Origin of the sequence: Leptothrix sp. (in: b-proteobacteria) (genome assembly GCF_965250675.1) — a bacterium.
In the GTDB taxonomy this organism is placed as follows: domain Bacteria; phylum Pseudomonadota; class Gammaproteobacteria; order Burkholderiales; family Burkholderiaceae_C; genus Sphaerotilus.
Genome location: NZ_CBDFPH010000001.1, coordinates 226,786 through 282,634 on the forward strand (window position 1 = coordinate 226,786; position 55,849 = coordinate 282,634).

General features: G+C 67.7%; 51 protein-coding genes (2 of these 51 running past the window's edge). 17 read left to right on the forward strand and 34 right to left on the reverse strand.

The window, feature by feature from the left end:
* From AC5IG3_RS00805 to AC5IG3_RS00820, 4 genes are all read right to left on the reverse strand, one after another.
* On the reverse strand, positions 1–740 hold the 5' portion of the coding sequence (locus AC5IG3_RS00805) for an ABC transporter ATP-binding protein (protein WP_491896915.1). Its footprint begins 322 nt before the window's first position; only the first 740 of its 1,062 coding nucleotides appear in the window; the start codon lies at positions 738–740; its stop codon lies off the left edge, out of view.
* A 47-nt stretch (positions 741–787) separates the two neighbouring features.
* A complete protein-coding gene (locus tag AC5IG3_RS00810; protein WP_491896916.1) occupies positions 788–1,618 on the reverse strand; it encodes a carbohydrate ABC transporter permease in 831 nt (276 codons plus the stop codon).
* Between the two features lie 7 nt (positions 1,619–1,625).
* On the reverse strand, positions 1,626–2,486 hold the full coding sequence (locus AC5IG3_RS00815) for a carbohydrate ABC transporter permease (RefSeq protein ID WP_491896917.1): 861 nt from the start codon (positions 2,484–2,486) through the stop codon (positions 1,626–1,628).
* Positions 2,487–2,577: 91 nt separating this feature from the next.
* Entirely contained in the window at positions 2,578–3,894 is a 1,317-nt protein-coding gene (locus AC5IG3_RS00820; RefSeq protein ID WP_491896918.1) for an ABC transporter substrate-binding protein, read from the reverse strand.
* Between the two features lie 255 nt (positions 3,895–4,149).
* On the opposite strand from AC5IG3_RS00820, the gene AC5IG3_RS00825 reads away from it, so the two are divergent.
* Positions 4,150–5,331 carry a class I SAM-dependent rRNA methyltransferase gene (locus tag AC5IG3_RS00825; protein ID WP_491896919.1) on the forward strand — a complete coding sequence of 394 codons (1,182 nt, stop codon included), beginning with the start codon at positions 4,150–4,152 and terminating at the stop codon, positions 5,329–5,331.
* 18 nt (positions 5,332–5,349) lie between these two features.
* On the opposite strand, the gene AC5IG3_RS00830 is transcribed toward AC5IG3_RS00825, so the two are convergent.
* The 3 genes from AC5IG3_RS00830 to AC5IG3_RS00840 form a co-directional block, all read right to left on the reverse strand.
* The gene (locus tag AC5IG3_RS00830) at positions 5,350–5,868 is read right to left on the reverse strand and encodes an endonuclease V (protein ID WP_491896920.1); all 519 of its coding nucleotides are present in this window, start codon (positions 5,866–5,868) and stop codon (positions 5,350–5,352) included.
* Between the two features lie 62 nt (positions 5,869–5,930).
* Positions 5,931–8,846 (reverse strand): hypothetical protein, encoded by a 2,916-nt coding sequence (locus tag AC5IG3_RS00835; RefSeq protein WP_491896921.1) that lies wholly within the window; start codon positions 8,844–8,846, stop codon positions 5,931–5,933.
* Between the two features lie 233 nt (positions 8,847–9,079).
* A complete protein-coding gene (locus AC5IG3_RS00840) occupies positions 9,080–9,649 on the reverse strand; it encodes a phasin family protein (protein WP_491896922.1) in 570 nt (189 codons plus the stop codon).
* 155 nt (positions 9,650–9,804) lie between these two features.
* On the opposite strand from AC5IG3_RS00840, the gene trhO reads away from it, so the two are divergent.
* A complete protein-coding gene (trhO, locus tag AC5IG3_RS00845) occupies positions 9,805–10,653 on the forward strand; it encodes an oxygen-dependent tRNA uridine(34) hydroxylase TrhO (RefSeq protein WP_491896923.1) in 849 nt (282 codons plus the stop codon).
* Entirely contained in the window at positions 10,650–11,567 is a 918-nt protein-coding gene (locus AC5IG3_RS00850; protein WP_491896924.1) for a pseudouridine synthase, read from the forward strand. The genes trhO and AC5IG3_RS00850 overlap by 4 nt, the downstream gene beginning before the upstream one ends.
* A 39-nt stretch (positions 11,568–11,606) precedes the next feature.
* Here AC5IG3_RS00850 and AC5IG3_RS00855 read toward each other — a convergent pair whose 3' ends face one another.
* From AC5IG3_RS00855 to AC5IG3_RS00865, 3 genes are all read right to left on the reverse strand, one after another.
* Positions 11,607–13,802, reverse strand: a complete 2,196-nt coding sequence (locus tag AC5IG3_RS00855) for a glycosyltransferase (protein ID WP_491896925.1) — start codon at positions 13,800–13,802, stop codon at positions 11,607–11,609.
* Between the two features lie 128 nt (positions 13,803–13,930).
* Positions 13,931–15,628 carry an NAD(P)/FAD-dependent oxidoreductase gene (locus AC5IG3_RS00860; protein ID WP_491896926.1) on the reverse strand — a complete coding sequence of 566 codons (1,698 nt, stop codon included), beginning with the start codon at positions 15,626–15,628 and terminating at the stop codon, positions 13,931–13,933.
* A gap of 112 nt (positions 15,629–15,740) precedes the next feature.
* Positions 15,741–15,908: a hypothetical protein gene (locus tag AC5IG3_RS00865; RefSeq protein ID WP_491896927.1), complete on the reverse strand. Its 168-nt coding sequence runs from the start codon at positions 15,906–15,908 to the stop codon at positions 15,741–15,743.
* A gap of 127 nt (positions 15,909–16,035) precedes the next feature.
* On the opposite strand from AC5IG3_RS00865, the gene AC5IG3_RS00870 reads away from it, so the two are divergent.
* Positions 16,036–17,742, forward strand: a complete 1,707-nt coding sequence (locus AC5IG3_RS00870; RefSeq protein WP_491896928.1) for a hypothetical protein — start codon at positions 16,036–16,038, stop codon at positions 17,740–17,742.
* A 35-nt stretch (positions 17,743–17,777) separates the two neighbouring features.
* Here the strand turns inward: AC5IG3_RS00870 and icmF are convergent, their stop codons facing one another.
* On the reverse strand, positions 17,778–21,068 hold the full coding sequence (icmF, locus tag AC5IG3_RS00875; RefSeq protein WP_491896929.1) for a fused isobutyryl-CoA mutase/GTPase IcmF: 3,291 nt from the start codon (positions 21,066–21,068) through the stop codon (positions 17,778–17,780).
* Between the two features lie 373 nt (positions 21,069–21,441).
* Between icmF and AC5IG3_RS00880 the strand changes: the two genes are divergently transcribed.
* The 5 genes from AC5IG3_RS00880 (at position 21,442) to AC5IG3_RS00900 (ending at position 26,049) form a co-directional block, all read left to right on the forward strand.
* Positions 21,442–22,692, forward strand: coding sequence for a CmpA/NrtA family ABC transporter substrate-binding protein (locus tag AC5IG3_RS00880; protein ID WP_491896930.1), 1,251 nt, complete (start codon positions 21,442–21,444; stop codon positions 22,690–22,692).
* A gap of 24 nt (positions 22,693–22,716) precedes the next feature.
* Complete coding sequence (gene ntrB / locus AC5IG3_RS00885; protein WP_491896931.1) at positions 22,717–23,643, forward strand: nitrate ABC transporter permease; 927 nt, start codon at positions 22,717–22,719, stop codon at positions 23,641–23,643.
* A 23-nt stretch (positions 23,644–23,666) separates the two neighbouring features.
* The gene (locus AC5IG3_RS00890) at positions 23,667–24,515 is read left to right on the forward strand and encodes an ABC transporter ATP-binding protein (RefSeq protein WP_491896932.1); all 849 of its coding nucleotides are present in this window, start codon (positions 23,667–23,669) and stop codon (positions 24,513–24,515) included.
* Positions 24,516–24,635: 120 nt separating this feature from the next.
* Positions 24,636–25,199: a hypothetical protein gene (locus AC5IG3_RS00895; protein ID WP_491896933.1), complete on the forward strand. Its 564-nt coding sequence runs from the start codon at positions 24,636–24,638 to the stop codon at positions 25,197–25,199.
* A 73-nt stretch (positions 25,200–25,272) separates the two neighbouring features.
* Positions 25,273–26,049, forward strand: coding sequence for a type III pantothenate kinase (locus AC5IG3_RS00900; protein WP_491896934.1), 777 nt, complete (start codon positions 25,273–25,275; stop codon positions 26,047–26,049).
* A gap of 6 nt (positions 26,050–26,055) precedes the next feature.
* Here AC5IG3_RS00900 and AC5IG3_RS00905 read toward each other — a convergent pair whose 3' ends face one another.
* From AC5IG3_RS00905 to AC5IG3_RS00930, 6 genes are all read right to left on the reverse strand, one after another.
* Positions 26,056–28,134, reverse strand: a complete 2,079-nt coding sequence (locus AC5IG3_RS00905; RefSeq protein WP_491896935.1) for a putative bifunctional diguanylate cyclase/phosphodiesterase — start codon at positions 28,132–28,134, stop codon at positions 26,056–26,058.
* A 27-nt stretch (positions 28,135–28,161) separates the two neighbouring features.
* Positions 28,162–29,511, reverse strand: coding sequence for an ATP-dependent protease ATPase subunit HslU (gene hslU / locus AC5IG3_RS00910; RefSeq protein WP_491896936.1), 1,350 nt, complete (start codon positions 29,509–29,511; stop codon positions 28,162–28,164).
* Positions 29,512–29,525: 14 nt separating this feature from the next.
* On the reverse strand, positions 29,526–30,062 hold the full coding sequence (gene hslV, locus AC5IG3_RS00915; protein ID WP_491896937.1) for an ATP-dependent protease subunit HslV: 537 nt from the start codon (positions 30,060–30,062) through the stop codon (positions 29,526–29,528).
* Positions 30,063–30,105: 43 nt separating this feature from the next.
* Positions 30,106–31,851 carry a hypothetical protein gene (locus AC5IG3_RS00920; RefSeq protein ID WP_491896938.1) on the reverse strand — a complete coding sequence of 582 codons (1,746 nt, stop codon included), beginning with the start codon at positions 31,849–31,851 and terminating at the stop codon, positions 30,106–30,108.
* Between the two features lie 52 nt (positions 31,852–31,903).
* Entirely contained in the window at positions 31,904–32,527 is a 624-nt protein-coding gene (gene dksA, locus AC5IG3_RS00925; RefSeq protein ID WP_491896939.1) for an RNA polymerase-binding protein DksA, read from the reverse strand.
* Between the two features lie 72 nt (positions 32,528–32,599).
* The gene (locus tag AC5IG3_RS00930; RefSeq protein WP_491896940.1) at positions 32,600–33,649 is read right to left on the reverse strand and encodes a CobW family GTP-binding protein; all 1,050 of its coding nucleotides are present in this window, start codon (positions 33,647–33,649) and stop codon (positions 32,600–32,602) included.
* 155 nt (positions 33,650–33,804) lie between these two features.
* Here AC5IG3_RS00930 and AC5IG3_RS00935 point away from each other — a divergent pair, with 155 nt between their 5' ends.
* The 4 genes from AC5IG3_RS00935 to AC5IG3_RS00950 all read left to right on the forward strand — a co-directional run bounded on the left by AC5IG3_RS00935 (position 33,805) and on the right by AC5IG3_RS00950 (position 38,996).
* Positions 33,805–34,689: a CorC family transporter gene (locus AC5IG3_RS00935; RefSeq protein ID WP_491896941.1), complete on the forward strand. Its 885-nt coding sequence runs from the start codon at positions 33,805–33,807 to the stop codon at positions 34,687–34,689.
* A 10-nt stretch (positions 34,690–34,699) separates the two neighbouring features.
* Positions 34,700–36,259: an apolipoprotein N-acyltransferase gene (gene lnt / locus AC5IG3_RS00940; RefSeq protein ID WP_491896942.1), complete on the forward strand. Its 1,560-nt coding sequence runs from the start codon at positions 34,700–34,702 to the stop codon at positions 36,257–36,259.
* Between the two features lie 174 nt (positions 36,260–36,433).
* Positions 36,434–36,979 (forward strand): peptidoglycan-associated lipoprotein Pal, encoded by a 546-nt coding sequence (gene pal, locus AC5IG3_RS00945; protein WP_491896943.1) that lies wholly within the window; start codon positions 36,434–36,436, stop codon positions 36,977–36,979.
* Between the two features lie 115 nt (positions 36,980–37,094).
* A complete protein-coding gene (locus AC5IG3_RS00950) occupies positions 37,095–38,996 on the forward strand; it encodes an ATP-binding cassette domain-containing protein (RefSeq protein ID WP_491896944.1) in 1,902 nt (633 codons plus the stop codon).
* Positions 38,997–39,044: 48 nt separating this feature from the next.
* Here the strand turns inward: AC5IG3_RS00950 and AC5IG3_RS00955 are convergent, their stop codons facing one another.
* Genes AC5IG3_RS00955 through AC5IG3_RS00975 form a run of 5 tightly spaced genes read right to left on the reverse strand, consistent with a single transcriptional unit; the run spans position 39,045 to position 43,251 of the window.
* The gene (locus tag AC5IG3_RS00955; protein WP_491896945.1) at positions 39,045–39,662 is read right to left on the reverse strand and encodes an SCO family protein; all 618 of its coding nucleotides are present in this window, start codon (positions 39,660–39,662) and stop codon (positions 39,045–39,047) included.
* Entirely contained in the window at positions 39,659–40,576 is a 918-nt protein-coding gene (gene cyoE, locus AC5IG3_RS00960) for a heme o synthase (RefSeq protein ID WP_491896946.1), read from the reverse strand. Before cyoE ends, AC5IG3_RS00955 begins: the two co-directional genes overlap by 4 nt.
* On the reverse strand, positions 40,573–41,778 hold the full coding sequence (locus AC5IG3_RS00965) for a COX15/CtaA family protein (protein ID WP_491896947.1): 1,206 nt from the start codon (positions 41,776–41,778) through the stop codon (positions 40,573–40,575). Before AC5IG3_RS00965 ends, cyoE begins: the two co-directional genes overlap by 4 nt.
* A 17-nt stretch (positions 41,779–41,795) precedes the next feature.
* Positions 41,796–42,446, reverse strand: a complete 651-nt coding sequence (locus AC5IG3_RS00970; protein ID WP_491896948.1) for a redox-active disulfide-containing membrane protein — start codon at positions 42,444–42,446, stop codon at positions 41,796–41,798.
* A 16-nt stretch (positions 42,447–42,462) separates the two neighbouring features.
* The gene (locus tag AC5IG3_RS00975; protein WP_491896949.1) at positions 42,463–43,251 is read right to left on the reverse strand and encodes an SURF1 family protein; all 789 of its coding nucleotides are present in this window, start codon (positions 43,249–43,251) and stop codon (positions 42,463–42,465) included.
* Between the two features lie 61 nt (positions 43,252–43,312).
* Between AC5IG3_RS00975 and AC5IG3_RS00980 the strand changes: the two genes are divergently transcribed.
* Positions 43,313–43,546, forward strand: a complete 234-nt coding sequence (locus tag AC5IG3_RS00980) for a DUF2909 domain-containing protein (RefSeq protein ID WP_491896950.1) — start codon at positions 43,313–43,315, stop codon at positions 43,544–43,546.
* Positions 43,547–43,611: 65 nt separating this feature from the next.
* Here AC5IG3_RS00980 and AC5IG3_RS00985 read toward each other — a convergent pair whose 3' ends face one another.
* The 7 genes from AC5IG3_RS00985 to AC5IG3_RS01015 form a co-directional block, all read right to left on the reverse strand.
* Positions 43,612–44,493, reverse strand: coding sequence for a cytochrome c oxidase subunit 3 (locus tag AC5IG3_RS00985; protein ID WP_491896951.1), 882 nt, complete (start codon positions 44,491–44,493; stop codon positions 43,612–43,614).
* A 72-nt stretch (positions 44,494–44,565) separates the two neighbouring features.
* Positions 44,566–44,820 carry a DUF2970 domain-containing protein gene (locus AC5IG3_RS00990; protein WP_491896952.1) on the reverse strand — a complete coding sequence of 85 codons (255 nt, stop codon included), beginning with the start codon at positions 44,818–44,820 and terminating at the stop codon, positions 44,566–44,568.
* Positions 44,817–45,413: a cytochrome c oxidase assembly protein gene (locus AC5IG3_RS00995; protein WP_491905021.1), complete on the reverse strand. Its 597-nt coding sequence runs from the start codon at positions 45,411–45,413 to the stop codon at positions 44,817–44,819. Before AC5IG3_RS00995 ends, AC5IG3_RS00990 begins: the two co-directional genes overlap by 4 nt.
* A 24-nt stretch (positions 45,414–45,437) precedes the next feature.
* On the reverse strand, positions 45,438–45,551 hold the full coding sequence (locus tag AC5IG3_RS01000; protein ID WP_491896953.1) for a cytochrome oxidase small assembly protein: 114 nt from the start codon (positions 45,549–45,551) through the stop codon (positions 45,438–45,440).
* 26 nt (positions 45,552–45,577) lie between these two features.
* Positions 45,578–47,221: a cytochrome c oxidase subunit I gene (gene ctaD / locus AC5IG3_RS01005; RefSeq protein ID WP_491896954.1), complete on the reverse strand. Its 1,644-nt coding sequence runs from the start codon at positions 47,219–47,221 to the stop codon at positions 45,578–45,580.
* 30 nt (positions 47,222–47,251) lie between these two features.
* Positions 47,252–48,415 carry a cytochrome c oxidase subunit II gene (coxB, locus tag AC5IG3_RS01010; RefSeq protein WP_491905022.1) on the reverse strand — a complete coding sequence of 388 codons (1,164 nt, stop codon included), beginning with the start codon at positions 48,413–48,415 and terminating at the stop codon, positions 47,252–47,254.
* Positions 48,416–48,651: 236 nt separating this feature from the next.
* On the reverse strand, positions 48,652–49,548 hold the full coding sequence (locus AC5IG3_RS01015) for a biotin synthase (protein ID WP_491896955.1): 897 nt from the start codon (positions 49,546–49,548) through the stop codon (positions 48,652–48,654).
* Positions 49,549–49,635: 87 nt separating this feature from the next.
* Here AC5IG3_RS01015 and AC5IG3_RS01020 point away from each other — a divergent pair, with 87 nt between their 5' ends.
* A complete protein-coding gene (locus AC5IG3_RS01020) occupies positions 49,636–50,379 on the forward strand; it encodes a ComF family protein (RefSeq protein ID WP_491896956.1) in 744 nt (247 codons plus the stop codon).
* Positions 50,380–50,399: 20 nt separating this feature from the next.
* Entirely contained in the window at positions 50,400–50,870 is a 471-nt protein-coding gene (locus AC5IG3_RS01025) for a tRNA (cytidine(34)-2'-O)-methyltransferase (RefSeq protein ID WP_491896957.1), read from the forward strand.
* A gap of 17 nt (positions 50,871–50,887) precedes the next feature.
* Here AC5IG3_RS01025 and AC5IG3_RS01030 read toward each other — a convergent pair whose 3' ends face one another.
* From AC5IG3_RS01030 to AC5IG3_RS01040, 3 genes are all read right to left on the reverse strand, one after another.
* Entirely contained in the window at positions 50,888–51,871 is a 984-nt protein-coding gene (locus AC5IG3_RS01030; protein WP_491896958.1) for an NAD(P)H-dependent glycerol-3-phosphate dehydrogenase, read from the reverse strand.
* 22 nt (positions 51,872–51,893) lie between these two features.
* Positions 51,894–52,358 (reverse strand): protein-export chaperone SecB, encoded by a 465-nt coding sequence (secB, locus tag AC5IG3_RS01035; RefSeq protein ID WP_491896959.1) that lies wholly within the window; start codon positions 52,356–52,358, stop codon positions 51,894–51,896.
* An 80-nt stretch (positions 52,359–52,438) separates the two neighbouring features.
* On the reverse strand, positions 52,439–52,834 hold the full coding sequence (locus AC5IG3_RS01040) for a thioredoxin family protein (protein WP_491896960.1): 396 nt from the start codon (positions 52,832–52,834) through the stop codon (positions 52,439–52,441).
* Between the two features lie 171 nt (positions 52,835–53,005).
* Between AC5IG3_RS01040 and AC5IG3_RS01045 the strand changes: the two genes are divergently transcribed.
* A complete protein-coding gene (locus AC5IG3_RS01045; protein ID WP_491896961.1) occupies positions 53,006–53,962 on the forward strand; it encodes a CysB family HTH-type transcriptional regulator in 957 nt (318 codons plus the stop codon).
* 22 nt (positions 53,963–53,984) lie between these two features.
* Here AC5IG3_RS01045 and AC5IG3_RS01050 read toward each other — a convergent pair whose 3' ends face one another.
* Complete coding sequence (locus AC5IG3_RS01050) at positions 53,985–55,049, reverse strand: sulfate/molybdate ABC transporter ATP-binding protein (protein WP_491896962.1); 1,065 nt, start codon at positions 55,047–55,049, stop codon at positions 53,985–53,987.
* Positions 55,046–55,849, reverse strand: partial view of a sulfate ABC transporter permease subunit CysW gene (cysW, locus tag AC5IG3_RS01055; RefSeq protein WP_491896963.1) — the 3' portion only. The gene runs 63 nt beyond the window's last position; the window shows 804 of its 867 coding nt (coding positions 64–867); its start codon lies beyond the right edge, outside the window; its stop codon occupies positions 55,046–55,048. Before cysW ends, AC5IG3_RS01050 begins: the two co-directional genes overlap by 4 nt.

Below are 55,849 nucleotides of genomic sequence, written 5' to 3' on the forward strand. Positions count from 1 at the left end.
AGGTCGGCTGCGGCGATCACGTTCATCTGCGGCGTGCCGATGAACTGGGCCACGAACTGGTTCGCCGGCTTGTCGTAGAGCTCCAGTGGCGTGCCGACCTGCTCGATCTGGCCGTCGCGCAGCACCACCACGCGGTCGGCCAGCGTCATGGCCTCGACCTGGTCGTGCGTGACGTAGATCGTGGTCGCGCCCAGGTCGCGGTGCAGCTTGGCGATCTCGATGCGGGTCTGGCCGCGCAGCGCGGCGTCCAGGTTGGACAGCGGCTCGTCGAACAGGAAAACCTTCGGTGCGCGCACGATGGCGCGGCCGATGGCCACGCGCTGGCGCTGGCCGCCCGACAACTCCTTGGGCGTGCGCTGCAGGTAGGCCGTCAGGTTGAGGATCTTGGCGGCGCGCTCGACCTTCTCGCGGATGATGGACTCGTCCACCTTGGCCAGCTTGAGCGCAAAGCTCATGTTCTCGTACACGCTCATGTGCGGGTAGAGCGCGTAGCTCTGGAACACCATCGCCAGGTCGCGCTTGGACGAGGGCAGCTGCGTGATGTCGCGGCCGTCGAGCATCAGCTTGCCGCCGTCGATGTGTTCCAGCCCGGCGATCAGCCGCAGCAGCGTGCTCTTGCCGCAGCCCGACGGGCCGACGAAGACGACGAACTCGCCCTGGTTGATGGTCAGGTCGATGCCCTTGATGGCACGGTGTTCACCGAAGAATTTCTCGATGCCCTGGAGTTGGAGGTAGGCCATGGTTGCGGTCTCCTGGTCTCTGTGATTCGATTGATTGGCGGACGCGCTTACTTCACGGCGCCGAAGGTCAGGCCCTGCACCAGCTGCTTCTGGCTGAACCAGCCGAAGACCACGATGGGCGCAATGGCCATCAGCGAGGCGGCCGAGAGCTTGGCCCAGAACAGGCCTTCCGGGCTGGAGTAGCTGGCGATCAGCGTGGCCAGCGTGCCGGCGTTGGCGGAGCTGAGGTTGAGGCTCCAGAAGGCCTCGTTCCAGCTCAGCACCAGGCACAGCAGGCCGGTCGATGCGATGGTGCCCATGCCCAGCGGCAGCAGCACCAGACGCGCTTCCTGCCAGAGCGTGGCGCCGTCCATGCGCGCAGCTTCCAGGATCTCGGGCGGGATCTCCTTGAAGCCCGAATACAGCATCCACACCATGATGGGCAGGTTGCTGAGCGTGAAGATGATGATCAGGCCGAGCTGGGTGTCGAGCAGGTGCGAGCTTTGCGCCAGCACGTAGATCGGCACCAGCGCGCCCACGGCGGGCATCATCTTGGTCGACAGCATCCACATCAGGATGTCCTTGGTGTGGCGGCCCTTGAAGAAGGCCATCGAATATGCCGCCGGCGCAGCCAGCGCCAGGCCCAGCAAGGTCGACATCACGCTGGTGACGACCGAGTTCTTGGCGTACAGCAGGTAGTCGCTGCGGACCTGGACCTCGTGGAAGTTCTCCATCGTGGGGGTGAAAAACAGCAGTGGCGGCACCGAGATGGCCTGCAACTCGGTCTTGAACGCCGTCAGGACCAGCCAGCCGAGCGGGAAGAACAGCAGCAGCGTGACGGCCCAGGCCGCAGCCGTGCGCAGGATCAGCGCGGGGGTGATGGTGGAAGCTCTTGCCATGTCGTGCTCACTTGTCCAGGTTCTTGCCGACCAGGCGGATCATGAAAGCCGCCGCGATGTTGGCCAGCACCACTGCGAACAGCGCGCCCGCAGAGGCCACACCGGCGTCGAAGTTCAGCAGTGCCTGCTTGAAGATCAGGAAGGCCACGTTGGTGCTCGCGTCGCCCGGGCCGCCACCGGTGGTGGTGTAGATCTCGGCAAACACGCTCAGCAGGAAGATCAGCTCGATCATCACCACCACCGCCATCGAGCGGCCCAGGTGCGGCAGGTACAGATAACGCAGCTGCTGCAGGTAGGTGGCGCCGTCCATGCGCGCGGCCTCCAGCTGCTCGCGGCTCATGCTCTGCAGCGCGGTCATGAAGATCAGCGTCGCAAACGGCAGCCACTGCCACGCCACCATGATGATCACGCTCAGCAGGGGCCAGTCGGTGAGCCAGTCCACCGGCGTGGCGCCGAAGAAGATCCAGACCTGCGCCAGCACGCCGTAGATCGGGTTCATCATCATGTGCTTCCACAGCAGCGCGTTCACCGTGGGCATGACGAAGAAAGGCGATATCAGCAGGATGCGCACCAGGCCGCGGCCGGGAAACGGCTCGTCGATCAGCAGGGCGATGCCCACGCCGAACAGCACGGTGATGACGATCACGCTGCCCAGCAACAGCAGCGTGTTGATCACCGACGCGCCGAAGGACGGATCGGTGACGAAATATTGGAAGTTCTCCAGCCCGGCGAAGCCGCTTTTTTCGGGCTGCAACAGGTTGTAGTGGATGACGCTGAAATAGATCGTCATCAGCAGCGGCACGATCATCCACAGGAAGAGCGTGAGCACTGCGGGCGCCATCAGGGCGCGAGGCAGAAAACGGTTCATGGTGATGCCTTCAGGCAGAAGGTAGGGCGCGCGGGGGAGAGCCCGCGCGCCAGGAAGCCTTGGCCGGCCCGCAGGCCGGCATCAGAGCTTCTTACTTGTAGTAGCCGGCCTTCTTCATTTCACGCTCGGCGGCGACCTGGCCTGCCTTCAGCGCAGCGTCGACCGTGGTCTTGCCGGCCAGGGCCGAGCTCATCTGCTGACCCACTGAAACACCGATGGCCTGGAACTCGGGGATGGCCGCGAACTGCACGCCCACGTACGGCGACTTGGGCAGCGTGCTGTCGTTGGGGTTGGCGCTGTCGATGGCCATCTTCTCGGCGGCGGCGAACTTGGCGGCCTTCACGAACTCGGGGTTCGCGTAGGTGCTCTTGCGCGTGCCGGTCGGCACGGCGGCCCAGCCGTTGGTCTTGGCGACCAGTTCGATGTATTCCTTCGACGTGGCCCAGCTCACGAACTTCTGTGCGGCGTCAACCTTCTTGGTGCCCGACGGCACGGCCAGGGCCCAGGCCCACAGCCAGTTCGCGCCCTTGGGCGTCACTTGCGTCGGGGCCTGCGCGAAGGCCACCTTGTCGGCCACCTTCGACTGCTTCGGGTCGGTGATGAACGAAGCCGCGATGGTGGCGTCGATCCACATGCCGCACTTGCCTTCGTTGTACAGCGCCAGGATTTCGTTGAAGCTGTTGGCCGACGAGCCCGGGGGGCCGTAGTTCTTCAGCAGGTCGACGTAGAACGTGATGGCTTCCTTCCAGGGCTTGGACTCCAACTGGGGCTTCCAGCTCATGTCGAACCACTGGCCGCCGTAGGTGTTGACCAGCGTCGACAGGAAGGCCATGTTGTCGCCCCAGCCCGGCTTGCCGCGCAGGCAGATGCCGTACACGCCGTTCTTCGGGTCGTGGATCTTGGCGGCGAGGTCCTTGACCTGCGCCCAGGTCGGACGGTCGGGGATGGTCACGCCCACCTTGTCGGCCAGGTCCTTGCGGTACATCAGCATCGAGCTTTCGCCGTAGAACGGGGCAGCGTACATCTTGCCGTCCACGCTCAGGCCATTGCGCATGGCGGGCAGGATGTCGTCGGCGTCGTACTTGGCGTCGGTCTTGAGTTCCTGCAGCCAGCCCTTCTTGCCCCAGATCGGGGTTTCGTACATGCCGATGGTCATGACGTCGAACTGGCCGCCCTTGGTGGCGATGTCGGTCGTGACGCGCTGGCGCAGCACGCCTTCTTCCAGCGTCACCCACTTGAGCTTGATGTCGGGGTTGGCGGCTTCGAAGTTCTTGCCGAGCTTCTGCATCTCGATCATGTGGCCGTTGTTGACGGTCGCGATGACGAGTTCGGTGGCGGCTTGCGCGCCAAGGGAGGTCAGGCCAGCGGCCAGGCCAAAGGCCAGTGCCAGGGATGCTTTGAGCTTCATGGAGTGTCTCCTCACAAGGAACAGTTCGACGTTCGAGCGTCGGGTGAAGGTGCGATGCAGGACTCGCATCGACGGACGCAACGATAAAAGCAGGACCCCCTGGTGTTTGATACGAGGCACGCAATCGCATGTACTTTCATGCGCTGATCGGCTAGGGTTTTCCTTGATGCCTGCGAGATCGTATTGATTTGGCCCGTGAAATGCGTCGTTGTGCAAGAAAGAGTCGACGACGGCTGCGCGGCGACAATCCAGCGCATGAAAAACATACGTCTGCGTGAAGGCAAGGAGCGCTCACTGCTGCGCGGCCACCCCTGGGTGTTCCAGGGCAGCATCGACCGGGGCCGTGCCGACCCGGGCGAAACCGTACGCGTGGAGGCCAGTGACGGCCGCTTCCTGGCCTGGGGCAGCTTCAGCCCGACGTCGATGATCCGCGTGCGCGCCTGGAGCTTCGACGAGGCCGAGCGCATCGACGCCGCCTTCTTCGCCCGGCGCGTGCAGGCCGCCGTGGCCATGCGCCAGCGCCTGGCGGTGGCCAGCAATGGCGTGCGGCTGGTCCACGGCGAGGCCGACGGCCTGCCCGGCCTGGTGGTCGACCGCTACGACGACATCCTGAGTGCCCAGTTCCTCAGCGCCGGCACCGAGCGCTGGAAGGCCGAGATCGCCGACGCGCTGCTGGCCGCCACCGGCTGCAGCCGTCTCTACGAACGCTCGGACGTGGGCGTGCGCCAGCTCGAAGGCCTGGAGCCGGCCACCGGCTGGCTGCGCGGCGAGGGCTCGACCGAAGTCACCCTGACCGAACACGACTGGCGCCTGACGCTCGACGTCGCCGAAGGCCACAAGACCGGCTACTACCTTGACCAGCGCGACAACCGTGCGCTGTTCGCCCGGCTGGTGCGGCAGTTCGATTGCAAGCGCGTGCTCAACTGCTACAGCTACACCGGCGGCTTCTCGGTCGCGGCGTTGGCCGGGGGCGCCACCGAAGTGGTCAGCGTCGATTCATCGGCCCCCGCGCTGGCACGGGCCGGTGCCCACGTCACGCTCAACGGCTTCGAGGCCGCGCACCACACCGCGCTGGACGCCGACGTCAACGCCACGCTGCGCCAGATGCTGCTGGCCGGGCGGACCTTCGACGCCATCGTGCTCGATCCGCCCAAGTTCGCGCCCAACGCTGCCAGCGCCGACCGTGCTGCGCGTGCCTACAAGGACATCAACCGGCTGGCGCTGCGGCTGCTGGCGCCCGGCGGGCTGCTGCTGACCTTTAGCTGCTCGGGCGGCATCAGCGCCGACCTGTTCCACAAGATCGTGGCCGGCGCCGGCATGGATGCCAGCCTCGACGGCTACCTGCTGCAGCGCCTGGAAGCGGCCAGCGACCACCCGACCACGCTCTACTTCCCCGAGGGCGAGTACCTCAAGGGGCTGGTGATCCTGAAGCGCTGAGGGCGTCGGGCGGGGCGGTCAATCGCCCGCGCCGCCCTTGGCCAGCCGCGCCACGCGCTTGAGCAGCGTTGGCACGCGGCGCTTGCCGTGCAGGGTGCGCAGCCGCGCCTTGGCCGAGCTGAGGTCGATGCCGATGCAGGTCACTACCAGCGGGGCGGTCTCCTCCTCGCGCACCACCTCGAACTGCGCGGGTGTCACGGCCATGGCCTTCTTGGAGATGCCGATCACCGGCACCTTGCCCTCCAGCGCGGCATGCAGGTGCCAGCCCAGTCCGGGCGTTTCCTGCGCGTCCAGGTGCACGAAGCCTTCGATGACGATGACGTCCGGCGCCAGCGCGTGCTCGCGCAGCAGTTGCAGCAGGCAGGGCAACTCGCGCAGGTTCAGCGCGCCGCGCGCCGGCTTGGTGGCCGGCTCTGCCGCCGGCGCGATGCGCGTGGTGTAGGTCTTCAACGGCTCGGCCGCGTCCCAGTCGTCAAACGCCACGGCGGCGGCCGTGGCGCCCTCGGCGTCGAAATGCACATCCATGGCCAGCTTCATGTCGTTCCTCATGCCCTCGCCCGCGATCCGGGCGGGGGCATTGTGGACGTCAATCGCCGGGGTCAGCAGCAGTCGTCACCCTTGAAGACGATGTCGACATTGAGCCGGCGCAGGCGAACGCCTTCGACGTGGGCACCGCTGTCCTTCAGGCACTTCAGCAGCGCGGTCAGGTCGAGTGGCGCGCCGGCCGGCGCGCACGGGCCGCAGGGCTGGCAGGGTTGGCACGGTTCTGCGCCCGGCAGGTTGGGGTCGACGTAGTCGGGGTCGATCTCGTAGCTCATGCCGCCGAGCGGAATGCCGTCGGCCTGCGCGCTCAGCACCAGCGTGCGGCCGGCGGCAGCGGCGGGCAGGTCGGCGCGGGTCAGCGGCTTGCCCGGTGTCATGGCGAAGACGATCTCCTTGACCTGCCCCGGTGCCAGGCCGAAGCGCGCCGCACCGGCGGAGACGAAGTCCAGCGTCCAGCCACGCTCGGCCAGCACGGCGGGCAGGGCGGCGGCCAGCTCGATCTTGACGGTGTGGTCGAACGGGTTGCGCAGCCAGAAGCGGCGCCGCGCCAGCTCCAGGCGCGTCAGGCTCAGCGCCACCGGGTGGACGTTGCGCTGGCCGATGTTGTTGTCGAAGGGCACCAGCCGCCATTCCGGAATCGAGCCGGTGATGCGGCCGTCGATGTGGCTGGCGTCGCCGCTGGCCGAGACGCTGAAGAACATGCACTCGTGCCCGACCTGCGAGGGCGTCCACTCGAACGGGCCGACCACCACGCCGGTGCTGTCGTTGGCCGCCAAGTTGGGGGCGGCCAGCACCGGGGTGGTCATGGGCGCCCAGTCGTCCGGGTAGACCAGGCCGATGCCGGGCAGGGCGTGGAAGCCGCGCACCTGCACGCCGGTGGCGGCCTGGGTGCCCCGGTTCTTGATGCGCACATAGGCGTAGTTGGTGGCGCCGACCACCGGCTCCTGATGTGCGCCGCCGGCCGCGCCGGGGCTGCGGCGATTCCAGATGTCGGTGCAACTCCAGTGCACGGGCTGGAAGGGGTACTCGCCGTGGCGGCCATCGTCGATGTAGACGTCCACCGCCGGCGGCGCGCCAAGGGCGGTGCTGGGCGCGCCGGGCGCCTTGAACAGCCCTTGCTGCTCGAAGGCCCAGCGGATGACCTTGGCGTAGGCGCCGCCGGCATGGGTCTGCGCCGGGGCGGTGCGGCTCCAGACAAAGCCGTCCGCCACCTCCAGCTGCTGCTCGAAGCCCAGCGCGTTGCCGGGGTTGGTGGCGGGCGTCAACTGGCCGACGGCGCGCAGGATCAGGTAGATCGTGCTGGCGGCGGCAAACTCGCGCCGCGCCAGCGCGCCGGAGTCGCCGCCCAGGCTGCGGTAGAGGCGGAACAGCGTGGTGCTGAGCACCTGTTCGCTGCTGTAGCCGCCCACATCGTTGGCGCCGCCCCAGCCCCAGCCGGCGGCGGGCGCGCGGTCATGGCGGCGGCCGATGTTGACCCACGGGAAGGTCAGGAAGCGGTCGGGCGCGCCGGTGCCGGGGTCGTTCAGGATGGCGGCGAAGCTGTCGCCGGCGCTGTGGGCAAAGCCGAAGTTGGGCGAGCGGACGTGGTCCCACAGGATGCCGTGGCCGCCCAGCTCGTGCAGCACCACGCGCCAGTCGGCGGCAATGCCCAGCGGGTGGCCGGTGTCGCTGAGATCGGCCAGCGCGAACTCCAGCGTGCCGATGCCGTCGCCCATGCCATCGCCCGGGCAGCGGGCGTTGATGGTCAGCCCGCCGAAGCCGCGATGGTCGACCTGAACCGGGAAGCTGGTGCCATCGAAGTAGGCCGGCAGCGCAAAGCCCAGGTCGCGCACCAGGCGGAAGAAGCGGTCGCACTGGAAGTAGGCGTTGGCGGCGGCGAAGTTGTCGGTGCGGGTGTCGTAGTTGAACTGGTAGGGCGAGGTGGTGGTGGGCACCGGCACGGCGGGCGCCACCGCGTCCACCACCCGCACCAGGTCGCCCGAGAGCGCCTGCGTGCCCGCCACCGGCGCCACCAGCCCGGCCAGCGTGACGGGGTCGCGCAGCGGGTTGAGTTGCGCGATGGTGGCCGCCGGTGTCAGGCCGCTGCCCTTGGTGATGGGGTCGCGCAGGAAGACGTCTGCCACGGCGTGGTCGACCAGCGGCTTGAGCTGCAGCACGCCCAGCGTGATGACATCGACATACATCACCCAGTTGAGCCGTCCCCAGGCCGGTGTGGTCAGCGCGAAGTACAGCTCCACGGCGACGCGGTGACTGCCCTCGGCCACGGCAGCCGAGAGAGGCGGCAGCGGCAGGCTGGGCAGCGGGGTCTCGGCAAAGCCCTCGTTTATGCCCGGCGTGGACGGCCCGTTGGGGTGCTGATCGCCCTGGCGCTGCGCTGCCAGGTAGCGAAATACCACCAGCCGCGCGCCGTTCACGCGCATGTCGGCAGGAGCGTTGGCGGGCACGTTCGTCATGGGTGCGGTGGTGGCGCCTGCGGTGGCATTCAGTGCCTCTGCCGACAGGTCCAGCCCGACCTCGGTGCCGGCCAGCTGCGCGCCGACCTCACGCTCGGTCAGCACCCGTGCGCGCTTGATCGGTTCGGCGCCCGGCCGCTCCGCCGTGATGTCATGGCGCACGGTCGAGGTCGCCGCCAGCACGCCCAGCGGCGCGTCGCGCAGCGTGACGCTGACGCCGGCACCGATCACCGGCAGGCCGAAGTAGGTCTGCGCGTAGGCGACGGTGATGCTGTCCATCACGCGCTTCTCGCCCACCACGCGCAGGCCGGCCAGCTCATCCTGCAGCTGTTGGGCGGGCGGCTGGTCCAGCGCGGTCAGCGTCGCCGGGGCGAGGGCCAGCAGGTCGCCGCGCTGCTTCAGGAAGGCGTGGGCGACCATCTGGGGGGCTTGCGTGATCAGGCCACTGGGCGCCTCGGGCGCATCGAAGCGCAGGAAGCGGGGGACACCGGCGGCGTCGGTCTGGACGATGGGGATCATGGCAGGGCTCCTGAATCAGTGGGTGCACCTGCCGGGCGGAACTCCTGAACCCGGCCCGGCATGGTGCTGCGACCATGCTGGCGCTCCCTCCCTCGCCCCGATTGCTGCGCGTCAGGCTCCACGGCCTCACGCCGTAACCGACGTATCCAGTTGTGTGCGCATGAAAAAAGCCCGGCAAGTGCCGGGCTGGGTCGTTCAGGGCCACAGGCCCTGAAGCGGTGTCAACGTGTCGATCAGCTGGCGCGCTTGGCGGCCTTCTTGACGGCTTCGGTTGCAGCCGTCGCGGTGTGCTCTGCCGTGGCCGACAGGCTCTTGAAGTTGGCTTCAGCGGCGGTCACGGCCTGCTTGGCGGCTTTTTGCACGGTGTCGAAGGCGGCGGTGGTGTTGGCCATCGCGGTCTTGACGGCGGCTACAGCGCCTTCGCTGCCGGCCGGGGCGTTCTTGGTGGCGCTTTCGACCAGCGCGCTGAACTGCTCTTGCACGGCCTTGACCTGGGCTTCAGCCAGCTTGCTGACTTCGGCTTGCGTGGCGGCGGCGATGTCCGCCACCTGACGGCCGTAGGCCACGGCCTTTTCCTGCGCGGGTTGCAGCAGGGTCGACTGCAGGTTCAGCAGTTCCTGGGCGTCCTTGATGCCGACAGCGGCCTTGGCCTTCTCGACGGTCTCGTCCAGCGAGGTGCGGGCGGCTTGCATGTTCAGCTCGACCAGCTGTTCCATGCCCTTGAAGGCTTGTTGGGTCAGCGCGACCAGGTTGTCCATGGCAGCTTTGTTGGCGGCGGCGAATTGTTCAGGGGTGAGGGACATGGCAGAACTCCGATGAAAGGATGAGATCCGTTGCGGATCAGAATTGCTGCACTGCAGCATGGAATGAAGTATAGGGGTGCGCGCCGGGTTTGCAAGCCCGATTGCTGCAGTGCAGCAATCTTTAGGTGCAAGGCTCTAGTTGCGACAATCGCGCCATGCCTTCCACCGACTTGCTGCACAGCGCCTTCTACCGTTTTGTTCCCCTGGCCGATCCGCTTGCGGTGGCGGACGCCGTTCGGGCGCTGGCGCAATCACAGGCGTTGAGGGGCAGCATCGTCGTGGCGGGCGAGGGCCTCAGCGGCGTGGTGGCGGGTGAGGCGGCGGCGGTGGCCGCTTTCGAGGCCGCGCTGCTGGGTGACGCGGCCTTCGCCGGTGCCTTCAGCAGCATGGTCTTCAAGCGCAGCGGCTGCGTGACATCGCCGTTCGGGCGCCTCAAGGTCTCGGTCAAGCCCGAGATCGTCGCGCTGGGCCTGCCGGGTGTGACCGGCGTCAGCACAGCGGCGGCGCCCAGCCACCTCAGCCCGGCCGAATGGCGCGAGCTGATCGTCCAGCCCGGCGTGGTCGTGCTCGACAACCGCAACAGCTTCGAATACCGGCTCGGCCACTTCCGCGGCGCCGTCGACCCGCAGGTGCACAACTTCCGCGACTTCGCCGACTACGTGCTCGCCCACGCCGACGCCTGGAAAGCCGCCGGCCAGCGCGTGGCGATGTACTGCACCGGCGGCATCCGCTGCGACAAGACCGCGCCGTGGATGCAGAGCCTGGGGCTGGAGGTCTACCAGCTGCAGGACGGCATCCTGAACTACTGCCAGAGCCTGCCGGACGCTGGCCATGACTGGCTGGGCGAGTGCTTCGTGTTCGACAACCGCATCGCCCTCGACAGCCAATTGCAGGAAACCGCCACCGGCGCGGCGCAGGTGTTCGACCCGGCCCGGCCCGATGAGGCCTGGCGGCTGGAGCGCGCGCTGCGGCTCGATGCCATCAAGACGAGCGACCCATCATGAGCCGCCCCAAGCCGACCTGGGCGCCGCCCACTCGCGACGGCGTCGGCCCGAGTTGTGTCGCCACGCCCGCCGGGCCGTGGCGCAGCGCGGTCGAGTTTCTGGCCGAGCGCCTGCCGGCCGTCAGCGCGGCGGATTGGCACGCGCGCCTGACGCAGGGCGAGGTGTTCGACGCCCAGGGCCGGCCACTCGCGCCCGATGCGCCGTTCCCGCCGCACACCCGGCTCTGGTACTGGCGCACGCTGCCGCCCGAGCCGCGCATTCCCTTCGAGGCCGAGGTGCTGTTCCAGGACGAGTTCCTGATCGCCGTCGACAAGCCGCACTTCCTGCCCATGACGCCCAAGGGCCGCTACCTGCAGGAGACGCTGCTGGTGCGGCTCAAGCGCCAGCTCGGCCTCGACACGCTGGTGCCCATGCACCGGCTCGACCGCGAAACCGCCGGCGTGGTGCTGTTCACCGTGCAGCCCGCCACGCGCCACGCCTACCAGTCGCTGCTGCGCGACCGGCAGGTCCGCAAGGTCTACGAGGCCATCGCGCCGTGGCGGGCCGACGTGGCGCTGCCCGCAGTGCGCCGCAGCCGGCTGGAAGAAAGCGCGGCCTTCATGCAGATGCACGAGGTGCCGGGCGAGCCCAACGCCGAGACACGCATCGAGCTGATCGCGCAGCGCGGCGCGTTGGCGCACTACCGCCTCACGCCGCTGACCGGCCAGAAGCACCAGTTGCGCACGCACATGAATGCGCTCGGTTTACCCATCGTCGGTGACCGCATCTACCCGCTGCTGTGGCCCGAGCCGGCGCCTGATGCTGCGCCCGACTACCGCCAGCCGCTGCAACTGCTGGCGCGCGAGATCGTGTTCACCGACCCCGTCACCGGCCAGCCGCGCCGCTTCGAGAGCCAGCGCACGCTGGCGCTGTAGCTGACGTGCCGGAGCGTGCGGCTCCCAAACGGAACAATGTCAGACGTAGTCGATGACGTCGGCGTCCTCGCGCCAGCTGCGGGCCGGGGTGGGCTTGGCGCTGAGGGCCCACTTGGGCTGATCGTCCAGCAGCAGGGCCGGGTTGCGCATGGGTTCGTGGGTGTAGGGCACGACCGGCATGGCGGTGGCTTCGACGCGGTAGGTGTAGAGCCCGGTGGTGCTGCCGGCCTCTTGCGTGACCCGGTGCAGCAGCACGCCGCGTGACGGCACGGTGATGCGGCGGAAGACGTTGAGGATCAGCGGCTGGTTCTCGGGCAGCGGGATGTAGCTGACGATCAGATCGTCGTCCTGCTGTTCGTCGGGGGCTGCCACCAGCGCGGGCAGCATGGGCGCCAGGACGTGGCGGCGCAGTTGCGCGGCGTTCCAGCGGCGCTGCGTCAGCGGCGCGGCTTGCGGGCCGGCCACCGACTGTGGCAGCCAGCGGCTCAGCAGCGTGTGGGCCTGCGGGCTGTCGCCCTGAACCTGCCACTGGATGTCGGAGCCGTAGAGGAAGGTCTCCAGCCGCTGGCGGTCCGCGTGCGAGGTGTCGATGCTGCAGCCGATGCTGCGCGGGCGGTGCACGGCGCCGGATTCGCCACCCATGTGGCGCACTTCGCCCGAGAAGGCGAGCGGGCCGTCGGGCAGGTGCAGCTCGCCGCAGATGTGCTGGCCGACCGCCATCGACGGCAGCAGCGTGCCGTAGAAGCGCAGGCCGGATTCGGACAGGTCGTCGATGGTGCCTTGCAGGCGCTCGCCGTCGAGACATTCCAGCTCGGCGGCCAGTGGCACCGGGAAGCGGTGGCTGGTGCGCTCGGGACGCGGGCGCGGCGTGGTGCGGCGCAGCACCGTCCAGGCCAGCGCGCCGTTGAGCGCGGCCCAGACCGAGGCGGCCACTGCGCCTTCGAGCGGCAGGCCCACGCCGTTGAAGTGCATGACCGCCGCTGCGGCCACAGTGCCCAGGTTGAGGCTCAGCAGGGCGCGCAGCGCCGGCTGGGTGCGCGAGCCGACCGAGGCGGCAAACAGCGCGAGCTGGCTTTGCTCGACATCGAGGCCGCGCCGTTGGCCGCGCCCCAGTTCATCCGCCAGCCACAGGCCCAGCACGCTGCAGGGCAGGAAGTGCAGCAGGAAGTCGGGCAGGGACGCCACCAGCGGCAGCGCGCCGGTCAGCACCACCAGCGCGGGGGCGACGTAGAACATGCCCTTGCGCCAGCCTTCGAACTGGCTCAGCACGGCCGACAGATAGCTCAGGCGCTGGGCCAGCGTCAGCCCGGCGCGGGTGAGGATGCTCTCGTTGCGCCAGACCTGCAGCGCGGCGCGACTGGCGCGCCGGTTGCGGTTGACCACCGACACGACGGATTCCGGCGCCACGCTGAAGGCCAGCGGCTGGGCGTGGAACGCCGACTGCCAGCCTTGCGCGTGCAGCCGGATGGAGGTGTGCAGGTCTTCAGCGTGGGTGCCGGTGGCAAAGCCGCCGACCTGCGCCAGCGCGCTGCGCCGGATGATGGCGCAGCTGCCGCCCAGGATGGCGGCGTTCCAGGCGTCGCGGCCCCGCTGCAGGATGGCCGATGACAGCGCGGGTGCGGCCCAGCTCGCGGAGTCGCCGCCGTCGTGCGCGGCTTGCGCCGCCTGCACGAAGCCGATGCGCGCGTCGTCGAAGTAGCCCAGCGTCTGGGTCAGGAAGTCGCGTCGCGGGGCGTGGTCGGCGTCGAAGATCGCGATCAGCTCGCCCTCGGTGTGCGCCAGCGCGTGGTTGAGGCTGCCGGCGCGGGCGTGTTCGTGGTCCAGCCGTGCCAGATAGCGGCAGCCCAGATCGGCGGCCAGCTCGGCCATGGCGGTGCGCTCGGCGTCGTCGATCAGCCAGACGGTGTGCGGGCCGTGCAGGGCCAGCGCGGCCAGCAGGGTCTTGCGCACCTGGTCGGGCGATTCATCGCGCGTCGGCACGAACACGTCCACCGTGCGCGCCTGCAGCGCCGGTTCGGCCTGGCGATCACTCAGTCGCCAGCCGGTCCAGAGGTGGAGCGCGGCGGTCAGAAAGCCCATCAACTCGGCGCCATACAGCAGGACCGAGAGCAGCGGCGTCTCCGGGTTGAGCGTGCCGGCGCGCCAGCTCAGGTACCAGACGCTGGCGATGAGGAACAGGTAGGCCACCCAACGGCGTGGGCCTTCGAGGGAGATCGGCGATGCGGATTTCGACATGGGGCACGTGACCAGCGAGGGGAGATCACTGCATATCGGCCACGCCGCAGAAAACTGGCGCCTTGTCGGGCGTCAATCGTGAAGAACTCGACACTCCCGGATCTAAAAAAATCGCAATTCCGCTTCGTTCAGGCTGGGTGAGTCCCCAGCAATGCCGTGCCCAGCGACTCGGCCACCTCGATGCCGTCCACGCCCGCCGACATGATGCCGCCGGCGTAGCCCGCGCCTTCGCCCGCCGGGTAGAGGCCGCGCACGTTCAGGCTCTGGTGGTCGCGGCCGCGGTTGATGCGCAGCGGCGACGAGGTGCGCGTCTCCACGCCGGTCAGCACCGCGTCGGCCATCGAGAAGCCCTTGATCTGGCGCTCGAACGCCGGCAGCGCCTCGCGGATGGCGGCCAGGGCATAGCGCGGCAGGCTCTCGCGGCCGGGCTCGCTGAGGTCAGTCAGGTTCACGCCCGGCTTGTACGACGGCATGACGCTGCCAAACGCCTGGCCCGAGCGCGGGCCGCGCTGGTTCTTGATGAAGTCGCCCACCAGCTGGCCCGGCGCGACGTAGCCGCCGCCGCCCAGTTCATAGGCGCGCGACTCCCACAGGCGCTGGAAGGCCATGCCGTCGAGCGGGCTGACGGGGCCTTCGGCCAATCCATCCTGCCGGTAGTCCTGCGGGTTGATGCCCACCACGATGCCGGCATTGGCGTTGCGCTCGTTGCGGCTGTACTGGCTCATGCCGTTGGTGACGACGCGCTCGGGCTCCGACGTGGCCGCCACCACCGTGCCGCCCGGGCACATGCAGAAGCTGTAGACCGCGCGGCCGTTGCTGGCGTGGTGCACCAGCTTGTAGTCGGCCGCACCCAGGATGGGGTGGCCGGCGTTCGGGCCGAAGCGGGCGCGGTCGATCACGCTTTGCGGGTGCTCGATGCGGTAGCCGATCGAGAAGGGCTTGGCCTCCATCATCACGCCGCGCGCATGCAGCATGGTGAAGGTGTCGCGCGCGCTGTGGCCGAGCGCCAGCACGACGTGGTCGGCGCGGATCTGCTCGCCGCTGGCCAGCGTCACGCCCCGGATGGCTTTCTGGTGGCCAACGCCTTCGATCAGCACGTCCGTCACGCGCTGCTGGAAGCGGATCTCGCCGCCCAGCGCCTCGATGTCGGCGCGCATCTTCTCGATCATGCTCACCAGCCGGAAGGTGCCGATGTGCGGCTTGCTGACGTACAGGATCTCCTCGGGCGCGCCGGCCTTGACGAACTCCGTCAGCACCTTGCGCGTCAGGTGGCGTGGGTCGGAGATCTGGCTCCAGAGCTTGCCGTCGCTGAAGGTGCCGGCGCCGCCCTCGCCGAACTGCACGTTCGACTCGGGTGTCAGCACGCCCTGGCGCCACAGGCCCCAGGTGTCCTTGGTGCGCTCGCGTACCTGGGTGCCGCGCTCCAGCACGATGGGCTTGAGGCCCATCTGCGCCAGGACCAGCGCCGCGAACAGCCCGCACGGGCCGAAGCCGATCACCAGCGGGCGCAGCCGCTCGCCCGAGGCGTAGAAATCCGCCGGCGCGTGGCCCGCGAACCGGTAGGTGGTGTCTGGGCTGGGCTTGATGTGGATGTCGCCGGTCCAGAAGGCCAGCAGCGCGGCTTCATCGACGCCTGCGGCCAGCTCGCAATCGACCGTGTAGATCAGCACCACCGCCGTTTTCTTGCGGGCGTCGTAGGCGCGCTTGAAGACGGTGAAGCCGGCCAGATCGGCATCGTCTTGCAGGCCCAGCCGCGCCACGATGGCCGGGCGCAGCGCGTCCTCGGCGTGGTTGAGCGGCAGGCGCAGTTCAGTGATGCGGAGCATGGCGGGCAGGCGCTTGAGCGCACAAGTGTCAGTTCACAAACGACAAGACGGCCCTGAAGGCCGCCTTGCTGGGGGCAACTCCGCTGCAGAAGCGGGTTGCGTCCACCGGGTGTCAGCCGCCTTTGGAGGGGCGCTTGCCGGGGTTCTTCTTGCTGCGCGTGTGCGCGCCACGCTCCAGGCTGCACTTTTGGCCACGGCCAACGGTGAAGCACACGCCCTTGGGGGCGGGGGGACGGGGAGTGGCCTTGCGGTCGGCTTCGGTTTGAATCTTGTTGCCCATGAGTGGCTCCGGTGAACAGGTGAGGAGATCGAATTTTCGAAGGGCTGAATTAGGCCACAACTTCGCGGCTCTGGTATGCGCGTAGGCGAGGGGTGACAGGCTCAGCCGCTTGCCTACACTCGTTTGCATGCCCAGCGACACGCACCCTCCCGCCCTTGACGCCGCCGATTCCCCCGTTCTGGTGCGCCAACTGCGCCAGGTGCTGCTGTGGCCGTTGCGCCTGATGCCGGTGCCCGGCCCCGGCGGCCAGGCCGAGGCCCACGCCCGGCCCTGGCGCGTGCTGCGCGACATGGGTGACGCCACACCCTGGCGCGAGGTGGTCGACGAATACACCGGCGAGGGCGACCGCTTCCACGAGCGCCACTACAACGAGTTCGTCGCCTTCCTGCCCGTGGTGCAGCGCTTCCTGTATGGCGAGGGCCGCTCGCAGCGCGGCGAGGCCCGCACCGACGCTCGCCCGGGTGATGTACGCCGGGGGGATGCCGACTCGCCCATGCGCATCTTCCGCCGCCACGATATCGCCCAGATCCGCGTGCGCACCCGGCCGCAGGACGCGCCCGTCACGCTCGACATCGTCCACCTCGACCTGTACTTCTTCTTCGATGTCGACGTGGTGCTGCTCAACGTCGAAGTCGCGGCCCACGACCTGCCGCTGGCCCAGGCGCAGGAGCTGATGTACCGCTGCGGCCGCGCCTACCCGTCGGGCTGGGACGCCAGCGGCCAGGCGCTGCACTGCCTGGCCAGTGCCGAATGGCTCGATGCCGCCGGCCGCGTGGTGGCGGCGTCGGACGCCCACCAGCGCGAAGCCTTCCTGTCACACGTGGCCGAACACCGCGCCCCGCGCATCGCCAGCCACTGGGCGCACGTGCTGCACCCACTGGTCAGCGACCACTCCGACGAGCCTGGCCTGCTGCGCTTCCGCCAGATCGAGTACTACCGCATGCCCATGATGGCCTTCCTGGCGCTCGACCGGCCGCAGGACCTGTCGCGGCAGGACTTCGTGCGCCTGGCGCTTGTCACCGGCGCGGGCGGCGTGGAAGCGCAGGCCAGCGACACCCATCTGGCCGACTTCGAGGCGCGCCACTGCTACGACCGCTTCTGGACCCCGTCCGGCGCCGCGCCCCACACGCGTTATCTGTGCAGCGGCCACGCGCTGGTCGTGGTGGGCGACGCCAGCGCCGAGTTCTACGGCTGCCGCGACCGCGGCGTGCTGGCCCAGTTCCGCCACCAGCACTTCCTGGTCTTCCTGATCGCCCACTTCCAGAAAGCCGCGCTGCTGATGTTCAGCGACCGGCTGGTCGAGGCGCTCAAGGGCCTGCACGTCGGCGACGCCGCCAGCGTGCGCCGCTTCAAGCGCGCCATCCGCGCCAGCTTCGAAGGCTTCCTGCGCTTCACCCACCGCTACTGGTTCCACGAGGTTTCCGAGCAGCCCCACGTGCGCGCGCTGTTCCACCTCACCACCGGCCACCTGGGGGTCGACCCGCTCTACTCCGAGGTCAAGGAACGCATCGCCGACATGAACGGCTACCTCGACGCCGACAGCCTGCGCCGCCAGGCCAACACCGTGGTGCGCCTGACGGTGGTCACCATCTTCGGCCTGATCGGCACCATCACCACCGGCTTCCTCGGCATGAACCTGCTGGCCGAAGCCGACGCGCCGCTCTGGCAACGCGCCCTGGTCTTCGCCGGGGTCGGTCTCTTCACCACCGCGCTGACCTTCTACACCATGGTCAAGTCCAAGCGCCTGTCGGATTTCCTGGACGCGGTGTCGGATGAGCGGTTGACGCTGCGGCAGAAACTGGGGGCGCTGGCGGGGGTTTGGCGGCGGGAGTGAGGGCTGATCTGCGGGTCTGGCGGTGCTTGCGCGCCTCACATGCTGCGCCGGTACTGCCCCCCCACCTCGAACAATGCATTCGTGATCTGCCCCAGACTGCAGACGCGCACGGCGTCCATCAGCACCTCGAACACATTGCCGTTGTCGATCACCGCCTGCTGAAGGCGTTGCAGCATCGCGGGTGACGCCTCGGCGTTGCGGTGGTGGAAATCGCTCAGGCGTGACAGCTGGGACTGCTTTTCTTCTTCGGTCGAGCGCGCCAGTTCGAGCGGCCCGGTGGCTTCGTCGCCGTGCGGGTTGCGGAAGGTGTTGACGCCGATGATGGGGTATTCGCCGGTGTGCTTGAGCATCTCGTAGTGCATGGATTCTTCCTGAATCTTGCTGCGCTGATAACCGGTTTCCATCGCGCCCAGGACGCCGCCGCGGTCGGCGATTTTCTCGAATTCGGCCAGCACGGCTTCCTCGACCAGCTCGGTCAGTTCATCGATGATGAAGGCGCCCTGGTTCGGGTTTTCGTTTTTCGCCAGGCCCCATTCGCGGTTGATGATGAGCTGGATCGCCATGGCGCGGCGCACCGATTCTTCGGTGGGCGTGGTGATGGCCTCATCAAACGCATTGGTGTGCAGGGAATTGCAGTTGTCGTAGGCGGCAATCAGCGCCTGCAGCGTGGTGCGGATGTCGTTGAACTGGATCTCCTGCGCGTGCAGGCTGCGGCCAGACGTTTGAATGTGATATTTGAGTTTCTGGCTGCGTTCGTTGGCGCCGTATTTCTCTTTCATGGCCACGGCCCAGATGCGGCGGGCGACGCGGCCGAGCACGGTGTATTCCGGGTCCATGCCGTTGCTGAAGAAGAAACTCAGGTTGGGCGCGAAATCATCGATATGCATGCCGCGCGCCAGATAAGCTTCCACAAAGGTGAAGCCGTTGCTGAGCGTGAAGGCGAGTTGGCTGATCGGGTTGGCGCCAGCTTCGGCGATGTGATAGCCCGAAATCGATACCGAGTAGAAATTGCGCACGTCGTGGTGCACAAAGTATTCGGCGATATCGCCCATGACCTTGAGGCTGAATTCGGTCGAGAAGATGCAGGTGTTCTGGCCCTGGTCTTCTTTCAGGATATCGGCCTGCACGGTGCCGCGCACGTTGGCCAGCACCCATTCGCGGATCTTGGCGGCTTCGGTGTCGGTAGGCGGGCGGCCGTTGTCGGTCAGGAATTTATCCAGCTGCTGATCGATGGCGGTGTTCATGAACATGGCCAGAATGCTGGGCGCCGGGCCGTTGATGGTCATGCTGACGCTGGTGCTCGGCGAGCAGAGATCGAAGCCTGAGTAAAGCACCTTCAAATCGTCGAGCGTGGCAATGCTGACGCCGGCGTTGCCGACCTTGCCGTAAATATCGGGGCGCGGTGCCGGATCGGCGCCGTAGAGCGTGACCGAATCAAAGGCGGTGCTCAGGCGCTTGGCCGGCATGCCTTCGCTGACGAGTTTGAAGCGGCGGTTGGTGCGGAAGGCGTCGCCTTCGCCGGCAAACATGCGCGTGGGATCTTCGCCTTCGCGCTTGAAGGCAAAAACGCCGGCGGTATACGGAAAACTGCCGGGCACGTTTTCCAGCATCAGCCATTTCAGCAGTTCGCCGTGGTCTTCATATTGGGGCAGGGCGACCTTGCGGATCTTGCTGCCGCTGAGCGTGGTGTGAATCAGGCGCGTGCGCAGTTCCTTGTCGCGGATTTTCACGACGTAGTCGTCACCGGCGTAGGCGCGCTGCATTTCCGGCCACAGGGCCAGCAGTTTGCGGGCGCTGGGGTCGAGCTGGGTTTCGCGCTGCTCGGCCAATTCGGTCAGGGTGTTGACGCCACGGGTCTTGTTGGGGTTGTCGAGTTGCAGCATCTGGGCGCTGGCGCGCAGTTGCTGAATCTCGCGCGCGAGGCGGGCCTGTTTTTGCGTGCGGGCCTTGTAGCCGCGCACGGTGTCGGTGATTTCGGCCAGATAACGGGTGCGGCCGACCGGCACGATGGGGGTTTGGTGCGTGCTGTGGCGGGTATGCACCAGCGGCAGGCGGCCTTCGCGCAAGGTCAGGCCGCATTCGGCCAGGCGGGGTTTCAGGGCCTGATAGAGCGCGGTGACGCCGTCGTCATTGAAGCGGCTGGCCATGGTGCCGAACACCGGCATCTGGTCGGGCATGACGGTGAAGGCTTCGCGGTTGCGCTGCACCTGTTTGGCGACGTCGCGCTGCGCGTCGGCGGCGCCCTTGCGGTCGAATTTATTGATGGCGACAAATTCGGCAAAGTCCAGCATGTCGATTTTTTCGAGCTGGCTGGCGGCGCCGAATTCGGGCGTCATGACGTACATCGGAATATCGACGTGCGGCACGATGGCCGCGTCGCCCTGGCCGATGCCGGAGGTTTCGACAATGATCAGGTCGAAGCCGGCCAGTTTTGTGGCGGCCAGCACGTCGGGCAGGGCGGCAGAGATTTCCGAGCCGGTGTCGCGCGTCGCCAGCGAGCGCATGTAGACGCGCGGGCCTTGCTGCCACGGCGCAATCGCATTCATGCGGATGCGGTCGCCCAGCAGCGCGCCGCCGCTCTTGCGCCGGCTGGGGTCGATGCTGATGACGGCGATGCGCAGCGCGTCGTCCTGGTCGAGCCGGAAGCGGCGGATCAACTCGTCGGTCAGGCTGGATTTGCCGGCGCCGCCGGTGCCGGTGATGCCGAGCACGGGCGTGGTGCGGGCTGGGGCGGCCTCGCGCATCTGGCCGAGCAGCGCGGCGTCGGCCTGGCCGTTTTCCACGGCGGTGATGAGTTGGGCCAGTGCGCGCCAGGCGGCTTCGGTGTGGCCTTGCAGCGCGCCCAGGTCGGTGGGCGCGTGGTCGGAGAGGCTGCGGTCGCAGCGCATGACCATCTCGCCGATCATGCCGGCCAGGCCCATGCGCTGGCCGTCTTCGGGGCTGAAGATGCGCACGCCGTGGGCCTGCAGTTCGCGGATTTCGGCCGGCACGATCACGCCGCCACCGCCGCCGAAGACCTGGATGTGCTCGCCGCCGCGCGCGCGCAGCAACTCGACCATGTACTTGAAGTACTCGACGTGGCCGCCCTGGTAAGAGCTGACCGCGATGCCCTGCACGTCTTCTTGCAGCGCGGCGGTGACGACTTCGTCGACCGAGCGGTTGTGGCCGAGGTGGATCACCTCGCTGCCCATGCCCTGCAGGATGCGCCGCATGATGTTGATCGAAGCGTCGTGGCCGTCGAACAGGCTGGCGGCGGTGACGAAGCGCACCTTGTGGGTCGGGCGATAGTTGGCAAGGGCCTGGTAGTCGGCGCTGAGGTCGGTCATGTGGGGCTCCAGTCGATTCCGGGTGATTCTGATTGACGTTGACGTAAACGTCACTTGGTACTTGGCCTGATCTGGCGTGCCATTGCGGCGTGCATGCACCAGCAATGCTGCGGCGCACCATCCAGGCGCGGTTTTCCGGGAGTCGATGCGTGTGCTTGGTGCGCCGGGAGCGGCGCCACCGGGGTGCAGGGCTGCCATGCGCAGAGGCTGGAAAAGCTGGCACGGTGCCTGCATAGGTAGACACGAGGCCTCAGCGATGCGGTCTCACTAGGTGGGACATTTTTGGACAACGGCGTCCGATCGTCCCGGTCGTTCTGGCGCATGCCAGGCGCCGGATCTCGATCGTGACGCCGTCTTTTTTTGGAGTGAAGCCATGAGTCAGCACGACGGTTTTTTCAACCCTGCACGCCGCCAAGCCCTGCAGCAAGCCGCTGCGCTGGCCGCAGTGGGTTCTACCGGACTCGCCGGCACGGCCTGGGCCGCCGGCTCGGACGCGCCCGAAAAGAAGGAGATCCGCATCGGCTTCATCCCGCTGACCGACTGCGCGTCGGTGGTGATGGCCTCGGTGTTGAAGTTCGACGAGAAGTACGGCGTCAAGTTCGTGCTCAGCAAGGAAGCCTCTTGGGCCGCCGTGCGCGACAAGCTCGTCAACGGTGAGCTGGACGCTGCGCACGTGCTCTACGGCCTGGTCTACGGCGTGCATCTGGGTATCGGTGGCGCCAAGAAGGACATGGCCGTGCTGATGACGCTCAACAACAACGGCCAGGCGATCTCGCTGTCGAAGAAGCTCGCCGACAAGGGCGCGGTCGACGGCGCGGGTCTGGCCAAGCTGATGAAGGCCGAGCCGCGCGAGTACACCTTCGCGCAGACCTTCCCGACCGGCACCCACGCGATGTGGCTGTACTACTGGATGGCGGCCAACGGCATCAACCCGATGACGGACGCCAAGGTCATCACCGTGCCGCCGCCGCAGATGGTGGCCAACATGCGCGTGGGCAATATGGATGGCTTCTGCGTCGGCGAGCCGTGGAACCACCGCGCCATCATGGACGGCATCGGCATCACCGCCATCACCACCCAGGACATCTGGAAAGACCATCCCGAGAAGGTGCTGGGCGCCACCAACGAGTTCGTCACCAAGAACCCCAACAGCGCGCGCGCCGCGATCATGGCCATTCTGGAGGCCGGCCGCTGGATCGACGCCAGCCTGCAGAACAAGCTGAAGATGGCCGACGTGGTGGCCGAGAAGTCCTACATCAACACCTCGGTGGACGCGATCAACCAGCGCATCCTGGGCCGCTATCAGAACGGCCTGGGCAAGACCTGGGACGACCCGAACGCCATGAAGTTCTTCAACGACGGCGCGGTCAACTACCCCTACCTGTCGGATGGCATGTGGTTCCTGACCCAGCACAAGCGCTGGGGCCTGGCCAAGGGCGAGATCGACTATCTGGGCGTGGCCCGCGCCATCAACAAGACGGCGCTCTACAAGGAGGCTGCCACTCAGCTCAAGGTCAACGTGCCCAAGTCCGACTTGCGCAGTGCCAAGCTCATGGACGGCACGGTCTGGGACGGCAAGGACCCCGCCAAGTACGCCGCCAGTTTCAAGATCAAGGCGGCCTGACCCGGCCGCCCGCAGGAGCCTTCGATGAACGCCACCACCATGCCCCTGACGACGGCTGCCGCCGCCAGCCCCGCCGACACGTCGCCGGTCAAGGCGCTGTCGTCCGCCGTGCCCGGCGCGGCCCCGCTGACCGACGTGCAGATCAAGTTGAAGGAGCAGTCGGCCGCGATGGCGCGTGCCCAGCGCCGCCGCACGCTGACGCGCTTGCTGGCGCCAGTGCTGGGCTTCGTCATGCTGCTGCTGGTCTGGCAGGTGATCTCGCAGACCGGCGACAAGCAGCTGCCCGGGCCGGTGCCGGTGTGGCATTCGGCGGTGGAGCTGTTCTCGGACCCGTTCTACATCAAGGGCCCGAACGACCAGGGCATCGGCTGGAACATCCTGTCGTCGTTGAAGCGCGTCGGGCTGGGCTTCGGGCTGGCGGCGCTGGTGGGGATTCCGCTCGGTTTCATGATCGGGCGCTTCAACTTCCTCAACCAGATGCTGGAGCCGCTCATCAGCCTGCTGCGGCCGGTGTCGCCGCTGGCCTGGCTGCCGATCGGGCTGATGGTGTTCAAGGCCGCCAACCCGGCGGCGATCTGGACGATCTTCATCTGCTCGATCTGGCCGATGGTGATCAACACTGCGGTGGGCGTGCGCCAGGTGCCGCAGGACTACCTCAACGTCGCCCGCGTGCTCAACCTGAGCGAATGGACGGTGATGCGCAAGATCCTGTTCCCCGCCGTGCTGCCCTACATGCTGACCGGCGTGCGGCTGGCGGTCGGCACGGCGTGGCTGGTGATCGTGGCGGCCGAGATGCTGACCGGCGGCCAGGGCATCGGCTTCTGGCTGTGGGACGAGTGGAACAACCTCAACGTGGCGCACATCCTGATCGCGATCTTCATCATCGGTGGCGTGGGCCTGGCGCTGGAAGCGCTGCTGGTCTGGATTGCCCGTCGCTTTGACTACAACTGATCTGGCTGCAAAGGACTTCCATCATGAGCACTTCCGCCCACCGCACCCTGGACGAGCGCAGCGCGCGTTTCCTGCGCATCGAGAACGTCGGCATGTCCTTCCCGACCAAGCAGGGCACCTTCGTGGCGCTGCGCGATGTGAACCTGGATGTGGCGCGCGGCGAGTTCATCTCGCTGATCGGCCACTCCGGCTGCGGCAAGTCGACGCTGCTGAACCTGGTGGCCGGCCTGACCACGCCGACCAGCGGCGTGCTGCTGCTCGAAGACCGTGAACTGCGCGGCCCCGGCCCGGAGCGCGCGGTGGTGTTCCAGAACCACTCCCTGCTGCCGTGGATGACGTGCCTGGAGAACGTCTACCTGGCGGTCGAGCGCGTGTTCGGCGCCGACGAGAAGAAGGTGCAGCTGCGCGTGCGGGCACAGAACGCGCTGGAATTGGTCGGCCTGAGCCACGCCCGCGACAAGCGCCCGGGTGAGATCTCCGGCGGCATGAAGCAGCGCGTGGGCATCGCCCGGGCGCTGGCCATGGAGCCCAAGATGCTGCTGATGGACGAGCCCTTCGGTGCGCTCGATGCGCTCACGCGCGCCAAGCTGCAGGACGAGCTGATGAAGATCGTTGCCACCACCGGCTCGACCGTGATGATGGTGACGCACGACGTCGACGAAGCCGTGCTGCTGAGCGACCGCATCGTCATGCTCACCAACGGCCCGGCCGCCACCATCGGCGAGGTGCACCGCGTGCCGCTGCCGCCGATCCGCGAGCAGTTCCGCCCGCGCCTGGAGATGGCGCACAACACCGACTACCTGCAAAGCCGGGAGGCCGTGCTGGAGTTCCTGTATCACAAGCAGGCGCACGTCGAGGCCCGCGCGGCCTGAGCGTGAGCGGGGCGGCAGCCGACCCGGACGTGCCCCAAAAGCGCGCACAATTCCTCATTTGGTGCGTTTCACGGGTCGCCCTTGAGGTCCGCGCGCCAGGCTACACCCAGAGGTGCTCGCGTGAGGATTCCATGCAAGACCGTGGCCGGCCACGCCGAACTGGTCGCCGGTGGGCAGCGGCTGTCGCAACGCCACCGTGCGGTGTTGCTGCTGGTCGACGGCCAGCGCCCGCTCGACGAGGTGGTGCGGCTGGGCGCGCAGGCCGGTGTGTCCAAGGCCTATGTCGATGAGCTGATCGCGCTGGGCCTGATCGTGATGACCCGGCCCATGCCCTGCGCCGTGGACGTGGTGCAACCGCCGCCCGCCGCCTGGTCGTCCAGAGCCGGGAGTGACGCAGAGGCCGGCGACACCCTCGGCCCCGGCATGCCCTTGGGCAACACCGAGCTGATGGGGCTGGACCAGATCGACACCGGTCTGGCCGAGGCGCGCGAGTTGCTGTCGCAGACGCTGCGCGCGGTCGCACCGGTCAGCGCCATCGTCACGTTGCTGCGCTTGCGCCGGGTGCGCAGCCGGACTGAATTGCGGCAGCTGCTGCCCGAGGTGCAGGTCCGCCTCAGCCGGCTGCTGGAGGCCGAGGCGGCAAATCAGCTCCTGCGGCGGGTCGAGAGGCTGATCGAGTCGTAGACTCCGCCCCCTCACCTTCTGATCGACTGCCGCACCGCCACACCGGGTGCGGCCCTGCCTGAGCTGAACCTGCATGAGTTTCCTCGCCCTGGACATCGGCAACACCCGGCTCAAATGGAGCCTCTACAGCGCCCCCTGTCCGGGCGCGGCGTTGCTGGCGCATGGCGCGGTATTTCTGGAAAACATCGACCAGCTGGCCGAGCGCGAATGGGCGCACCTGCCGCATCCCACCGCGATGCTGGGCTGCGTGGTGGCGGGTCAGGCGGTGCGGCGGCGGGTCGAGGAGCAACTCGAACTCTGGGACCTGGAGCCGCGCTGGCTGGCGTCTGACGCTTATGGCGGCGGCGTGGTCAATGGCTACGAGCACCCGGGCCGCCTCGGCACCGACCGCTGGCTGGCGCTGGTCGGCGCGCGCCAGCGGGTGCTGGCCAGCGGCACGCCCGGGCCGGCGGTGGTGGTGATGGTGGGCACGGCGGTCACCGTCGACGCACTGGATGCCGAAGGCCACTTCCTGGGCGGGCTGATCCTGCCGGGCTTCGGCCTGATGCTCAAGGCGCTGGAGTCCGGCACCGCCGGCCTGCGCGTGCCCACCGGCGAGGTGCGCGATTTCCCCCTCAACACCAGCGACGCGCTGATGAGCGGCGGCGCCTTCGGCATTGCCGGCGCGGTCGAGCGCATGCACGACCAGCTGAGCGGGCGCTGCGGCCTGTCGGCGCGGGTCTTCATGTCGGGTGGCGCGGCGGTCAAGCTCGCACCGATCACGCGCCGGCCGGTCGAGCTGGTCGACACGCTGGTGTTTGACGGCCTGCTGAAGATCGCCGCCGAACGCGAGGCTGCCGGGCTGCTCTGAGCCGGCTTATGGGCCGGCCTGTTTGTCGACGGGTTTGCGCCCGGCAATCCACGCCTGCAGGTCGGCCGCATTCAGCGGCGCGCTGATGCCCATGCCCTGCAGCTGGTGGCAGCCCTGCGCGATCAGGTACTGGCGCTGGGCCTCGGTCTCCACGCCCTCGGCCACCACCGTCAGCCCCAGGCCGTGCGCGAGGCTGATGATGGCGCTGGCGATCGCCGTGGCATCGCGGTCGCCCGGCAGGTCGTGCACGAAGCTGCGGTCGATCTTGAGCTTGTCGATCGGCAGGTGGCGCAGCTGCGCCAGCGATGAATAGCCGGTGCCGAAGTCGTCCACCGACAGCCTGACGCCGAGCGCGCGCAGCCGGAACAGGCGCTCGCGCACGGCGGGCACGTTGTCCATCAGCATGCGCTCGGTCAGCTCCAGCTCCAGCCAGCCGCGCGGCAGGGCGGTGTCGTGCAGCAGCAGCTCGATGGAGGCGATGAAGTCCGGCGCCTCGAACTGCAGCGCCGACAGGTTGACGGCCACCGTCAGCGCCAGGCCGGCGGCGTGCCAGCGCTGGGCGTGGCGCGCCGCCTCCTGCAGCACCCAGGCGCTGATGGGCACGATCAGCCGGTGCTGCTCGGCCAGCGCGATGAACTCGTCGGGCTTGAGCAGACCGCGCTCGGGGTGCTGCCAGCGGATCAGCGCCTCCACGCCCACCGGCTGGCCGTCGCTGCCGCGCACCTGCGGCTGGAAGTGCAGCGCAAATTCATGGTGTGCAATGGCGTGGCCGAGTTCGCCTTCAAGCACCAGGTTGGCGTAGGCCGAGTCGACCACCGCCTGATCGAAGTAGGTCAGCGTGGCGCGGCCCTGCGACTTGGCGACGTGCATGGCGGCGTCGGCGTGCTTGATCAGCACCTCGGGCGTGACGCCGTCGCGCGGAAACAGCGCAATGCCGATCGACGGCGTGACCGAGATCGGCTGGCCCTGCACATCGAGCGGCGCGGCCACCACGGTCAGCAGCTTGCGGGCGACCTGGCTCACGTCGGCGGTGTCGCGCACGCCCGGCAGCAGCACCATGAACTCATCGGCGCCAAAGCGCGCCAGCCGGTCGGTGCTGCGCACCTGTTCGTGGATGCGGCGCGCCACGGTCTTGAGCAGCGCGTCGCCGGCGGCGTGGCCCATCGATTCGTTGACGCGCTTGAAGTGGTCCAGATCGATGAACAGCAGCGCCAGCTGGGTGCCCGCGGCGCGGCCGGCGACCATCATGTGTTCCAGCTGCGCCATGAAGGCCTGCCGGTTGGGCAGGCCGGTGAGCGTGTCGTGGTGCGCCATGTAGTGCAGCCGCGCCTGGGCCGCGTGGCGGTCGCGCAGGTCGCGCAGCACGATCATGCGCAGCGCCTGGGCCTGCCGCAGCGGGCCGCGTTCGATCAGCTCGACCGGAATGCGCTCGCCGTCGCGGTGCAGCACGCAGGACTCGAAGCTCAACTCGACCCCGTCAGCCCACAGGTGCGAGACGCGGGTGCGCTGCTCGGGCGCGATGAGCTCCAGCGCCAGCCGGCCCATCAGCTCATGCACGGTGTAGCCCAGCAGCGTGCAGGCGGCGGGGTTGGCGTCGGTGATGTGGCCTTCGTGGTGGAACAGGATGCCTTCGACGCTGGCCTGCATGAAGCGCGCGAGGCGTTCTTCGGATTCGAGCAGTGCCCGCTCGGTGTCGTGGTGGCGCGTCAGGTCGGCAATCTGCACGAACAGGCCCTGCAGCTGCCCGGCGGCATCGGCCAGCGGATGCAGCGTCAGCTCGGCCCACAGGTCGCGGTTTTCGGGCAGCCTGAGCCGCATTTCGTGGCGCACCAGTTGGCCGCCGGCCAGCACCTGGCTCAGCAGCGGCTGGATGTGCCGCATCGACTCCAGCCCCAGCAACTCGGCCAGCGTGCGGCCGTGGATGGTCACCACATCGTGGCCGAACGCATGCGCGTAGGCCCGGTTGGCAACGAGGCAGCGCAACTCGTCCGCCTCGTGGTAGGCCATCAACAGGTCGGTGCTGTCGAGCAGCGCGTACAGATCCTCGATCTGCGCGTCAGGCTGTTCGGCGGGCCGGGGGTCCATGGGGCAGCGGGCTTCTGGCGCGGTGCCTCAGAGCACGTAGCGCGACAGGTCTTCGTTGCGCGCCAGCTCGGTCAGCTTGCCGTCGACCATCGCCGCGTCCACCGCCACGGTGCTGCCGCTCAGGCCGGGCGCGTCGAAGCTGATCTCATCGAGCAGCCGCTCCATCACCGTCGCCAGACGTCGCGCGCCGATGTTCTCGGTGCGCTCGTTCACGTCGAACGCGATCTGCGCCAGCCGGTGCACCGCATCGGCGCCGAAGTCGAGCTGCACGCCCTCGGTGGCCAGCAGCGCCTGGTACTGCTTGATCAGGCTGGCGTGGGTGCTGTTGAGGATGGCTTCGAAGTCGGCCACCGACAGCGCCTGCAGCTCGACCCGGATCGGGAAGCGGCCCTGCAATTCGGGGATCAGGTCGCTCGGCTTGGTCAGGTGGAAGGCGCCCGAGGCGATGAACAGGATGTGGTCGGTGCGCACCAGCCCGTGCTTGGTGGTCACGGTCGTGCCCTCGACCAGTGGCAGCAGGTCGCGCTGCACGCCCTGGCGCGAGACCTCGGGGCCGCTGCCACTGTCGCTGCGGCTGGCGACCTTGTCGATCTCGTCGATGAAGACGATGCCGTTCTGCTCGGTGGCTCGAATGGCGCGGGTCTTGACGTCGTCCTCGTTGACCAGGCGCTGCGCCTCTTCGTCGAGCAGCAGGCGGCGCGCCTCGGCGATGGTGACCTTGCGCGTCTGGCGCTTGCCCTGGCCCATCTGCGAGAACAGGCCCTTGAGCTGCTCGGCCATCTCTTCCATGCCCTGCGGGCCCATGACTTCGAGCGTCGGGGCGGCCACGGCCAGGTCGAGCTCGATTTCCTTGTCGTCGAGCGTGCCTTCGCGCAAGCGCTTGCGCATGACCTGGCGCGCGGTGCTTTCGGCTGCGGGGGCGACCGGCTCGACAAAGCCGAAGTCATGGCGCGCCGCACCACGGGCGGGCGGAATCAGCACGTCGAGGATGCGTTCCTCGGCGGCGTCTTCGGCTCGCACGCGCATCTGCACGGTCTGGCGCTCGCGCTCCTGCTTGATGGCGCTCTCGACCAGGTCGCGGATGATGCTGTCGACGTCCTTGCCGACGTAGCCCACTTCGGTGAACTTGGTCGCCTCGACCTTGATGAAGGGCGCGTCCGCCAGCCGGGCCAGCCGGCGGGCGATCTCGGTCTTGCCGACGCCGGTCGGGCCGATCATGAGGATGTTCTTGGGCGTGATCTCGCCGCGCAGCTTCTCGTCGACCTGCTGGCGCCGCCAGCGGTTGCGCAGCGCGATGGCGACGGCGCGTTTGGCGGCGTTCTGGCCGACGATGTGGCGGTCGAGTTCGGAGACGATCTCCTGGGGCGTCATGGTCATGGTCGGTCCAGCTCTCAGTCCAGGGTCTCGATCGTGTGCGATTGGTTGGTGTAGATGCAGAGGTCGCCGGCAATTTCGAGCGAGCGCTTGATCACGTCGGCCGGCGCCATCTCGGTGTGCTGGATCAGCGCGCGGGCCGCCGCCTGGGCGTAGGCGCCGCCGGAGCCGATGGCGACGATGCCGTGCTCAGGCTCCAGCACATCGCCGTTGCCGGTGATGATGAGCGAGGCGCTGCGGTCGGCCACCGCCAGCATGGCTTCGAGCTTGCGCAGCACGCGGTCGGTGCGCCAGTCGCGCGTCAGTTCGACGGCGGCGCGCACCAGGTGGCCCTGGTGTTTTTCGAGCTTGGCCTCGAAGCGCTCGAACAGCGTGAACGCGTCGGCGGTGGCGCCGGCAAAGCCCGCCAGCACCTGGTCGCGGTGCAGCTTGCGCACCTTGCGCGCGGTCGACTTGATGACGATGTGGCCGAGCGTGACCTGGCCGTCGCCGCCCATGGCGACCACGTTGCCGCGTCGCACGCTCAGGATGGTCGTGCCGTGAAACGATTCCATGCGGTACCTTGTGAGTGCGCCAGCCCGAGGCCGGCGCGTGAAGTCAGACGTTGCGGACGGTGACGCGGGCGTGCTCGGTGATGCCCATCGCGCCGCAGAACAGCGCCACCAGCCGGTGCGCGTCGGTGAAGTGCACCGACAGGTTCTCGCCACGGCGCGTCAGCACCCAGTTGAGCAGGTCGCCGGCGGCGATGAAGTCGATGCGGATCAGCCGCTCGCACGACACCTGGATCATCCCCGAGGTGCCGATCTGGCCGTCGAGTTGCTTGAGCAGCGGGCCGATGTCGCCGACCAGTTGGCCGGACAGTTCGACCTTGGCGACGGCCGGCACGCTTTCGTCGCAAGGCTCGGATTCGGCAAAGCCGCTGTTGACCAGCGACAGCGCATTGGGCGTGGCCACCGTGACGCCGGTGCCGCTGGAGATGCGCAGCGTGCAGCGCGCCGGGCTCCATGACGGCGGCGAGACCTCGTAGGTCAGGCAGTAGTCGATGGCGACCTGGTCGAAGTCGACCGGCCGGTTGGCCAGGCGCAGCGCCTCCAGGCGCAGCAGCCAGAAGGCCGGATCGACGTCCTTCATGCCGGTGGGCGCCTGCTCGGACAGCAGCGCGAAGAACTTCTCGCCGCCGACCCAGCTCATGTCGATGGACTCGTCGGCCCAGTCCTGCAGCAGCCGGTTCAGCGCGGTGCAGGCCTGCGCGTCGATGCGGCGGGCGTGGCGCCAGTCCAGCACCCACGGCAGCGGCATTTGCAGCAGCTGCGAGCGCAGCTGCGTGATGGTCTCGATCTCGATCAGCTCCGGCGCGATCCAGCCCACGGCGCCGTCGATGTGGCCCATGCGGCTCGGGCGGCTGCCGGCGGCCTTGTCCTCGGCGGCCTTGGCCACCAGCTTGGGCAGCGAATACCACTGCGGCGGCGACCAGCCGAAGCGCTGCACGTAGTCCATCGCCAGCGCGTCGAACTTGGCCTGCTGGCCGGTGGCGCGGTACAGGTCGAACAGCGCCAGCCATGTTTCGCTGTGCTGCGAGCGGGCACCGCCCGGACTGACCAGGCCGACCAGCGTGCGCTCGCACTGCTCGAAGTCGGCGTTGGCGAAGGCGATCACCGCCTCGTCCAGGTCAGGGTCATGCGCCAGCTCGGTCACTTCGACCGCAAAGGCGTTGGAGTCGCCGCCGCCGTACAGCGGCGAAACGGCCGGGACTGGCTTGACGGGCGCGCTGCGGGTGACCGGCTCGGGCAGCGGCGCGGCAGCTGCGGACCGGAGGTCGAGCATGTCCATCGGCGTCGTCGGCTTGAAGGCGTCGGGCGTGGCGGCGGACATGACCTGCGGTGCGGTCGTGGCGCTGAAGAAGGAGTCGGACATGGCGGGCGCCGAAGCCCGCATCACGGCGCTGCCGCGCTTGGCCAGGGCGGCGCCGGTTTCGACCGACATCTGGCGTTCGATGGCGTCGATCTTGTCCTTGACGTCGCTGTCGGGCTTGGCGTCACGGCTGTCGCCCACACGCACTTCGGAGTCGTCCAGGTGCGAGAGGCCCTCCAGCCCGGCCAGGCCTTCGCCGGTCAGGCCGTCGCGGCGGATCTTGCGCAGCATGTCGAGTTCGCGCTTGCGCACGAAGTCGTTGCGACGCTTGCGCTCGATCATGGCCTTGAGCTCGCTCTTGGCCTCGTCGTTCTCACGCAGCGCGCCGCCGGTGCTGTTGAGGTCGGCCCAGTCGGTGGTGGGATTTAGCGCGAAGCGCACCACCTTGCGGAAAAAACCGCTCTTGGGTGAGGAGTCCTTGAAGTCAGTCATGAAGACGGTCCCGTGCCGCACCGAAGAGTGGGGGTGGCGGCGCGGACAGGGCTCAGTCGCCGAACAACTTTTGCTTGAGTTCCCTGCGCTGCTGCGCCTCTAGCGACAGTGTAGCGGTGGGTCGCGCCAGCAGGCGGCCCAGGCCGATCGGCTCGCCGGTTTCGTCGCAATAGCCGTATTCGCCCGATTCAATCCGGCTCAGCGATTGCGTGATCTTCTTGAGCAGCTTGCGCTCGCGGTCGCGGGTGCGCAGTTCCAGCGCGTGCTCTTCCTCGATGGTGGCGCGGTCGGCCGGGTCAGGGACGATGGTGGTGTCTTCGCGCAGGTGCTCGGTGGTCTCGCCGGCGTTGGCCAGCAGATCATCCTTCTGCTGCTTCAGGCGCACGCGGAAGAACTCGAGCTGCTTGTCGTTCATGTACTCGGTTTCGGGCATGGACAACAGCTCGGCGTCGTTCATCTCGGCGCCGGACTTGGTCTTCCAGGCGTTGACGAGTTTCGGGTCAGCCTTGTTGGGGGCGCGTGGTGTATCTGTCTTGGACATGGGGCGACTCGAGTGACTGACAGGTTGGAGGTCGTGGGCGCGAACCGGGGGCGTTGTTCTTGTATGCGGGGGCGGTTGGCCCCCGGGCGCCTGCGTGTAGTCGGGTCCGGCGCCGCCGGCCCACTGTCGTGGCACCCAGGTCGGTTGCCGGTTTGAGCGCGCGGATTGTAGCCACGTCCCCGGCGGGGGCGGGCTGGCGTTTTTGACTCAGATCAGGCACTGCTCCAGTCCTTGCTGAAATACCTCGCGCGGCAGGTCGATGCCGATGAAAACCATCTTGCTGCCGCGTTCTTCGCCGCTGAGCCACTGCGGGCCGAGGTCGCTGCCCATCAGCTGGTGCACGCCCTGGAAGATCACCTTGCGCTCGGTGCCCTTCATGTAGAGCACGCCCTTGTAGCGCAGCAGGCGCGGGCCGTAGATCTCCACCACGCTGCCCAGGAAGTCTTCGAGCTTGGCCGGATTGAAGGCCCGGCTGGCGCGGAAGACGAACGATTTCACGTCGTCGTCGTGCACGTGGTGGTGCGGGTGGTCGCAGTGCTCGCCATGTTCGTGGTCGTGATCATGGTGGTCGTGATCGTGTCCGTGGTCGTCGGCGGCGCTCAGGAACTCGGGGTCGATTTCCAGCTTGGCGTTGAGGTTGAAGCCGCGCAGGTCGAACACGTCGGCAATCGGCACCTCGCCGAAGTGCACGCGGTGTTGCGGTGCGCGCGGGTTCATGTGCTTGAGGCGGTGCGCCAGTGCATCCACCGTGGCCGCGTCGACCAGATCGGTCTTGCTGATGAAGATCAGGTCGGCAAAGCCCACCTGGCGGCGCGCTTCCTGGCGGGTGTCGAGCTGCTGGCCGGCGTGCTTGGCGTCCACCAGGGTCAGGATGGAGTCGAGCAGGAAGCTCTCGGCCACCTCGTCGTCCATGAAGAAGGTCTGCGCCACCGGGCCGGGGTCGGCCAAGCCGGTGGTCTCGATCACCACGCGGTCGAAGCTCAACTCGCCCTTGCGGCGCTTGGCGGCCAGGTCGGCCAGCGTCGAGCGCAGGTCTTCGCGGATGCTGCAGCAGATGCAGCCGTTGTTCATCTGGATGATCTGTTCCTGGGTATCGGCTACCAGGATCTCGTTGTCGATGTTCTCTTCGCCGAATTCGTTCTCGATCACGGCGATCTTCTGGCCATGGGCCTCGGACAGCACGCGCTTGAGCAGCGTGGTCTTGCCCGAGCCGAGAAAGCCGGTGAGGATGGTGACGGGGATCAGGCCGGTAGACATGGTGCAAATGCTTTCTGAGGTCGCAACCCCGCGATATGGGGGTGGATGACTGTCAGTCAAGCCCGGCGCGCTGTCAAGACAGCCCGCCGGGCCGTCACATGGCTGCGACAGTGCTTGCGGTATTCTTCTTGTCTCTCAACTTCAGGCACCCCGCCGTGTCCGAACCCCAGTCTGGCCCGCGCACCCCTCGTGATGGAGGCCGTGCGCGCCCCACCGACCGCCGCACGCTGTTCGAGCGCGTGGTCGAGTTCCTCTCCCCCGGCCCCGATTCCACCGACGAGCTGATCGAGTCCCTGGCCGACGCCGAGCACCGTGAGCTGATCGGCCCCGAATCGCGCGCCATGCTCGAAGGCGTGATCCGCATGGCCGAGTTGAGCGCCGGTGACGCGATGGTCGCCGCCCCACGCATCGACCTGCTCGACATCGCCGCGCCCTATGACCAACTGCTCGGCCTGGTGATCAGCACCGGCCACTCGCGATTCCCGGTCTACGAGGGCGAGCGCGAGAACATCATCGGCATCCTGCTGACCAAGGATCTGCTCAAGCTGCACCGGGCGCCGGACCTCAACCTGCGCACCCTGCTGCGGCCGCCGCTGTTCGTGCCCGAATCGAAGAACCTCAACGAGTTGCTGCGCGACTTCCGCGCCAACCGCAACCACCTGGCGCTGGTGGTCGACGAGTTCGGCCGGCTCGCCGGCATGATCACCATCGAGGACGTGCTTGAGGAAATCGTCGGCGAGATCGAGGACGAGTTCGACGACAAGGACGGCGAGTCCGGCATCTACACCCTGGCCGACGGCAGCCAGCGCGTGGCGGGCGACGCCGACATCAGCGCGGTCAACCAGAACTTCGCCGTCGACCTGCCGCTGGACGGCTTCGACACCATTGGCGGCCTGATCGCCCATGAGCTGGGCCGCGTGCCGCGCCGGGGCGAATCGGTCGATGTGGGCGGGCTGCGCTTCAGCGTCATGCTCACGCGCGGCGGCGCCGTGCGCTGGTTCAAGGTCACGCGCGCAACGCTCCAGGCGGCGGGTGAGTGACGCGGCGGCCGTGAGGGCCGGTGCGCCGGTGCGTGCCCGGGGTGCCTGGTGGGCCACGCTGACGCTGTCCGTGCTGGCGGGCGGGCTGCACGCGCTGTCGCTGGCGCCCACGCCATGCGGCGCCCTGCAAGTGCTGGCGCTGGCGCTGCTGGTGGCGCTGCTGTCGGGTGGCGCGGACCACCTCCGCACCCCGCGCCAGGCCGCCTGGATCGGCGCGCTGTTCGGCACGACCTGGCTGGCGTCGACCTTCTGGTGGCTGTTCATCAGCATGCATCGCTACGGCCAGCTGCCGGCCTGGCTGGCGGCCCTGGCCGTGCTGGCGCTGGCCGCAGCGCTGGCGCTGGTGGTGGTGTTGGCGGCGGTGCTGTTCGTGCGCTGGCGGCGGGGCCATCCTGGCTGGGACGCGCTGCTGTGGGCGGCGCTGTGGCTGGCGTCCGAATTGCTGCGCGGCCAGATCTTCACCGGTTTTCCGTGGGGTGCGAGCGGCTACGCCCACGTCGATGGCCCGCTGGCGCTGCTGGCGCCCTGGGCGGGCGTCTACGGCATGGGCGCGGCAGCGGCCGCGTTGAGCGTGCCGGTCGCGGCGGGTTTGCGCGCGCTGTGGCTGCGGCGCGGTGCGGCGGGTGTGTTGAGGCCTGCGATATCGGTCGTCATCCTCGTGGGTCTAGGGCTGCTGCCCGCCGGGCGAGGAACTGATTTCACCGCGCCGGCCGGCTCGCTCAGCGTCACGCTGCTGCAGGGCAATGTGGCGCAGGACGAGAAGTTCGACCCCTCGCACCTGCCCGCCACGCTCACCTGGCATGTGCGGGCGCTGCAGGCGGCGCAGACCGATCTGGTCATCGCCCCCGAGACCGCCATTCCGCTGTTGCCCGACCAGCTGCCGCAGGGTCTGTGGGCGGCGCTGGAGCAGCGCTTCAGCCAGGGTCGCACGCATGCGCTGATCGGCGTGCCGCTGGGCGACTTCGAGTCCGGCTACACCAACGCCGCAGCCGGGCTGGCGCCGGGCCAGCCGGCGTATCGCTATGACAAGCACCATCTGGTGCCGTTCGGCGAGTTCATTCCCTGGGGCTTCCGCTGGTTTGTCACCCTGATGCAGATGCCGCTGGGCGACTTCTCGCGCGGCCCGCTGGCGCCACCCTCGTTTGCCGTGGCCGGCCAGCGGGTCGCGCCCAACATCTGCTACGAAGACCTGTTCGGCGAGGAGTTGGCTGCCCGCTTCATCGACGAAGCGCGTGCGCCCACGGTGCTGGCCAACGTCAGCAACATCGGCTGGTTTGGCGAGACGGTGGCGGTCGATCAGCACCTGCAGATCTCGCGCCTGCGGGCGCTGGAGTTGCAGCGGCCCATGCTGCGCGCCACCAACACGGGCGCGACCGTCATCATCGACCACCGGGGCCGTGTCACCGACCAGCTCGCACCGCACCGTCAGGGCGTGCTGGTGGGGCAGGCCGAGGGGCGCACCGGCCTCACGCCATTTGCCCGCTGGGCGGGCCGCTGGGGCCTGTGGCCGTTGTGGGGTGCCGCACTGCTGGCCCTGCTGGCGGTGGTCCGCCGCAAAGTAACAAAGTAACGCCCTGATGCCATTTGTGATAACGATGTCTCATGGCGTTCATGTTCATCGGCTAAAGTGTCGGTCTTGCTGGACAAGCAGCTGCTTTGTCCGGCATTTTCGTTTTTGCTATTCGACAGTTCTTGCTCTCGACTTGTCCTGCGTTTTTGCGCTCTGGCTTCATAAGGAATAAACATGCTGCGTCTTACCTCCGCGACCCTGATGGCCCTGGTTCTGGCCGCCTGCTCCAGCACCCCGCCGGCACCGGCTCCTGTGGCGGCTGCTCCGGCCCCCGTGGCTGCGCCCGCACCGGCTCCCCAGGCTCCGGCCCCGGCTGCACCGCAAGCCGCAACGGCTCCGTCGGCGGCTGCCACCCAGCTGGCCGCCCACCTGGATGCCAACAGCGACATCTCCAAGAAGCGCAGCATCTACTTTGACTTCGACGAGTTCGTGATCCGCACGCAAGACAGTGCCGTGGCCGAACTGCATGGCAAGTACCTGGCTTCTGCGCCCAGCCTCAAGGTCATGATCGAAGGCAACGCCGACGAGCGCGGCAGCCGCGAATACAACCTGGCCCTGGGCCAGAAGCGTGCACAAGCCGTGGTGTCGGCACTCAAGCTGCTGGGCGTCAAGGACGGCCAGATGGAAGCCGTCAGCTACGGTGAAGAGCGTCCTGCCGCCACCGGCAGCGACGAAGCAGCGTGGGCCAAGAACCGCCGCGCCGACATCCGCTACAAGTAATCCGCCACCCGCATCAGGCTGGCCCCGGGCCGGCTTCTGATGAGGTGACAGATCCCACGCCCGCCAGCCGGTTTCGGTTGCGGGCGTTTTTTCATTACTCGATCCTGGTTCGCTCATGGCACTGCTCACCCTTCTCGACGCCTGTCTGGCCTTTGGCCACGTGGCCCTGCTTGATCATGCGGCGATGTCGCTGGAGGATGGCGAGCGCCTGGGCCTGATCGGCCGCAATGGCACCGGCAAGTCCTCGCTGCTCAAGATCCTGGCCGGACTGGACAAGCCCGACGACGGCAAGGTGCAGGTCCAGCAGGGCCTGCGCCGCGTCTACGTGCCGCAGGAAGCGGTGTTCGAGCCCGGCCTGACGGTGTTCGACGCCGTGAGCCTGGGCGTGGCCGAGGCCAAGTCGCTGCGCGAGCGCTACGAAGCCCACGCCGAGGGCGACGATTTGGACGCGATGCAGACCCGCATCGAGGCGCTCGACGGCTGGACCTGGGAGCAGCGCGTCGACGAAACGCTCGAACGCCTGCAACTGCCGCGCGAGGCGCAGGTCGACGCGCTCTCCGGCGGCCTGCGCAAGCGCGTCGCGCTGGCCCAGGCGCTGGTGGCCGCGCCCGACGTGCTGCTGCTCGACGAGCCGACCAACCACCTGGACCTGGACGCCATCCTGTGGCTGCAGGAGCTGCTGATCAACTTCCGTGGCGCGCTGCTGGTCATCACCCACGATCGCGCGTTCCTGGACGCCGTGGCCACCCGCATTCTTGAGCTGGACCGCGGCGTGCTGCGCAGCTACCCGGGCAACTTCGTCCAGTTCGAGGCCGCCAAGCTGCGCGAGCTGGAATCCGAAGCGCTGGCCAACGCCCGCGCCGACAAGCTGCTGGCGCAGGAAGAGGTCTGGATCCGCCGCGGCGTGGAAGCGCGCCGCACCCGCAGCGTCAGCCGCATCAATCGGCTGGTGGCGCTGCGCGACCAGCGCGCCGCCCGGCGCGACGTGGTCGGCCGCGCCAAGCTCGACCTGGACGCCGGCACGCGCAGCGGCAAGATCGTGGCCGAGCTGGAAGACGCCAGCAAGTCCTACGGTGGCCGCGCCATCGTGAGCAACTTCACCGCCACCATCCTGCGCGGCGACAAGGTCGGCCTGATCGGCCCCAACGGCGCCGGCAAGACCACGCTGCTCAAGCTCATCCTCGGCCAGCTGGCGCCCGACAGCGGCACCGTCAAGCTCGGCACGCAGATCCAGGTGGCGTATTTCGACCAGATGCGCGAGGCGCTCGACCCGACCGCCACGCTGGCCGACACCATCAGCCCGGGCAGCGAGTGGGTCGAGATCGGGGGGGCGCGCAAGCACATCATGAGCTACTTGAGCGACTTCCTGTTCTCGCCGGCGCGGGCCAACTCGCCGGTCAAGACGCTCTCGGGCGGCGAGCGCAACCGCCTGCTGCTGGCGCGCCTGTTCGCGCGCCCGGCCAACGTGCTGGTGCTCGACGAGCCGACCAACGACCTCGACATCGAGACGCTCGACCTGCTGGAGGAACTGCTGCAGTCCTACAACGGCACTGTCTTCCTGGTCAGCCATGACCGGCGCTTTCTGGACGCGGTGGTCACCAGCACCATCGTCTCCGAGGGTGACGGCCACTGGCGCGAGTACGAAGGCAGCGTCGAAGACTGGCTGCGCCAGTCGCAGCGCGCCGCGCAATTGAAGGCGCAGCAGAACCAGCAGGCCGCCAAGTCGACGCCGCCTGCCGCGGCCCCGGTCGCTGCGCCGGCGGTCGCCGCCCCGGCCGCGCCCGCAGCGGGCGCCAAGCGCAAGCTGAGCTACAAGGAACAGCGCGAACTCGACGAGATCCCCCAGCGCATCGAGCAGCTGGAAGCCGAGCAGCAGACGCTCAACGAAGCGCTGTCCGGCAGCGAGCTCTACACCCAGGGCGCCGCGCGCATTGCCGAGGTGCAGACGCGCCACGCCAAGATCGAGGAGACGCTGCTGGAGTTGATGGAGCGTTGGGACACGCTCTCCAGCCGCTGAGACAAGTGGCAGCCCGCTGCGGGAGCGGCGTGCTGCGCGACTGCCTGATTACGGCTTCTGTGCCAGCAGCGTTTTCAGGTCGGCGGCCAGGTCGGCCGGTGGCGTGTTGTGGCGCACGTAGAGCCGGACGCGGCCCTCGGTGTCGAACACGTAGGACGCGGCGGTGTGGTCCATCGTGTAGCTGGTGGGCGTCGTGCCGTCGACCTTGCGGTAGAAGACCTTGAACTCCTTGGCCACCGCCATGGTCTCTTCGGCCGTGCCGCGCAGCGCGACCCAGTTCGGGTTGAAGTTGTCCACGTAGGCCTTGAGCAGTTCGGCCGTGTCACGCTCGGGGTCGAGCGTGATGAAGACGCCCACCAGCTTGTCACCATCAGCACCCAGCAGGCGCTGGGTTTCGGCCAGATTCGTCAACGTGGTCGGGCAGACGTCCGGGCATTGCGTGTAGCCGAAGAAGACCACCGGCAGCTTGCCCTTGAAATCCGCCAGGCTGCGGCGCTGGCCGCTGGCGTCGGTCAGGCTGAACTTGCCGGCGTAATCGGCCCCGCTGATGTCGAGGTTCTTGAAGCTCGCCGGTGGCGCGGCCTTGTCACAGGCCGTCAGGCTCAGGGCGACGGCCAGTGCCAGCCCGGTCAGGGCGGTGCGGCGCGAGAAGGGGGCAAGGCTCATGGCAGAAGGTCTCGCAGATAGTGGTCGGCCAGCAGCGCCGCGAACAGCAGCGACAGGTGCCAGATCGAGAAACGGAAGGTCGCGCGCGCCAGCGCTTCGCTGTACTCGCGCCACAGCCGCCACGCGTACCAGATGAAGCGCAGGCCGAGCACGAAGGCCGCCGCCAGATACAGCCCGCCGCTCATGCCCTGCACGAAAGGCAGCAGCGTGGCCGCCAGCAGCACGAAGGTGTAGAGCAGGATCTGCAGCCGCGTGAATTCGTTGCCGTGCGTGACCGGCAGCATCGGCAGGCCGGCGCGGGCGTAGTCCTCGGCGCGGTAGAGCGCGAGTGCCCAGAAGTGCGGCGGCGTCCACAGGAAGATGATCAGGCAGAGCATCAGCGCCTCGGGGCCGACGTGGCCCGTGATCGCGGCCCAGCCCAGCACCGGCGGCATGGCGCCCGAGGCGCCGCCGATGACGATGTTCTGCGGCGTGCGCGGCTTGAGCACCACGGTGTAGATCACCGCATAGCCGACGAAAGTGGCAAACGTCAGCCACGCCGTCAGCGGATTGACCAGCACGTACAGCACGCCCATGCCGATGCTGCACAGCACGGCCGAGAACACCAGCGCCTGCGTGCGGCTGAGCTCGCCGTTGGCGGTGGGCCGCCACGCGGTGCGCTTCATGCGCGAGTCGATCTGCTGCTCGATCAGGCAGTTGAAGGCCGCCGCCGCACTGGCCACCAGCCAGATGCCGAGCGTGCCCCACAGCGCGAGCTGCACGTCCGTCCAGCGCGGCATGCCGGGAATGGCCAGCAGCATGCCGATGACGGCGCAGAAGACGATCAACTGCACCACGCGCGGCTTGGTCAGCGCGAAGTACTGGCGCCAGCGCGAGGCTGGCGGCGGAGCGAGGGTGGGGGACGATGCGGTCATGATGAGGTCAGCGGGTGGCGGGGCCGAACCGGATCGGCCGCCATCTTGGTATCAGGAGAAGGAGCACGCGCCGGGACGCGGTGCGCCGCCAGCAGCGAGGCGAGGACGGCCACCAGCACTGCGGCGCCGCCCGTGTGCGAAACAGCTGCCAGCAGCGGCCAGTCCAGCACCACGTTGGAGATGCCGGTGGCGAGTTGCCACAGCAGCAGCAGCGCCAGCACCAGCCCGTAGCGGCGTGCGTTGGGGTGGGCGTGGCGGCGCAGGCTCACGGCCAGCGCCACCACCGCCAGGCTCACCAGCACGGCGGCGATGCGGTGCGTCAGGTGGATGGCGGTGAGCGCGGCAAAGGGCAGGGTGCTGCCGTCGGCGCGCTGGCCCAGTTCGCGGCGCAGTTGAAAGGCGGCGTCGAAATCGGCGTCCGGCCACCAGGCGCCCTGGCAGGTGGGAAAGTCGCTGCACGCCAGCACGGCGTAGTTGGTGCTGACCCAGCCGCCGAGGCTGGCCTGCGCGATCACCAGCACCAGCACGGCGGCAGCGGCCCGCCGTAGCGTGGGGCTCAATGTGATGCGCTTTGCGTCGTCGCCATATCGCGTCGCCTGTACCGCCAGCAAGGCCAGCAGGCCGATGCCGCCCAGCAGGTGGGCGGTGACGATGGCCGGGTAGAGCTTCATCGTGACCGTGAGGGCGCCGAACGCGCCCTGCATCACGACCCAGACGAAGCACAGCGCCGCCCAGGCGGGAGAAATCGCACTCGTTGTTCCATCGGCCGCGCTGCCCTGGAGGTCGCGGCGGCGCGAGGCGCGCCAGCTCCAGACCATCAGCACCGTGATCAGCGCGCCCACGCCGCTGGCGAGATAGCGGTGCACCATCTCGACCCAGGCCTTGCCGTGCGTGACCGGACCGGTGGGCATGGCGGACTGCGCCTGCGTGATCTCGGCCTGCGCGCCCAGTGGGCTGGCGCTGCCGTAGCAGCCGGGCCAGTCGGGGCAGCCGAGGCCGGAGTCCGTCAAGCGGGTGTAGGCGCCGAACAGCACCAGGTCGAAGGTCAGGAACAGCGTCAGCAGCGTGAGCGCGCGCAGGCGCGCAGGCGTGCTCTGGCCGCGCAGCCGCCAGGCTTGCCAGAGCAGCGGCCCGGCGGCCACCAGCGCGCCCAGCAGCAGCAGTTGAACCAGCGGCGAGAGGTCGATCAGATGAACGTTCATGACCGGGGCGTCCGGTTTTATTTGGGGATGATCTCGCGTCCCGGACGATCCCAGGAGGCCGAGGCACGCATCAGGCGATCAAAGTCGCCCTTGACCTTGGCGGGGTCGAAGTCCGCCGGCACGCGCAGCATCCAGACGCCCATCGGGTCGACCAGATAGAGATGTTCCTGCAGGCGCCTGCCCGGTTCGGGCGTGAGCCAGTCGGCCACGGCTTGGGTGTCGGTCTGCAGCACCAGGGCCTGTTCCATGGCCGGCAGCAGCGCTGCACGCGGCGCCTGGTTGCCGGTGACGAGCCAGACGCGGTCGATGCGGGTTTTCTCGCGCCCCATGACCTCGCGCAACTGGCGCTGGGCGTAGAGCAGTTTTTCGCAGGTGGCGTCGCAGTCGCCATCGGCCACGGCGACCAGCAGCCACTGGCCGCGCAGCGATGGCGGATCGACCGGCTGGTTTTGCAAATCCCGCAAGGGCAGTGCAGCCGCAGCGGGCAGCGGTTTGGTCGGCTCGATCAGCGTGCTGTAGTTGTTGCGCGTGCCGGGCCGGATGACGTAGTACGTGAAGTACGAGGCCAGCACCGGTGCCGCGCAGGCCAGCAGCACCAGCAGCATCTTGAGACGACCGGTGGAGGTGCGCGCAGCGGCGTCGATCGGCAGTTCAGGCAGGGTGTGCACGGTGAAACTCAATGATTCAGCGGCGCTGGGCGCGGCGCGCGAGGCGGGGTCGGAGGATTTGGAACCAGACATAGAGGACGACGCTCAAGGCGCTCAAGACAAACCATTGCGCGGCATAGCCGTGGTGTTTTTCGATGCCGGCCGAAGGCACCGGCCAGTCCCGCAGCAAGGCGGGATGGGCGGCGGAGGCGGGTTCGGCCGGAAGATCCTCGGCGTCGGTCTGCATCACCGAGAGCGGCCTCAAGGCCAGTCCGAGGGTGCGTGCCTGCGCGTCGAGGTCGAGATTTTGCCGGATGGGCCCCGACGCTGCACCGTCGAAGTCATACAGGCGCGACGGCGGCGGGGCAATCCGGCCGCGCAGGGTCACGGTCGCATCTGCAGGCGTGGTCACGGCGGGCACGCGCGTGCGGTCCATCAGGTCACGCGGCAGCCAGCCGCGCTGCACCAGCACGGCGTCGCCGGGCGCCAGCAGCAGCGGGGTGACGACGTAGAAGCCCGGGCGCCCGCGCATCTGGCGGTTTTCCAGATAGACCGTGCCTTGCGGCAGCCAGCGTCCGGTCAGCGTCACGGGGCGTGCATGTTGCAGCGCAGCCTGCTCGGCGTCACGCGCCAGGTCGGGCAGGGTCAGCGGCGGCAGCTGGCCGCGTTGCAGCACTTGCTGGTGCAGCGCCTCCTTCTGCGCTGCACGATCGAGTTGCCACACGCCCAGCCGTGCCGTCAGCGCGCTGACCAGCATGGCCGCCAGCAGCACGAGCCAGCGTCGGCCGGGCCGGGTGGGGGGGTGGACTTCAGCGGCGGCAGGCATGGTGCAGTGCAATCGGGGTGATGCCGTGTCGGGCTTGGGGTGGGTGGAATAATCCGATGCTATGAAAATCATCATCGGACTGGCATTCCTCGTCATCATCGGCGCCCTGGCCTCGGCCGGCTGGTTCATGCTCAAGCGACCTGACTCAGGCGCTGCTGCTGACACCACGGCCGGGCACAAGCGCATGGCGCGTGCACTGGCGGTGCGCGTGGGCGTGTCGGTGACGGTATTCCTGCTGCTGCTGATCAGCTACAGCCTGGGCTGGATCCAGCCGACCGGCGTGCCATTGCGCTGATCGGCGGCATGACTCACCAAAGAAAAGAGCGCCGTTGGCGCCCTTTTCAATTGGAGTGATGCGGTTCAGAACCAGTAGACGATCACGTACAGGCCGAGCCAGACCACGTCCACAAAGTGCCAGTACCACGCAGCACCTTCGAAGCCGAAGTGGCGCGTTGCAGTGAAGTGACCCTTCATCAGCCGGATGGTGATGACCAGCAGCATCAGCGTGCCCACGAACACGTGGAAGCCGTGGAAGCCCGTCAGCATGTAGAAGGTCGAGCCGTACACGCCGGAACTGAGCTTGAGGTTCAGTTCAGAGTAGGCGTGGGCGTATTCATAGCCCTGGCAGATCAGGAAGACCGTGCCGAGCGCCACCGTGACCCACATCCACGCAATCGTCTTGGCGCGCTTGTCGGCGATCAAGGCGTGGTGGGCGATGGTCAGCGTCACGCCCGACGTGAGCAGCAGCGCGGTGTTGATGGTCGGCAGCGGCCACGGACCCATGGTCTGGAACGGCTCGACGATGCCGGCCGGTGACGCGGTCATGCCGGCGGCGACGCTGGGCCAGACGGCCTTGAAGTCCGGCCACAGCAGCGCGTTCTCCAGGCTGCCCAGGCTCGGCACCGACTGGGTGCGTGCCCAGTACAGCGCGCCAAAGAAGGCGGCGAAGAACATCACTTCCGAGAAGATGAACCAGGCCATGCTCCAGCGGTAGGAGACGTCGATGCGGTCGCTGTAGAGGCCGTTTTCGCTCTCGCCGGCGGCTTCACCGAACCACTGGCGCATGACGAACGCCACCCACAGCAGGCCGAACAGCACCGAGTAGGCGCCCCAACCGTGACCGTTGATCCATTGGCCTGCGCCAAGAATGACGAAAAAGAGTCCGATGGACATCATCACCGGATGGCGTGATGGCTCCGGAACGAAGTAATAGGGCGTGACGCCCTTGCTAGCTGCCGACATGGTTGCTCCTGGATTCCTGTGGTCTGGGTCGGTTTTGGGGAATGGCGGGATCGGGCTGCGCTGTGTCGCCCGTCAGGCGGCGGCGCTGCTGATCACCCAGCGTACCAGCATGATCAGTGTGCCGATGAACAGCACCGCGCCGATCAGGCCGGCAATGATGACGTGAACGGGATTGAGCTTGGCCATGTCTTCCCGGTGGTCCGCACCACGGCGGACGCCAAAGAAAGACCAGCCCACCGCCCGGACGGTGCTCCAGAACGACAGCTTGCGTTGCGTGCTGGCACGCAGGCCGTCCTCCTGGGTGGAGCGGTTCGAGTCCTGTTTCATGATCGCGGCGTTGCCACCGTTGCAGCGACGCTTTGCGGCGCCGCCTTGGTCTTGCTGCCCACCTCGAAGAAGGTGTAGGACAGGGTGATGGTGGTCACGTCCTTGGGCAGCTTGGGATCGATCACGAACACGACCGGCCACTGCTTGGATTCACCCGGCGCCAGGGTGTACTCGTTGAAGCAGAAGCATTCCACCTTGTTGAAGTGCGCCGTGGCCTGCTTCGGGGCGTAGCTCGGGATCGCCTGGGCCGCCATGGTGCGGTTCTGCACATTGCGGAACTCGTACATCACCGTAGCGACTTCACCCGGATGGATCCGCACCGAGCGCGTGGCCGGCTTGAAGTCCCAGGGGCCACGCGCGTTGGCATCGAATTCAACCGTGATCCAGCGGCTTGCGTCCACCTGGCTGTTGTTGACGTCGATCTTGCGGCTGTGCCCCGAGGTCCGGAACTCGTTGAGTGTCAGTACGTTGATGCCCAGGGCGGTGCAGATCGCCTTGTACATCGGCACCAGCGCGTAGCCGAAGCCGAACATCATCGTGGCGATGACGATCAGCTTGCCGAACATGCGCCGGTTGTCGCGATTCAGGGCCATGCCGGCCGCAGCGGAGCGTTTCATTCAGCGGCTCAGCATGACGATCTTGGCGATGAAGCCCAGGCCAAAAACCACTGCCACGGTGGCCAGGGTCAGGCCCAGTCGCACATTGGCGCGGCGCTTGTCTTGGTTGTTCATGGTCAGTGGCCTTTGGGCAATGGGTTTCAGTGGTAGCCGATCACGCGGGTGGCGGTCGCGTCAAGCTTGGGCGGGGTTTCGAAGGTGTGGAACGGCGCCGGCGACGGCACTTCCCATTCCAGGCCTTCAGCACCTTCCCAGGGCTTCTGCGGTGCTTTCTCGCCCTTGCCGCGCATCATCGGAACGACGACGAACAGGAAGAAGTAGACCTGCATCAGACCGAAGCCGAGTGCACCGATCGAGGCGATCAGGTTGAAGTCGGCGAACTGCATCGGATAGTCGGCATAGCGACGCGGCATGCCCGCCAGGCCGAGGAAGTGCATCGGGAAGAACGTGATGTTGAAGGTCACCAGCGAGCCCCAGAAGTGGAACTTGCCGCGTGCTTCGGAGTACATCACGCCGGTCCACTTCGGACCCCAGTAGTAGACGCCGGCGAACATCGCGAACAGCGAGCCTGCCACCAGCACGTAGTGGAAGTGCGCCACGACGTAGTAGGTGTCCTGCAACTGGATGTCGATCGGCGCCATCGACAGGATCATGCCGGTGAAGCCGCCCATCGTGAACACGAAGATGAAGCCCACGGCCCACAGCATCGGGGTCTCGAAGGTCATCGAGCCGCGCCACATCGTGGCCACCCAGTTGAAGACCTTCACGCCGGTGGGCACGGAGATCAGCATCGTGGCGTACATGAAGAACAGCTGGCCGGTCAGCGGCATGCCGGTCGTGTACATGTGGTGCGCCCAGACCATGAAGGACAGGATCGCGATCGAGGCGGTCGCGTAGACCATCGAGGCGTAGCCGAACAGGCGCTTGCGGGCAAACGCCGGCACGATCTGGCTGATGATGCCGAAGGCCGGCAAGATCATGATGTAGACCTCGGGGTGGCCGAAGAACCAGAAGATGTGCTGGTACATCACCGGGTCGCCGCCGCCGGCGGGGTTGAAGAAGCTGGTGCCGAAGTGGCGGTCGGTCAGCGTCATCGTGATGGCGCCAGCCAGGACCGGCATCACGGCGATCAGCAGGTAGGCGGTGATCAGCCAGGTCCAGGCGAACATCGGCATCTTCATCAGCGTCATGCCCGGTGCGCGCATGTTGAGCACCGTGACGATGATGTTGATCGAGCCCATGATCGACGAGGCGCCCAGGATGTGCATCGCGAAGATGCCGGCATCCATGGACGGACCCATCTGCAGCGTCAGCGGCGCGTAGAGCGTCCAGCCGGCAGCGGGGGCGCCACCTGGCATGAAGAAGCTCGCCACCAGCATGATGGCGGCGGGGATCATCAGCCAGAAGCTGAAGTTGTTCATGCGCGCGAAGGCCATGTCGGCCGCGCCGATCTGCAGCGGCAGCATCCAGTTCGCGAAGCCGACGAAGGCCGGCATGATCGCGCCGAACACCATGATCAGGCCGTGCATCGTCGTGAACTGGTTGAACAGTTCAGGGTTGACGAACTGCAGGCCTGGCTTGGCCAGCTCCAGGCGGATCAGCAGCGCCAGGACGCCGCCGATCATCAGCATCGTGAAGCTGAACAGCAGGTACAGCGTGCCGATGTCCTTGTGGTTGGTCGCGAAGACCCAGCGGCGCCAGCCTGCGGGGGCGTGGTGGTGATCGTCATGGGCATCATGCCCATGGTCGGGGGTGTGACCACCCGGGTGAAGAACTGCGCTCATTGCTTGTTTCCTCTCGAGACAGCGGGTGCGTTACTTGCGGGCTGCGACCACGTCGGCCGGCTGCACGATCTGGCCGGTCTTGTTGGACCAGCTGTTCTTGGTGTAGGTGATGACGGCGGCAATCTCGGTGTCCGAGAGCTGCTTCCAGGCCGGCATCGCACCATTGTTCTGACCGTTGAGCAGCACCGCAATCTGCTTGGTCTTGTCGGCGTCCAGCACCACGGCTGCGGCGTCCAGCGCCTTGATCGGACCGGCACCCTTGCCGCTGGCCTGGTGGCAGGCGGCGCAGTTGTTGGCGTAGACCTTCTCGCCGCGGGCAACCAGTTCGTCGAGCTTCCACTCCTTGGTCGGATCATCGGCCTTGGCAGCGAGCTTCTTCTTTTCGCCGTCAACCCACACGGTGTAGTCCTCTGCGGACAGCACCTTCACGTGGATCGGCATGTAGGCGTGTTCCTTGCCGCACAGTTCCTGGCACTGGCCGTAGAAGTCACCGGTCTTCTCGGCGCGGAACCAGGTGTCGCGCACGAAGCCGGGGATGGCGTCCTGCTTGACGCCGAACTGCGGCATGGCCCACGAGTGGATCACGTCGTCTGCGGTGGTGATGATGCGGATCTTCTTGCCGACAGGCACCACCAGCGGGTTGTCGACCTTGAGCAGGTAGTTGTCGCCTTCAGGCTTGCCTGCGTCCGACATGGCGCGATGGCTGGTGTCGAGGGTCGACAGGAAGCCGATGCCTTCGCCTTCGCCCTTGAGGTAGTCGTAGCCCCATTTCCACTGGTAGCCGGTGGCCTTGACGGTCACGTCGGCGTTGGTGGTGTCTTTCTGGGCAACAACCGTCTTGGTCGCCAGCGCGCCCATGCCGATCACGATCACGAATGGCGCGATGGTCCAGGCGATTTCGACGGCCACGCTTTCATGAAAGTTTGCCGCCTTGTGACCCTTGGACTTGCGGTGCTTGATGATCGAATAGAACATCACACCGAACACGGCGATGAAGATCACCGTGCAGATCACCAGCATCACCATGTGCAACCAGTGCAGTTCGGCGGCCATCTTGGATGCGCCTATCGGCAAATCCAGTTGACGCACGCCCGGTCCGCCCGGCAGGTCGTTGACGGCCATGGCCGCATGTGTGGCCAGTGCAGCACCCGCGCCAAGGCTCAGACGGCCGGCGTGTCGCCACAGAGCTTTCATCGTGTTCATCCGCGCTCTCTTTCTCTTCCAAACCCAAATGGCGCTCCGATCCACTCTGAGCGCCTTTTCCTTGAAACCGGGGCAGCCGACCCTATCTTGAATAGAGGTCGGCCAAACTGCTGGTCAACAGATCAACATCTGTTGACCGTTGCTGTTACCGCAGCGAAACCATTCAATTTTACGGCCACGGCTTTCAGCCCGGCAAATACTCCGACATATCAGGGTCCTGATTAGGCTCACACCTTGGGGTCAGGGTTGCGTGAACGCGTCATTTGACGCATGTCGTCCAGCGAGATCTGCGTTTGTGCTGCAACACGCGGTCGTGGTGCTGGCCGAAACGCATGGCCGTAGATCAGCTCGAACGTCAGTCGCAATCGGCCATCCGTGTCGCGCAGCGTCTCCAGTTGCGTCAGCAGGTGGCGATGCCAGCGCGGCGTGCGCAGGCCGGCGTGGCGCGCCGGGTGCGTGTTGCGCCCCAGGCCGGCCAACTCGGCCAGCAGCGCCTCGGGTGTGGCCCACGTCAGCGTCAGCGTTTCCATGTCCATGACCGGATCGGCAAAGCCCGCGTGCACCAGCGCATCGCCCAGGTCATGCATGTCGACGAAATCGCTGGCGGCCGGGCCCCAGCCGAGCGCGCGGTACAACCCGCTCAACTCGCGCAACGTGTCGGGGCCGAAGCACGAAAACATCAGGAAGCCGTCGACCTGCAATGCCGCGTGCCATCGCGCCAGCAGCGGTGGCAGGTCGTCGACCCAGTGCAGCACCATGTTCGCCCACAGCAGGTCGACCGGCAGTTCGGGCACGGCCGGTGCGGCGCCCATCAGCTTGCGCCACCAGGGCGTGTCTTGCGGCTGCAGCAACTCGCCCAGGGCATCGGTGCCACCGAGGCGCGCCTGCGCGTACTGCTGACGCAGCAGCGTCTGACTGGCGCTGCGCTCGCTCCACCAATCCAGCACCTGCGCAGGTTGCTGGCGGATCAGCGGCAGGCGCTCGGCCATGCGCCGCGCCACTTCGCCGTGCAGCCACGGTGCATCGCCCGCGTGGCGCGCAACGGGCTGCTGCAGCCGCGCCAGCGCGGCGGCGCCGAGGCGCGGCAGGCGGCGCTGGGGTGGGGGCGAGTGCAGGTCAGCCATGGTGGGCGCGCAGTATAGTGATTCGAGCTGACCCGACGGGTACAGCCAAAACAAGGCGTCAACGCCACAAAAACAGGGAGAAACCGCATGCCATCCAGCCCGGTCTGGGATGCGTTCCGGGGTGCGTGGGCGACGTGCGGGCGCTGTGCTGTCTGCGCCCGCTGGCCGCGTGAAAACCTGTGCGGCGATTGCCTGCACCGCTACGTTACCCATCCGCCGCGCTGCCGCCAGTGCGCCATCGAGTTGCCGCGGGGCGATGCGCTGCCTGCGGGCCTGCGCTGCGGCGCTTGCGTGCTGCGCCCGGCGTTGATCGAGCACACCGTGGCGGCGCTGCGCTACGGCTATCCGTGGGACGGGCTGATCGGCCGCTTCAAGTTCAACGGCGCCACCGATCTGGCCGCGCCGTTGTCCGGCCTGTTGAGCGATGCAGCCCGCCATGCCCACGATCACGACGGCGTGCCCTGGCCCGACCTGCTGCTGCCCGCACCGCTGGCGACCGAGCGGCTGCGCGAGCGCGGCTACAACCAGGCCTGGGAGCTGACGCGGCGCGTCGGGCGACAATTGCAGCTTCGCATTGCGCCGGATGTTCTGGCGCGTGTGCGTGGCGGTGCGCATCAGGCCGATCTGCCGCGCGAGCAGCGGTTCCAGCAGATCCGTGGCGCCTACGTGCCCACGCCGCAGGGCCTGAAGCAGCTGCCGGGCCGGCGTGTGGCGGTGGTCGATGACGTCATGACCACCGGTGCCACCGCGCAGGAGCTGGCGCAGACCTTGTTGCGCGCCGGTGCCGCCGCCGTTCAGGTCTGGGTGCTGGCGCGCACGCCGGATGATTGATCCCTCATTTTTGGCAGCCCATGCTCCGCATCGTCCTCGTTCACCCTGAAATCCCGCCCAACACCGGCAACGTGATCCGCCTGGCGGCCAACACCGGCTGCGAGCTGCACCTGATCGAGCCGCTGGGCTTCTCGATGGACGATCGCCTGCTGCGCCGCGCCGGGCTCGACTATCACGAGTACGCGCCCGTGCGCCGCCACGCCGACTGGGCGGCTTTCCTGCGCGATGCGCAACCCGTGCCCGAGCAGATGTTCGCCTTCACCACACGCGGCAGCCGCCTGCTGGCCGATGTGACCTGGCCGGCGGACGCGTGGCTGGTGTTCGGTTGCGAGACTTCGGGCATGCCGGTCGAAGTGCGCGACACCTTTGCGCCCGCCCAGCGCGTGCGCCTGCCGATGCGGCCCGACCAGCGCAGCCTGAACCTCAGCAATGCGGTGGCGGTGGCGGTGTTCGACGCCTGGCGCCAGCAGGGTTACGCCGGCGCGGTCTGAGGGCCTGAGTCAGTCAGTCAGTGCTCGCTGCGCGCCTCGCGCAGCATCAGCGCGCCCACGGCTTGCTCCGGCGTCAGATCGCCCTGCAGCACCGCGACCACGGCGGCGGTGATCGGCATGTCCACGCCCAGTGCCTGGCTGCGCGCCAGCACCGTGCGGGCGCTGTAGACGCCTTCGGCGACATGGCCCAGGTCATGGAGGATGTTTTCCAGCGGCTGTCCGCTCGCCAATTTCAGGCCGACCTGGCGGTTGCGCGACAGGTCGCCCGTGGCTGTCAGCACCAGGTCGCCCAGGCCGGACAGGCCCATGAAAGTCTCGGCCTCTGCGCCCAGCGCCAGGCCCAGCCGGCTCATTTCGGCCAGCCCGCGGGTGATGAGTGCGGCGCGGGCGTTCAGACCCAAGCCCATGCCGTCGGCAATGCCGGTGGCGATCGCCAGCACGTTCTTGACCGCGCCGCCCACTTCCACGCCGACCGGATCGGTCGAGGCGTAGACGCGCAGGCTCGGCCCGTGCAGCGCGCGCACGGCAGCGGCGCGCACGGCGGCGTCGCGGCTGGCGGCGACCAGCGCGGTGGGTTGCTGCTGCGCCACTTCCTGCGCAAAGCTCGGGCCCGACAGCACGCCCACGCGCAGGCCGGGCGCGGCTTGAAGGGCGATTTCATGGCCGAGCAGGCCGCTGCCGGCCTCGAAACCCTTGCTCAACCACAGCACCATGTGGCCGGCCGGAATGCGCTCCAGCATGCTGCGCAGCGCCGCCATCGGCGTGGCCACGATCAGCAGGCCGTGCGGGCCGGCGTGGGCCAGCGCCTGATCGAAATCGGCGCTCAGGCGCAGGTTGTCGGGCAGCTCGACCCCCGGCAGATAGCGCTGGTTGCAGCGGTCTGCTTCCAGCGTGGCCATCTGCCGGGCATCGCGCCCCCACAGCAGCGTCGGATGGCGCAGCGCGGCCTGGCTGGCCAGTGCGGTGCCCCAGGCACCGGCTCCCAGAACGGAGATATGCATCGCGCTTGCGCCCCGGTCGACTTCAGGCGTTGAAGTTGCCGCCGCCGTTGCCCTGTTGCTGGGCTTCGTACATGGCCTGGAAGTTGACTTCGGTCAGGTGCACGGGCGGGAAGCCGGCGCGCGTGATCACGTCCGACACCACGGCGCGCAGGTAGGGGTAGACGATGCCGGGGCAGGCGATGCCCAGGATCGGCTGCAGCTGCTCGGCGTCGATGTTGCGGATCTCGAAGATGCCGGCCTGCTTGGCCTCGCACAGGAACAGCGTGCGCTCGCCCAGCGTGGTGGTCACGGTCGCGCTCACGGCGACTTCGAAGATGCCGTCGGCGATGGGCTGCACCTCGACGCCGAGGTTGATGTCCACCGCCGGCTGGCCTTGCTCGACCAGGATCTGCGGCGAATTGGGCTGCTCCAGCGACATGTCCTTCAGGTAGACACGCTGGATCTGGAACACGGGCTGTTCGCCCACTGCGTCTTGTGCTTCGGCCATGATGAAAATCTCGGGTGGGCAGTAAAAATCAATGGGAACCCGGGCTGGCCAGACGGAGCCTGGGGCCGCGAGCGGCGCGATTATGCCCGCGCGTTTTGGCTCAAAGCCTGCACGGCGGGCGCCAGCGCGCGGGCGTTGGCGTCCAGCCCGGCGCCGGCCAGCTCACCCGCCAGGGCGGCCTCGACCATGCGCGTGAGCGTGCCCGCGTGCGGCAGCACGGTGCCGAAGAACATCGGCGTGGTGCCGTCCAGCAGCATCAGGGTCGGAAAATTCTCGATGTCCAGCGCGGCGTCGCCCAGCGCGTCGGCCTGGTCTTCGATGTCGATCCAGGCAAAGCGGGCCTGCGGAAAACGCCCGGCGGCAGCGTCGAAAGTGGCGCGGTAGGCCTCGCAGGTGGTGCACCAGCCGGCGCACAGGCAGGCGACGACCAGCGGCGTGGCGGACGTGAAGGGGGTGGCGTCGGGCAGCTTGCTCATGGGGTCGATTCAGATCGACAAACAGTGTGCCAGAGCGAATTGCGGGCTGGCGGGCTCGACGGGAGTGCCGCCTGCTTAGGCTGAAAACGCGCAAGCATCGTCGGAATCATTCTTTCTGTGCTGGGAAAGGCTCTCCATAATTTGGTTTTTGCATATGCAGAGCCGACCACCGTGAACTTCCAGCAACTGCGCTCCGTGCGCGAAACCGTCCGCCAGGGCTTCAACCTGACCGAGGTGGCCCAGGTGCTGCACACCTCGCAGCCCGGCGTGAGCCGCCAGATCCGCGAGCTGGAAGAAGAACTCGGCATCGACATCTTCGTGCGCGCCGGCAAGCGCCTGACCGGCCTGACGCCGCCGGGCGAGGCGGTGCTGCCCATCGTCGAGCGGCTGCTGCTGGATGCCGCCAACCTCAGGCGCGCCGGTGCCGATTACGCCGCGCAAGGCCGCGGCACGCTGACGATTGCCGCCACCCACTCGCAAGCCCGCTATGCGCTGCCGCCGGCGGTGCGCGACTTCTGCGCCGCCCACCCCGAGGTGACGCTGCACCTGCAGCAGGGCTCGCCCAAGCAGGTGGCCGAGTTCCTGCTGACTGGCGAGGCCGACATCGGCATCGCCACCGAGGCGCTGGCCGAGTACGACGAGCTGGTCGCCTTGCCCTGCTACCGCTGGACCCACGCCGTGGTGGTGCCCAAAGGCCACGTGCTGGCGCAGGAGGCCGCCGCCGGCCAGGCGTTGACGCTGGAACGCCTGGCGCAATTTCCGCTCATCACCTACGAGGCCGGCTACACCGGCCGCAGCCATATCGACGAGGCCTTCCTGCGCCATGAGCTGGACCTCAACGTGGTGCTGTCCGCCATGGATGCCGACGTGATCAAGACCTACGTCGAGCTCGGCATGGGCGTGGGCATCGTGGCGTCCATCGCCTACGACGAAGACCGCGACCAGCACCTGCACGCCATCGACGCCCGCCACCTCTTCGCCACCAACATGACGCGACTGGCGATCCGGCGCGGCGCCTACCTGCGCAGCTACGCCTATGAATTCATCCGCAGCTTCGCGCCGCCGCTGACGCGCGGCGTGGTCGAGCAGGCGCTGGGCGAGGCGGCGGGGCAGCGGTTCGAAATTTGAGCGGGGATGTCCCCGCCACCCCTCAAATCATCGCCGCAGGATCATCGCTGGCGGCGTTCTCCGCCCCCGCCACAAACCGCGTCACGCGGCGCGGCTTGAGGTGGCTGCGCACGCCGGGCGCGAGGTTGAGCTGCTCGCGCAATTGCTGCCAGCGCGCGCGGGAGAGTTCCACGTCCACGTAGCTGCCGTCGTCGCGCTTGAACTCCAGGCGCGTCACCGGGCCCAGCGTCAGCGCCTGTGACAGCGTCACGCCCCAGCTGCCTTCCTCGGCGCTGGCGACGATGTCGAGTTCGTGCGGGCGCACGTAGCTCACGTCTGCCGTCGTGGAGCCGCCCGGCGCGTGGCCCAGCCGGCCGTGGAACAGGTTCACGTCGCCCAGGAACTGCAGCACGAAGGGCGTGGCGGGCTTGTCGTAGACCTCGTCGGGCGTGCCGACCTGCTCGATGCGGCCCTCGTTCATCACCACGATGCGGTCGGCCACTTCCATGGCCTCGTCCTGGTCGTGGGTGACGAAGACGCTGGTGATGTGCATCTCGTCGTGCAGGCGGCGCAGCCAGCGGCGCAACTCCTTGCGCACCTTGGCGTCCAGCGCACCGAAGGGCTCGTCCAGCAGCAGCACCTTGGGCTCGACCGCCAGCGCGCGGGCCAGCGCGATGCGCTGGCGCTGGCCGCCGGAGAGCTGGTGCGGGTAGCGGTCGGCCAGCCAGTCGAGCTGCACCAGCTTGAGCAACTCGGTCACCTTGGTCTTGATCTCGGCGTCGCTCGGGCGCGTGGACTTGGGCCGCACGCGCAGGCCGAAGGCGACGTTCTCGAAGATGCTCATCTGCGGGAACAGCGCGTAGTGCTGGAAGACGAAGCCGACGTTGCGCTCGCGCACATGGGCGTCGGTGGCGTCCTCGCCATGGAAGTGCACGCTGCCCGACTCGGGCTTGTCCAGCCCGGCAATCATGCGCAGCAGCGTGGTCTTGCCCGAGCCCGACGGGCCCAGCAGCGCCACCAGCTCACCCGAGCCAACGGTCAGGTTGAGGTGGTCGCAGACGGTCAGCGAACCGAAGCGCTTGTAGAGGTCGCGGATTTCAATGCTCATGTGTTTTCCTTGCGCGCCGCCTTGAGCTGGCTCTTCACGCGTTGTTCGACCGCCAGCTTCAGCACCAGGCTGACCAGCGCCAGGCCGGCCAGCAGCGAGGCCACCGCGAACGACGCGGCGAACTGGTATTCGTTGTAGAGGATCTCGATGTGCAGCGGCAGCGTGTTGGTCAGGCCGCGGATGTGGCCTGAGACCACGCTGACCGCGCCAAACTCACCCATCGCCCGCGCATTGCACAGGATCACGCCGTAGAGCAGCGCCCACTTGATGTTGGGCAGCGTGACGCGGCTGAACATCTGCCAGCCGCTGGCGCCCAGCACCGTGGCGGCCTCTTCCTGCTCGCGGCCCTGCGCCTGCATCAGCGGAATCAGCTCGCGCGCCACGAACGGGAAGGTGATGAACACCGTGGCCAGCACGATGCCTGGCACCGCGAAGATGATCTTCACGTCGTGGTCACGCAGCCACTCGCCGAACCAGCCGTGCAGACCGAACACCAGCACGAAGATCAGGCCGGCGATCACCGGGCTGACCGAGAACGGCAGGTCGATCAGCGTCAGCAGCAGGCTTTTGCCGCGAAATTCAAACTTGGCGATGCACCAGGCCGCCGCCACGCCGAACACCAGGTTCAGCGGCACGCTGATGGCCGCGGCGATCAGCGTCAGCTTGAGCGCGGCCACCGCGTCGGGCTCGGTCACGGCCGCCATGTAAACGTCGATGCCCTTCTTGAAGGCCTCGGCAAACACCGCGATCAGCGGAATGAACAGAAAGAAGGCCAGAAACGCGAGCGCGATGCCGATCAG

Coding starts and splice junctions, on each gene's coding strand:
- AC5IG3_RS00810 (WP_491896916.1), bottom strand. CDS start 1,618: ATGGCAAGAGCTTCCACCATCACCCCCGCGCTGATCCTGCGCACGGCT.
- AC5IG3_RS00815 (WP_491896917.1), bottom strand. CDS start 2,486: ATGAACCGTTTTCTGCCTCGCGCCCTGATGGCGCCCGCAGTGCTCACG.
- AC5IG3_RS00820 (WP_491896918.1), bottom strand. CDS start 3,894: ATGAAGCTCAAAGCATCCCTGGCACTGGCCTTTGGCCTGGCCGCTGGC.
- AC5IG3_RS00825 (WP_491896919.1), top strand. CDS start 4,150: ATGAAAAACATACGTCTGCGTGAAGGCAAGGAGCGCTCACTGCTGCGC.
- AC5IG3_RS00830 (WP_491896920.1), bottom strand. CDS start 5,868: ATGAAGCTGGCCATGGATGTGCATTTCGACGCCGAGGGCGCCACGGCC.
- AC5IG3_RS00835 (WP_491896921.1), bottom strand. CDS start 8,846: ATGATCCCCATCGTCCAGACCGACGCCGCCGGTGTCCCCCGCTTCCTG.
- AC5IG3_RS00840 (WP_491896922.1), bottom strand. CDS start 9,649: ATGTCCCTCACCCCTGAACAATTCGCCGCCGCCAACAAAGCTGCCATG.
- trhO (WP_491896923.1), top strand. CDS start 9,805: ATGCCTTCCACCGACTTGCTGCACAGCGCCTTCTACCGTTTTGTTCCC.
- AC5IG3_RS00850 (WP_491896924.1), top strand. CDS start 10,650: ATGAGCCGCCCCAAGCCGACCTGGGCGCCGCCCACTCGCGACGGCGTC.
- AC5IG3_RS00855 (WP_491896925.1), bottom strand. CDS start 13,802: ATGTCGAAATCCGCATCGCCGATCTCCCTCGAAGGCCCACGCCGTTGG.
- AC5IG3_RS00860 (WP_491896926.1), bottom strand. CDS start 15,628: ATGCTCCGCATCACTGAACTGCGCCTGCCGCTCAACCACGCCGAGGAC.
- AC5IG3_RS00865 (WP_491896927.1), bottom strand. CDS start 15,908: ATGGGCAACAAGATTCAAACCGAAGCCGACCGCAAGGCCACTCCCCGT.
- AC5IG3_RS00870 (WP_491896928.1), top strand. CDS start 16,036: ATGCCCAGCGACACGCACCCTCCCGCCCTTGACGCCGCCGATTCCCCC.
- icmF (WP_491896929.1), bottom strand. CDS start 21,068: ATGACCGACCTCAGCGCCGACTACCAGGCCCTTGCCAACTATCGCCCG.
- AC5IG3_RS00880 (WP_491896930.1), top strand. CDS start 21,442: ATGAGTCAGCACGACGGTTTTTTCAACCCTGCACGCCGCCAAGCCCTG.
- ntrB (WP_491896931.1), top strand. CDS start 22,717: ATGAACGCCACCACCATGCCCCTGACGACGGCTGCCGCCGCCAGCCCC.
- AC5IG3_RS00890 (WP_491896932.1), top strand. CDS start 23,667: ATGAGCACTTCCGCCCACCGCACCCTGGACGAGCGCAGCGCGCGTTTC.
- AC5IG3_RS00900 (WP_491896934.1), top strand. CDS start 25,273: ATGAGTTTCCTCGCCCTGGACATCGGCAACACCCGGCTCAAATGGAGC.
- AC5IG3_RS00905 (WP_491896935.1), bottom strand. CDS start 28,134: ATGGACCCCCGGCCCGCCGAACAGCCTGACGCGCAGATCGAGGATCTG.
- hslU (WP_491896936.1), bottom strand. CDS start 29,511: ATGACCATGACGCCCCAGGAGATCGTCTCCGAACTCGACCGCCACATC.
- hslV (WP_491896937.1), bottom strand. CDS start 30,062: ATGGAATCGTTTCACGGCACGACCATCCTGAGCGTGCGACGCGGCAAC.
- AC5IG3_RS00920 (WP_491896938.1), bottom strand. CDS start 31,851: ATGACTGACTTCAAGGACTCCTCACCCAAGAGCGGTTTTTTCCGCAAG.
- AC5IG3_RS00930 (WP_491896940.1), bottom strand. CDS start 33,649: ATGTCTACCGGCCTGATCCCCGTCACCATCCTCACCGGCTTTCTCGGC.
- pal (WP_491896943.1), top strand. CDS start 36,434: ATGCTGCGTCTTACCTCCGCGACCCTGATGGCCCTGGTTCTGGCCGCC.
- AC5IG3_RS00950 (WP_491896944.1), top strand. CDS start 37,095: ATGGCACTGCTCACCCTTCTCGACGCCTGTCTGGCCTTTGGCCACGTG.
- AC5IG3_RS00955 (WP_491896945.1), bottom strand. CDS start 39,662: ATGAGCCTTGCCCCCTTCTCGCGCCGCACCGCCCTGACCGGGCTGGCA.
- cyoE (WP_491896946.1), bottom strand. CDS start 40,576: ATGACCGCATCGTCCCCCACCCTCGCTCCGCCGCCAGCCTCGCGCTGG.
- AC5IG3_RS00965 (WP_491896947.1), bottom strand. CDS start 41,778: ATGAACGTTCATCTGATCGACCTCTCGCCGCTGGTTCAACTGCTGCTG.
- AC5IG3_RS00975 (WP_491896949.1), bottom strand. CDS start 43,251: ATGCCTGCCGCCGCTGAAGTCCACCCCCCCACCCGGCCCGGCCGACGC.
- AC5IG3_RS00980 (WP_491896950.1), top strand. CDS start 43,313: ATGAAAATCATCATCGGACTGGCATTCCTCGTCATCATCGGCGCCCTG.
- AC5IG3_RS00985 (WP_491896951.1), bottom strand. CDS start 44,493: ATGTCGGCAGCTAGCAAGGGCGTCACGCCCTATTACTTCGTTCCGGAG.
- AC5IG3_RS00990 (WP_491896952.1), bottom strand. CDS start 44,820: ATGAAACAGGACTCGAACCGCTCCACCCAGGAGGACGGCCTGCGTGCC.
- AC5IG3_RS00995 (WP_491905021.1), bottom strand. CDS start 45,413: ATGGCCCTGAATCGCGACAACCGGCGCATGTTCGGCAAGCTGATCGTC.
- AC5IG3_RS01000 (WP_491896953.1), bottom strand. CDS start 45,551: ATGAACAACCAAGACAAGCGCCGCGCCAATGTGCGACTGGGCCTGACC.
- ctaD (WP_491896954.1), bottom strand. CDS start 47,221: ATGAGCGCAGTTCTTCACCCGGGTGGTCACACCCCCGACCATGGGCAT.
- coxB (WP_491905022.1), bottom strand. CDS start 48,415: ATGAAAGCTCTGTGGCGACACGCCGGCCGTCTGAGCCTTGGCGCGGGT.
- AC5IG3_RS01015 (WP_491896955.1), bottom strand. CDS start 49,548: ATGGCTGACCTGCACTCGCCCCCACCCCAGCGCCGCCTGCCGCGCCTC.
- AC5IG3_RS01020 (WP_491896956.1), top strand. CDS start 49,636: ATGCCATCCAGCCCGGTCTGGGATGCGTTCCGGGGTGCGTGGGCGACG.
- AC5IG3_RS01025 (WP_491896957.1), top strand. CDS start 50,400: ATGCTCCGCATCGTCCTCGTTCACCCTGAAATCCCGCCCAACACCGGC.
- AC5IG3_RS01030 (WP_491896958.1), bottom strand. CDS start 51,871: ATGCATATCTCCGTTCTGGGAGCCGGTGCCTGGGGCACCGCACTGGCC.
- secB (WP_491896959.1), bottom strand. CDS start 52,358: ATGGCCGAAGCACAAGACGCAGTGGGCGAACAGCCCGTGTTCCAGATC.
- AC5IG3_RS01040 (WP_491896960.1), bottom strand. CDS start 52,834: ATGAGCAAGCTGCCCGACGCCACCCCCTTCACGTCCGCCACGCCGCTG.
- AC5IG3_RS01050 (WP_491896962.1), bottom strand. CDS start 55,049: ATGAGCATTGAAATCCGCGACCTCTACAAGCGCTTCGGTTCGCTGACC.